55 protein-coding genes and 3 tRNA genes (2 of these 58 running past the window's edge) are annotated in these 55835 nt (G+C 71.8%); 34 read left to right on the forward strand and 24 right to left on the reverse strand.

Features of this window, described 5'->3' with window-relative positions:
* The 4 genes from ABZ370_RS10790 to ABZ370_RS10805 form a co-directional block, all read left to right on the forward strand.
* On the forward strand, positions 1 to 668 hold the 3' portion of the coding sequence (locus ABZ370_RS10790) for a DUF3566 domain-containing protein (protein WP_358618969.1). It extends 187 nt beyond the left edge of the window; the window shows 668 of its 855 coding nt (coding positions 188-855); its start codon lies off the left edge, out of view; its stop codon occupies positions 666 to 668.
* A 71-nt stretch (positions 669 to 739) separates the two neighbouring features.
* Positions 740 to 813, forward strand: a tRNA-Ile gene (locus ABZ370_RS10795).
* A gap of 178 nt (positions 814 to 991) precedes the next feature.
* Positions 992 to 1126 carry a DLW-39 family protein gene (locus ABZ370_RS10800; RefSeq protein WP_003958712.1) on the forward strand — a complete coding sequence of 45 codons (135 nt, stop codon included), beginning with the start codon at positions 992 to 994 and terminating at the stop codon, positions 1124 to 1126.
* A 94-nt stretch (positions 1127 to 1220) separates the two neighbouring features.
* Entirely contained in the window at positions 1221 to 2672 is a 1452-nt protein-coding gene (locus ABZ370_RS10805; protein WP_358618976.1) for a hypothetical protein, read from the forward strand.
* Between the two features lies 1 nt (position 2673).
* On the opposite strand, the gene ABZ370_RS10810 is transcribed toward ABZ370_RS10805, so the two are convergent.
* Together ABZ370_RS10810 and ABZ370_RS10815 are read right to left on the reverse strand one after the other, a co-directional pair.
* Positions 2674 to 4236: a serine/threonine-protein kinase gene (locus tag ABZ370_RS10810; protein WP_358618978.1), complete on the reverse strand. Its 1563-nt coding sequence runs from the start codon at positions 4234 to 4236 to the stop codon at positions 2674 to 2676.
* 48 nt (positions 4237 to 4284) lie between these two features.
* Positions 4285 to 4830, reverse strand: coding sequence for a DNA-binding protein (locus ABZ370_RS10815; RefSeq protein WP_358618980.1), 546 nt, complete (start codon positions 4828 to 4830; stop codon positions 4285 to 4287).
* A 118-nt stretch (positions 4831 to 4948) separates the two neighbouring features.
* Between ABZ370_RS10815 and ABZ370_RS10820 the strand changes: the two genes are divergently transcribed.
* A tRNA-Ala gene (locus ABZ370_RS10820) sits at positions 4949 to 5021 on the forward strand.
* 153 nt (positions 5022 to 5174) lie between these two features.
* Here the strand turns inward: ABZ370_RS10820 and ABZ370_RS10825 are convergent.
* A complete protein-coding gene (locus ABZ370_RS10825) occupies positions 5175 to 5501 on the reverse strand; it encodes a transcriptional regulator (protein WP_358618981.1) in 327 nt (108 codons plus the stop codon).
* Positions 5488 to 6009, reverse strand: a complete 522-nt coding sequence (locus tag ABZ370_RS10830; protein WP_358618983.1) for a hypothetical protein — start codon at positions 6007 to 6009, stop codon at positions 5488 to 5490. Before ABZ370_RS10830 ends, ABZ370_RS10825 begins: the two co-directional genes overlap by 14 nt.
* Positions 6010 to 6280: 271 nt before the next feature.
* On the opposite strand from ABZ370_RS10830, the gene ABZ370_RS10835 reads away from it, so the two are divergent.
* Positions 6281 to 7444: a response regulator gene (locus ABZ370_RS10835; RefSeq protein ID WP_358618985.1), complete on the forward strand. Its 1164-nt coding sequence runs from the start codon at positions 6281 to 6283 to the stop codon at positions 7442 to 7444.
* Between the two features lie 103 nt (positions 7445 to 7547).
* On the opposite strand, the gene ABZ370_RS10840 is transcribed toward ABZ370_RS10835, so the two are convergent.
* Complete coding sequence (locus ABZ370_RS10840; protein WP_358618987.1) at positions 7548 to 8273, reverse strand: DUF5324 family protein; 726 nt, start codon at positions 8271 to 8273, stop codon at positions 7548 to 7550.
* A gap of 283 nt (positions 8274 to 8556) precedes the next feature.
* Here ABZ370_RS10840 and ABZ370_RS10845 point away from each other — a divergent pair, with 283 nt between their 5' ends.
* Both ABZ370_RS10845 and ABZ370_RS10850 read left to right on the forward strand, forming a co-directional pair.
* Positions 8557 to 9090, forward strand: coding sequence for a peptidylprolyl isomerase (locus ABZ370_RS10845; protein ID WP_009716467.1), 534 nt, complete (start codon positions 8557 to 8559; stop codon positions 9088 to 9090).
* 94 nt (positions 9091 to 9184) lie between these two features.
* The gene (locus ABZ370_RS10850) at positions 9185 to 10063 is read left to right on the forward strand and encodes a rhomboid family intramembrane serine protease (protein WP_358618988.1); all 879 of its coding nucleotides are present in this window, start codon (positions 9185 to 9187) and stop codon (positions 10061 to 10063) included.
* Positions 10064 to 10411: 348 nt separating this feature from the next.
* Here ABZ370_RS10850 and crgA read toward each other — a convergent pair whose 3' ends face one another.
* Complete coding sequence (crgA, locus tag ABZ370_RS10855; RefSeq protein ID WP_358618990.1) at positions 10412 to 10669, reverse strand: cell division protein CrgA; 258 nt, start codon at positions 10667 to 10669, stop codon at positions 10412 to 10414.
* A 145-nt stretch (positions 10670 to 10814) separates the two neighbouring features.
* Here crgA and ABZ370_RS10860 point away from each other — a divergent pair, with 145 nt between their 5' ends.
* From ABZ370_RS10860 to ABZ370_RS10885, 6 genes are all read left to right on the forward strand, one after another.
* The gene (locus tag ABZ370_RS10860; protein WP_358618992.1) at positions 10815 to 11585 is read left to right on the forward strand and encodes a DUF881 domain-containing protein; all 771 of its coding nucleotides are present in this window, start codon (positions 10815 to 10817) and stop codon (positions 11583 to 11585) included.
* Between the two features lie 21 nt (positions 11586 to 11606).
* A complete protein-coding gene (locus ABZ370_RS10865; protein WP_358618994.1) occupies positions 11607 to 12293 on the forward strand; it encodes a class E sortase in 687 nt (228 codons plus the stop codon).
* Positions 12294 to 12377: 84 nt separating this feature from the next.
* Positions 12378 to 12554: a hypothetical protein gene (locus ABZ370_RS10870; protein WP_358618996.1), complete on the forward strand. Its 177-nt coding sequence runs from the start codon at positions 12378 to 12380 to the stop codon at positions 12552 to 12554.
* Positions 12551 to 13201 (forward strand): aminodeoxychorismate/anthranilate synthase component II, encoded by a 651-nt coding sequence (locus ABZ370_RS10875; protein WP_358618998.1) that lies wholly within the window; start codon positions 12551 to 12553, stop codon positions 13199 to 13201. The genes ABZ370_RS10870 and ABZ370_RS10875 overlap by 4 nt, the downstream gene beginning before the upstream one ends.
* A complete protein-coding gene (locus tag ABZ370_RS10880; protein WP_358619000.1) occupies positions 13198 to 14550 on the forward strand; it encodes a class E sortase in 1353 nt (450 codons plus the stop codon). Before ABZ370_RS10875 ends, ABZ370_RS10880 begins: the two co-directional genes overlap by 4 nt.
* A 33-nt stretch (positions 14551 to 14583) precedes the next feature.
* A complete protein-coding gene (locus ABZ370_RS10885; RefSeq protein WP_358619001.1) occupies positions 14584 to 15330 on the forward strand; it encodes a class E sortase in 747 nt (248 codons plus the stop codon).
* 117 nt (positions 15331 to 15447) lie between these two features.
* On the opposite strand, the gene pknB is transcribed toward ABZ370_RS10885, so the two are convergent.
* From pknB to ABZ370_RS10915, 6 genes are all read right to left on the reverse strand, one after another.
* Complete coding sequence (gene pknB / locus ABZ370_RS10890; RefSeq protein WP_358619003.1) at positions 15448 to 17433, reverse strand: Stk1 family PASTA domain-containing Ser/Thr kinase; 1986 nt, start codon at positions 17431 to 17433, stop codon at positions 15448 to 15450.
* Between the two features lie 171 nt (positions 17434 to 17604).
* Complete coding sequence (locus tag ABZ370_RS10895; protein WP_358619005.1) at positions 17605 to 19071, reverse strand: penicillin-binding protein 2; 1467 nt, start codon at positions 19069 to 19071, stop codon at positions 17605 to 17607.
* Positions 19068 to 20495 carry an FtsW/RodA/SpoVE family cell cycle protein gene (locus ABZ370_RS10900; protein ID WP_358619006.1) on the reverse strand — a complete coding sequence of 476 codons (1428 nt, stop codon included), beginning with the start codon at positions 20493 to 20495 and terminating at the stop codon, positions 19068 to 19070. Before ABZ370_RS10900 ends, ABZ370_RS10895 begins: the two co-directional genes overlap by 4 nt.
* A gap of 23 nt (positions 20496 to 20518) precedes the next feature.
* Entirely contained in the window at positions 20519 to 22099 is a 1581-nt protein-coding gene (locus ABZ370_RS10905) for a PP2C family serine/threonine-protein phosphatase (RefSeq protein ID WP_358619318.1), read from the reverse strand.
* Positions 22100 to 22174: 75 nt separating this feature from the next.
* Positions 22175 to 22699 (reverse strand): FHA domain-containing protein, encoded by a 525-nt coding sequence (locus ABZ370_RS10910; protein WP_358619008.1) that lies wholly within the window; start codon positions 22697 to 22699, stop codon positions 22175 to 22177.
* A gap of 10 nt (positions 22700 to 22709) precedes the next feature.
* On the reverse strand, positions 22710 to 23561 hold the full coding sequence (locus ABZ370_RS10915; RefSeq protein ID WP_358619010.1) for a DUF3662 and FHA domain-containing protein: 852 nt from the start codon (positions 23559 to 23561) through the stop codon (positions 22710 to 22712).
* Positions 23562 to 23867: 306 nt separating this feature from the next.
* Between ABZ370_RS10915 and ABZ370_RS10920 the strand changes: the two genes are divergently transcribed.
* A tRNA-Leu gene (locus ABZ370_RS10920) sits at positions 23868 to 23954 on the forward strand.
* A gap of 296 nt (positions 23955 to 24250) precedes the next feature.
* Here the strand turns inward: ABZ370_RS10920 and ABZ370_RS10925 are convergent.
* A complete protein-coding gene (locus ABZ370_RS10925) occupies positions 24251 to 24904 on the reverse strand; it encodes an NAD(P)H-dependent oxidoreductase (protein WP_358619012.1) in 654 nt (217 codons plus the stop codon).
* A gap of 119 nt (positions 24905 to 25023) precedes the next feature.
* Here ABZ370_RS10925 and ABZ370_RS10930 point away from each other — a divergent pair, with 119 nt between their 5' ends.
* The 4 genes from ABZ370_RS10930 (at position 25024) to ABZ370_RS10945 (ending at position 28452) form a co-directional block, all read left to right on the forward strand.
* Positions 25024 to 25404 (forward strand): helix-turn-helix domain-containing protein, encoded by a 381-nt coding sequence (locus tag ABZ370_RS10930; RefSeq protein ID WP_358619014.1) that lies wholly within the window; start codon positions 25024 to 25026, stop codon positions 25402 to 25404.
* Positions 25405 to 25554: 150 nt separating this feature from the next.
* Entirely contained in the window at positions 25555 to 27000 is a 1446-nt protein-coding gene (locus ABZ370_RS10935; RefSeq protein WP_358619016.1) for a DUF2252 domain-containing protein, read from the forward strand.
* Positions 27001 to 27099: 99 nt separating this feature from the next.
* Positions 27100 to 28038: a hypothetical protein gene (locus tag ABZ370_RS10940; RefSeq protein ID WP_358619017.1), complete on the forward strand. Its 939-nt coding sequence runs from the start codon at positions 27100 to 27102 to the stop codon at positions 28036 to 28038.
* Between the two features lie 60 nt (positions 28039 to 28098).
* Positions 28099 to 28452, forward strand: a complete 354-nt coding sequence (locus ABZ370_RS10945) for a rhodanese-like domain-containing protein (protein WP_358619019.1) — start codon at positions 28099 to 28101, stop codon at positions 28450 to 28452.
* 18 nt (positions 28453 to 28470) lie between these two features.
* Here ABZ370_RS10945 and ABZ370_RS10950 read toward each other — a convergent pair whose 3' ends face one another.
* From ABZ370_RS10950 to paaA, 6 genes are all read right to left on the reverse strand, one after another.
* A complete protein-coding gene (locus ABZ370_RS10950) occupies positions 28471 to 29625 on the reverse strand; it encodes an acyl-CoA dehydrogenase family protein (protein WP_358619021.1) in 1155 nt (384 codons plus the stop codon).
* Between the two features lie 103 nt (positions 29626 to 29728).
* Positions 29729 to 30838 carry a 2Fe-2S iron-sulfur cluster-binding protein gene (locus ABZ370_RS10955; protein ID WP_358619022.1) on the reverse strand — a complete coding sequence of 370 codons (1110 nt, stop codon included), beginning with the start codon at positions 30836 to 30838 and terminating at the stop codon, positions 29729 to 29731.
* Entirely contained in the window at positions 30838 to 31374 is a 537-nt protein-coding gene (paaD, locus tag ABZ370_RS10960; protein ID WP_358619024.1) for a 1,2-phenylacetyl-CoA epoxidase subunit PaaD, read from the reverse strand. The genes ABZ370_RS10955 and paaD overlap by 1 nt, the downstream gene beginning before the upstream one ends.
* On the reverse strand, positions 31368 to 32069 hold the full coding sequence (paaC, locus tag ABZ370_RS10965; RefSeq protein WP_358619026.1) for a 1,2-phenylacetyl-CoA epoxidase subunit PaaC: 702 nt from the start codon (positions 32067 to 32069) through the stop codon (positions 31368 to 31370). The genes paaD and paaC overlap by 7 nt, the downstream gene beginning before the upstream one ends.
* Positions 32066 to 32362, reverse strand: a complete 297-nt coding sequence (gene paaB, locus ABZ370_RS10970; RefSeq protein WP_358619027.1) for a 1,2-phenylacetyl-CoA epoxidase subunit PaaB — start codon at positions 32360 to 32362, stop codon at positions 32066 to 32068. The genes paaC and paaB overlap by 4 nt, the downstream gene beginning before the upstream one ends.
* A complete protein-coding gene (paaA, locus tag ABZ370_RS10975) occupies positions 32359 to 33315 on the reverse strand; it encodes a 1,2-phenylacetyl-CoA epoxidase subunit PaaA (protein ID WP_358619029.1) in 957 nt (318 codons plus the stop codon). The genes paaB and paaA overlap by 4 nt, the downstream gene beginning before the upstream one ends.
* Before the next feature lie 255 nt (positions 33316 to 33570).
* Between paaA and ABZ370_RS10980 the strand changes: the two genes are divergently transcribed.
* The 3 genes from ABZ370_RS10980 to ABZ370_RS10990 all read left to right on the forward strand — a co-directional run bounded on the left by ABZ370_RS10980 (position 33571) and on the right by ABZ370_RS10990 (position 36348).
* Positions 33571 to 34242: a DUF5819 family protein gene (locus tag ABZ370_RS10980; RefSeq protein ID WP_358619031.1), complete on the forward strand. Its 672-nt coding sequence runs from the start codon at positions 33571 to 33573 to the stop codon at positions 34240 to 34242.
* Positions 34243 to 34244: 2 nt separating this feature from the next.
* Positions 34245 to 35489 carry an HTTM domain-containing protein gene (locus ABZ370_RS10985; RefSeq protein WP_358619320.1) on the forward strand — a complete coding sequence of 415 codons (1245 nt, stop codon included), beginning with the start codon at positions 34245 to 34247 and terminating at the stop codon, positions 35487 to 35489.
* Positions 35490 to 35574: 85 nt separating this feature from the next.
* Positions 35575 to 36348 carry an RNA methyltransferase gene (locus tag ABZ370_RS10990; protein WP_358619032.1) on the forward strand — a complete coding sequence of 258 codons (774 nt, stop codon included), beginning with the start codon at positions 35575 to 35577 and terminating at the stop codon, positions 36346 to 36348.
* On the opposite strand, the gene paaN is transcribed toward ABZ370_RS10990, so the two are convergent.
* Entirely contained in the window at positions 36345 to 38066 is a 1722-nt protein-coding gene (gene paaN / locus ABZ370_RS10995; protein ID WP_358619034.1) for a phenylacetic acid degradation protein PaaN, read from the reverse strand. The genes ABZ370_RS10990 and paaN overlap by 4 nt on opposite strands.
* Positions 38067 to 38200: 134 nt before the next feature.
* On the opposite strand from paaN, the gene ABZ370_RS11000 reads away from it, so the two are divergent.
* The gene (locus tag ABZ370_RS11000) at positions 38201 to 39778 is read left to right on the forward strand and encodes a 3-hydroxyacyl-CoA dehydrogenase (protein WP_358619035.1); all 1578 of its coding nucleotides are present in this window, start codon (positions 38201 to 38203) and stop codon (positions 39776 to 39778) included.
* Positions 39779 to 39780: 2 nt separating this feature from the next.
* The gene (locus ABZ370_RS11005; protein WP_358619037.1) at positions 39781 to 40401 is read left to right on the forward strand and encodes a TetR/AcrR family transcriptional regulator; all 621 of its coding nucleotides are present in this window, start codon (positions 39781 to 39783) and stop codon (positions 40399 to 40401) included.
* Here ABZ370_RS11005 and ABZ370_RS11010 read toward each other — a convergent pair.
* Positions 40398 to 40886, reverse strand: a complete 489-nt coding sequence (locus ABZ370_RS11010) for an Lrp/AsnC family transcriptional regulator (protein ID WP_358619039.1) — start codon at positions 40884 to 40886, stop codon at positions 40398 to 40400. The genes ABZ370_RS11005 and ABZ370_RS11010 overlap by 4 nt on opposite strands.
* A gap of 180 nt (positions 40887 to 41066) precedes the next feature.
* On the opposite strand from ABZ370_RS11010, the gene pdhA reads away from it, so the two are divergent.
* The 9 genes from pdhA to ABZ370_RS11055 all read left to right on the forward strand — a co-directional run bounded on the left by pdhA (position 41067) and on the right by ABZ370_RS11055 (position 50590).
* Positions 41067 to 42194, forward strand: coding sequence for a pyruvate dehydrogenase (acetyl-transferring) E1 component subunit alpha (gene pdhA / locus ABZ370_RS11015; protein ID WP_358619041.1), 1128 nt, complete (start codon positions 41067 to 41069; stop codon positions 42192 to 42194).
* Positions 42191 to 43243, forward strand: a complete 1053-nt coding sequence (locus ABZ370_RS11020) for an alpha-ketoacid dehydrogenase subunit beta (RefSeq protein ID WP_358619042.1) — start codon at positions 42191 to 42193, stop codon at positions 43241 to 43243. The genes pdhA and ABZ370_RS11020 overlap by 4 nt, the downstream gene beginning before the upstream one ends.
* Positions 43243 to 44652, forward strand: a complete 1410-nt coding sequence (locus ABZ370_RS11025) for a dihydrolipoamide acetyltransferase family protein (RefSeq protein WP_358619043.1) — start codon at positions 43243 to 43245, stop codon at positions 44650 to 44652. The genes ABZ370_RS11020 and ABZ370_RS11025 overlap by 1 nt, the downstream gene beginning before the upstream one ends.
* Before the next feature lie 16 nt (positions 44653 to 44668).
* Positions 44669 to 45487: an NTP transferase domain-containing protein gene (locus ABZ370_RS11030; RefSeq protein ID WP_358619044.1), complete on the forward strand. Its 819-nt coding sequence runs from the start codon at positions 44669 to 44671 to the stop codon at positions 45485 to 45487.
* Complete coding sequence (locus ABZ370_RS11035) at positions 45484 to 47289, forward strand: molybdopterin-binding protein (protein WP_358619046.1); 1806 nt, start codon at positions 45484 to 45486, stop codon at positions 47287 to 47289. The genes ABZ370_RS11030 and ABZ370_RS11035 overlap by 4 nt, the downstream gene beginning before the upstream one ends.
* Entirely contained in the window at positions 47286 to 48344 is a 1059-nt protein-coding gene (locus tag ABZ370_RS11040) for a potassium channel family protein (RefSeq protein WP_358619048.1), read from the forward strand. Before ABZ370_RS11035 ends, ABZ370_RS11040 begins: the two co-directional genes overlap by 4 nt.
* 10 nt (positions 48345 to 48354) lie before the next feature.
* Positions 48355 to 49332, forward strand: a complete 978-nt coding sequence (locus ABZ370_RS11045) for an NAD(P)H-quinone oxidoreductase (protein ID WP_358619049.1) — start codon at positions 48355 to 48357, stop codon at positions 49330 to 49332.
* Between the two features lie 158 nt (positions 49333 to 49490).
* Positions 49491 to 49943, forward strand: a complete 453-nt coding sequence (locus ABZ370_RS11050) for a hypothetical protein (RefSeq protein WP_358619051.1) — start codon at positions 49491 to 49493, stop codon at positions 49941 to 49943.
* Between the two features lie 80 nt (positions 49944 to 50023).
* The gene (locus tag ABZ370_RS11055; protein ID WP_358619053.1) at positions 50024 to 50590 is read left to right on the forward strand and encodes a bacterial proteasome activator family protein; all 567 of its coding nucleotides are present in this window, start codon (positions 50024 to 50026) and stop codon (positions 50588 to 50590) included.
* A 108-nt stretch (positions 50591 to 50698) separates the two neighbouring features.
* On the opposite strand, the gene ABZ370_RS11060 is transcribed toward ABZ370_RS11055, so the two are convergent.
* Positions 50699 to 52387, reverse strand: coding sequence for a protein kinase (locus ABZ370_RS11060; protein WP_358619055.1), 1689 nt, complete (start codon positions 52385 to 52387; stop codon positions 50699 to 50701).
* 312 nt (positions 52388 to 52699) lie between these two features.
* Between ABZ370_RS11060 and ABZ370_RS11065 the strand changes: the two genes are divergently transcribed.
* The gene (locus tag ABZ370_RS11065) at positions 52700 to 54295 is read left to right on the forward strand and encodes a protein kinase (RefSeq protein WP_358619057.1); all 1596 of its coding nucleotides are present in this window, start codon (positions 52700 to 52702) and stop codon (positions 54293 to 54295) included.
* Between the two features lie 117 nt (positions 54296 to 54412).
* On the opposite strand, the gene ABZ370_RS11070 is transcribed toward ABZ370_RS11065, so the two are convergent.
* Positions 54413 to 55450 carry a phosphotransferase gene (locus tag ABZ370_RS11070; protein ID WP_358619059.1) on the reverse strand — a complete coding sequence of 346 codons (1038 nt, stop codon included), beginning with the start codon at positions 55448 to 55450 and terminating at the stop codon, positions 54413 to 54415.
* 108 nt (positions 55451 to 55558) lie between these two features.
* Positions 55559 to 55835 carry the 3' end of a response regulator transcription factor gene (locus ABZ370_RS11075; protein ID WP_358619061.1) on the reverse strand. 380 nt of this gene lie beyond the right edge of the window, so the window shows 277 of its 657 coding nt (coding positions 381-657); the start codon falls outside the window, past its right edge; its stop codon occupies positions 55559 to 55561.

Here is a 55835-nt window from a genome sequence, read left to right on the forward strand (position 1 = left end):
TGCCCGCGTCGGACCCCCAGCCCGAACCGCGGTCCGAGCGGCACACGTCGAGCCCGCTGCCCAGTGAGCGGGCCGCCCAGCCGCAGCCCGAGCGGCCGTACCACCCGCCGCAGGCCTACGCACCGCCGCCCGGCGGCGGCGCGGCGGGCGCGGCGGCCACGGCCGGGCGCGGAGCCGGTACGCAGGCGCAGCCCGCCGTGCCGGGTCAGCAGCCCCACGGGGGGCAGCAGCCCCACGGGGCGGCGGCGCGTCGTCCGGGCACCGGTGCGGGCGCCCCTGCCGCGCGCCCGGCGCCGCGTACGCGCAAGGCGCGGCTGCGGGTGGCCAAGCTCGACCCGTGGTCGGTCATGAAGGTCAGCTTCCTGCTCGCGATCGCGCTCGGGATCTGCACGGTGGTCGCGGCGTCGGTGCTGTGGATGGTCATGGACGCCATGGGCGTCTTCAGCGCGGTGGGCGGGACGCTCAGCGAGGCGACGGAGGGGCAGCAGGGCAGCGGCTTCGATCTGCAGTCGTTCCTGTCGCTTCCCCGCGTCCTGACGTTCACCTCGGTGATAGCCGTGATCAACGTGGTGCTGGCGACCGCGCTGGCCACGCTGGGCGCGTTCATCTACAACCTGTCGGCGGGCTTCGTGGGCGGCGTGGAGCTGACGCTCGCCGAGGACGAATAGCCGGACGGGGACGGGCGCCGTTACCGATTTTGGGACTGGGCAGGTGGTGCGCTAATCTTTCGGTGCAGCGCGGGGCTATAGCTCAGACGGTTAGAGCGCTTCCCTGATAAGGAAGAGGCCACAGGTTCAAGTCCTGTTAGCCCCACCGGCACGAACAGCCTGGACGGAGATTCTCCGTCCAGGCTGATTCATTTGGGTGCCCGGGGAGTTGATGACCGGATACCGCCCGCCGATGCCCCGCATAGGTCACCGAACGGTATCGGTCGGTGTGTATCATCGGGCGCCAGAGGTCCCCTACGTCAAGAAAGAGACGAGGTAGCGCGGTGAAGAAGCTTCTCCTGGTCGCACTGGCCGCCATCGGCGGGCTCCTCGTGTACCGCCAGATCCAGGCGGATCGCGCCGAGCAGGATCTGTGGACGGAGGCGACCGACTCCGTGCCCGCAGGTTCGGGTGTGTGACCCCCACAGTCCCGTTATGAGGACCCCGATCGCTGCAGCGGTCGGGGTCCTCGTCTTTACTATCGCGAATAAATTGCTTGCATAAGTAAATGTGATGTGCTGGTCGACCGGGTATGACGACCGGGACGACGAGGGGGACGCGATGGAGCACCGCAGCAGGCACAGGGCCGGTCTCACCGCGGCGGGGGCGCTGTGCGCCGTGGCGACGATGGCGGTGCAGATCCCGCTCGCGGCCGCCGACAGCGCCGCGGGGGCCCGGGAGTACAGAGTGCAGGGCACTCCGGTGCAGGGCTCCGGGAGTGGCTCGGGCGCCCCGTCCCTGAGACCCGGCCGGACGTACGCGGACAGCCTGGGGCCCGGCGAGAAGCGGTTCTACGGAGTAGATCTCGACGCGAAGTCCGCCGCCTACGTCTCGGCGGTCGCCGCGCCCCGGCCGGGCGCGGGCGTCGTCTCGTACCGCGACGGCGTCACGGTGACGCTGAAGAACCCCGCGGGCGGCATCTGTGACACCGTCCCCCGGCGGATCGAGACGAAGGGGGTCGCCTATCCCCTCGCCGACTACGTCACCCGTCAGACCGGCTCGGGCTCGGTGGCGTCCTGCCGCGCGGCGGGCCGGTATCTGGTCACCGTGGAGCGCCAGGCAGGCTCCGCGGACCCCGACAGCTGGCCGCTGGAGCTGCGGCTGATGGTGGAGCCGCCGGTGAAGGGCGGCTCCACCGAACAGGCTCCGGAGGGCAGTTGGCACGCCAAGCCGCCCCAGCCGCCGTCCGGCGGCGCCAGGCCGCGGCAGGGCGGGCGGGGCTTCTCCGACGCGCCGCTGGTGTCCACAGGGGTGTGGCAGGACGACTTCGAGCCGGGGGAGACGCACTTCTACCGGGTGCCGGTCGACTGGGGACAGCAGATATCCGCCATCGCCGAACTCCCCGCCGACGGAGCGGACAAGAGCACCCGTCTGCTCGGCCAGGCGGTGGCCATGCGCGCCTACAACCCGGCGCGGGGACTGGCGAAGCGGGGCACCGCCCTGGCCCAGGACGGCGAGCGGCCGCAGACCGAGGTCGGCACCGCCCCGGCGGCGTACGGGAACCGGTACGCGAAGGCCGACTATTCGGTGCGCGCCATGAGTCTCACCGGCGGGTACTACCTGGCGGTCACGCTCAACCCGCCGAATGTGGAACCCCACTTGGACCGAACCGTTCCGGTGACGTTGCGGGTACGCGTCGCGGGGCGGACGCACGGCGGCCCGGCCTATGACGGGAACGCGGTCAAGGCGGGCTTCGGACTCACCGACGCCGAGAAGCGGGAGGCCCGCAAGGCGGCCTCGCCGCTCCAGCCCGACCCCATGGGCGGCCCGGGCACCGAGCATCGCGCCACGCTCCAGACGGTGGCCTACACGAGCTTCGGGACGGGCTCGCTCCTGCTGATCGGGCTGGGCGTATGGATCGTGACCGCCCGGCGCCGCGCCGCGGCGGACGGTGTGCGGGAAGGTCCGGAAACGGCGGAGCCTGCGACCGGACAGCACCGGTACGGGCCGCCGCCCGCCTGGTAGTTCAGCCCGCGGCGAGCAGGGCCCACGCCCCCACGGCGAAGCACAGCGCCGCGACGACCAGGATCGAGACCGTCGTTTTCCGGGACGGCCCCCGCCGTCGCGCCGCGGGGGCGGGAACGTGGGGCCGTCGAGTGGTGTATGCACGGGTGAGGGGGTAATCACGCGGCGCCGGCAGGGGCGCGGCGGCCGGTATGGGCGTGGGAGTGGGGGCAGGCGTATGCGGGTGCGCGGGCTGGGGCGATGGGCCCGGCTGTCCGGGCTGTGGGCCCTGTGGCTGGTACACGGGCGGCTGGGGCGGCCGCGGGAGCGGCGCCGAGGTCGACGGGGTCGGCGGCTGCTGCGGGGGCTGAGGGGGCGGGGTCTGGGAGTGCGGTGCCGGAGTGTGCGGGGTCGGCGGTTGCCGGGGCGGCGCCGGGGGAGGCGATATCCGCGGGGATGGCGTGTGCGGCTGCTGGGGCTGGGGCTGGGGCTGGGGGCGTGCGGTCTGCGGGTGCGGCGTCCGCGGCTGCGGCGGCGGGAGGGTGAAGCTGCCGGTGTCCGACATCGACGGCTGGGCGGGCTGCTCGGCGGCGGGCGACTCGGCAGCGGGATGCTCGGCGGACGGCCCGGCGGCGGGCGGCGAGCGGCGCGGCACCGTCGCGCTGTCCCCGGGAGGGTCGGCCTTCGCATGACGGCGGCCCGGGCGGGCCGGGCCGTTCGGGCCGAATCCGGTCGGCAGCGGTCCGAGATGGTCGAAGACCTCGATCACCTCGTCGTCGAGATCCCCCTCGGGCAGCATCTCGAACGCCGACACGAGCGCCTTGCGCGCCCCCGTGGCGGACCGGAACCGGTCCTCGGGGTCCGGCTGCAGCAGCCCGCCTATCACCTGCCACAACGGCTCGGGTATGCCTTCGGGGGCGTGCGGCACGCCGTGCTCGCTGAACAGCTTCACGATCGCTTCCCCGTCGGGCTTGTGCCCGCGGAGCAGATACAGCGCCACCAGGCCGACCGCGAACAGGTCGGCGGGGAAGTCCGGTTCTTCGCCCATCATCTGCTCGGGCGCGAAGTAACCGGGCGTGCCCATCACGTAGTTGGCCTCGGTGAGGCGGGGCTCGCCTTTGGTGAGCGCGATGCCGAAGTCGCCCAGCCGGACATGGGGCCGATTCGTTCCGGTGGACTCCAGCAGGATGTTCGCGGGCTTGACGTCCCGGTGGACCACGCCCTCCGCGTGGACCGCGGCCAGCCCGGAGAGCAACTGGTCCAGCAGGGCGCACACATAGCGGGGCGGCAGTGGGCCGTAGTCGCCGATGAGGTGTGCGAACGAGCCACCGGCCACCAGGTCCATGGTGAACAGGACCTTGTCGTCGTCCGCCGCCCAGCTCGCCGGGGCCAGTACATGGGGGTGGTCGATCCGCAGGGCCTGTTCCCGGACGAAGCGCAGCAGCGTATGCGCGTCGCGCTGCTGAAGCACCTTCGCCGCGACGTACCGGCGGCGGCGATGGTCCCAGACCCGCCACACGGCGCCCACGCCCCCGCGCCCGATCGGGTCCACCAGTTCGTACCGGCCCGCGAAGATCTCACCCATCGCGCCGTGCCCGCCCCGTCATCGACTCGTCAGCAGTCCATCAGTCCGTCAGCTCTGGTGCGCCTCGTAGTGCGCGACCGCCTCGGCGGTCCGCCCGGCGCCGTACACACGGAGGAACTCTGCCAGCTCGGGATGGGTGGGGGCGAGGGAATCCGCCGCATCGATGATGTCCCCGGCGGCGGCCACGGACCGCAGCAGCGACTGGATTTCGCGCACCACGCGCCGTACGGTCGGGGCCCCTGTGCTGGCGGCGGTCTGGGTGGAGTTGAGCACCGACCCGCCGGCGGTCTTCTTGATCTCTTCCATGCGCTCCGCCGCCTCGGCGGCGCTCACCCGGCCGTCGGCGGCCTGACTGGAGAGTTCCTGGAGCGCCTGTACCCGCTGGACCACCGCCGGATTGCCGATCTTGGCGCGCTGGCCGCTCATGAGCTGGGACAGCATGGGTGCCGAGAGCCCGAGGATGGCGGCCAGGCGCGCCTGGTTGAGGCCGAGATCGTCGATGAGACGGCGAAAGAGCGCCCCCAGCGGTTCCCCGTACCAACTGCGCTGCAGCTCTCGTGCGCGCGCGGTGGCATCCTGCTGTGTTGCGTCCATCTCGCTCTCCCCTTCGCTTCGCTGCCGCGAATCTTGCGTGGCATCCTACGGAGAGCGCTACCCGCGAGCGATACCCGGTCGGGAAAGGCCGCCGGTACCGGGTATCCTGATCGGCGAAGGGGCCTTAGCTCAGTTGGTAGAGCGCCGTCTTTGCATGGCGGATGTCAGGAGTTCGACTCTCCTAGGCTCCACTCTATGAGAGCTCTCCTGACCTGCAAAAACGCAGGCCAGGAGAGCTTTTTTGTGTGGATGTCTTCACATGTCCCCCGCGAGAACTGCAGAAGTTGTTCACGCGTGGGTGATTCGTTGAGCGTGGCCGTCAGTGAGCGGCCGCCGGGCACCGGTTAGGGCGTCTGCTCCTCGTGCCGGGCCGCGGCGCGCTGGGATTCCTCGACAACCCGGCGCAGCGCCGCCACATGCCCTTCGAGGGCGTCCCGTCCGGTCCGGCTGAGATTGATCCATGTACGGGGGCGCTTGCCCACGTAGCCCTTCTTGACCTCGACGTAGCCGCGGGCTTCGAGGGTGCTGACCTGTTTGGAGAGGGCGGAGGCGGACAGCCCCACCGTCTCGCGCACCCAGCCGAACTCGGCCCAGTTCACGCCTGCCAGCAGCGACACGATCGACAGCCGTGTCGGGTCGAGCAGGGCGGTGTCGAACTCAGCGGGATTCATGGGCCGTATTGTCCAGACCGGTGCCGTGGCCGCGCACCGCGAGGGAGTTCAGGGTCCGCTGCAGGCCGCGGCCGAAGATGATCAGGGTGGCGCCGATCACCGCGCCCATGACCGTCCCCGCGTACGGGAACAGCTCGCCGTCCAGGAGGCGGGAGCCGACGAAGCCGAGCAGCACCACGGCGACGATCGCCAGCTGGGCCGACACCACGAAACGCGAGGGGAGTTCGCGTTTGCGTACATGGGTGGGGCGGCCCAGCAGGGCGCCGCCGCGAGGGGTCCGCAGCATGACCGTGTACGCCACGATGAGCGCGGTGACCACCCAGGAGATCCCGGTGCGCACGCCCTCCGCGAAGAAGTCGGGCGCCGCCAGTTCGGCGAAGAGCGCGACACCGAACACGACGCTGACCCAACGGGACTCCTGCGCCGACGCCTGGGCCTGACCGCGGCGCTGCTCGATGTCCCGGAGTGCGCGGGTGGCCTCGTCGGCCGAGGCCGAACGGTCGGACATGGGGGTACCTCCTGGAGCTCGAACATGCTTCACCGGAATACGTTTCCTATGAGGAAACTACTTCTCTGGGTGGGAGTCGTCAACCAGTGGGACAGTCGTGTCCTGGGGGCGATGAAGAGTCGACGGGCCGTTCGAGCTGTCACCGAAGCGGTGTTGCCGCTCCCGGCGTTGGGCCGCGCAACACCTCCCCGATGCCCCACGCTGTCTCACAACTCGGGCAAGCCGTCCGGGAGTCGTCTGATCGGCGCGAGTCGCCGCACAGGGGGACACAATGGGTGAGCTGCACCCGCTGGGAGAGAACCTGCCCGAGGAGTGCCGGGCGTTCGCCGTGGAGCTGAGGAAGCTGTTCGACGGGCTGGGGGTCTCGGTGCGCCGGTACGCGGCACGCAGATTCCGGGACCCCAGCACGATCTCGCGCTATCTGAGCGGGACGAGAGTCCCGCCGTGGGAGTTCGTGCTCGATCTGCTGGCGGATCTCGCGGAGTGCCGGGGTTCCGCGGCCACCCCGGCCGCCATCGAGGTGGTGCGGGAGCGGCACCGGGCCGCGGTGCGCACCAGCGGTTCGCCCGGGCACGCGCTGGAGATCCTGCAGATCCAGCTGGCCGACGCCGACCGGGAGGCGAGGCGCTCCAGCGCGACGGAGGACGTGCTGGGCGAGGCGCTGCTGGGCCTCCGGCACCAGATCGCGGACCTGGAGGTGCGGCTGAGCCTCACCGAGGCGGCGTGGGTGGCGGAGCGGGCCCGCGCCGACGCCTTGGAGGCGGCCTTTCCGGATCACCAGGAGCTGGTGAAGGAGCGGGACCGGCTGCGGCAGGAGGTGCGCCGGCTCACCGAGGAACTGGAGGACGTGCGGCAGCGGGGGCGGCTGGCGGAGGACCGCTGCCAGATGCTGGAGCGGCAGCTGGCCATGGTGGAGTCACAGCGGGTGGCGGCGGTCCCGCCGCAGGACGAGGAGCCCGGCGTTCCGGCGGGCCCGGCCGTGCCGGAGCCGTGCGCCGGGCCGCGGCCCAAGATCCTCGTGGTCGACGACCAGCCGAACAACCTGCTGGCCATGGAAGCGGTGCTGGCCACCCTCGACCAGGAGCTGGTGACCGCCGCCTCCGGGCAGGAGGCGCTGAAGGCGCTGCTGGACCACGACGACTTCGCGGTGATCCTGCTCGATGTGCAGATGCCCGAGATGGACGGCTACGAGACGGCCGCCCACATCAAGCGGCGCCTGCGCAACCGGGACGTGCCGATCATTTTCCTCACGGCGATGGGCGCCGATCCGGAGCACACCTCGCGCGGTTACGCGGCGGGGGCGGTGGACTACATGGCCAAGCCGATCGACCCCTGGGCGCTGCGGGCCAAGGTCTCCGTCTTCACCGAACTCTTCCTGGAGCGGCGCCGCTACAGCGAACGGGAGGCCAAGGAACGGGAGGCCAAGGAGCAGTAGCCGGAGAACGGGCCGGGGGGCGGGAAGACCCCGCGGTCCTGCCCCGCGGTCTTCCGCCCCCCGGCCCGTTCATGCCCGGCGGCCGTCCAATGCGACGAGGGCGTCAGCGCTCTTCGTCGTCCTTCCCGGCCTCGGCCTCGGCCTGCTTGGCCTGCACCTCGGGGTCGAGGGTGTTCTGGTCGCTGCCGTCCACCGCGGCCAGCCGCTCGCGGTCGCCCACCTCGGTCGCGGCCGGGGGCTCGACCAGCCAGTCGGGGTTGGCCTGCCGGTCCCACCACTTCCAGGCGGCGAAGACCCCGGCGCCCACCAGGCCGATGAAGGTGGCGCGCTTGGCGACGCGGCCCATGCGGGCCCGGCGGCGGCGCTTGCGGCTGAGCTTCTCGATGTCGGCCGCCGTCACATGGGTGCGCAGCGCCGCGACGGCCGCGCCCGCCCGGGTGACCGCCTCCTCGCGTACCGGACCGGCGGCCGCGCGCGCTCCGGCCACCGCGTGCTCGACGCGCGGCCCGGTGTAGTCGGCGGCCTGCCGCGCGGCCTTGCGGGTGCGCTTGGCGGCGCGGGCGGCGGCCGCGTCCACCTTGGGCGGCAGGGTGCCGCGGGCCTGGTTGAGCCGGGGCGCGACATGCGCGTGGTACTGGCCCCCGGCCGCGCAGCGGGCCTGGTGCGCGGCGTGGGAGACCTTCGGTGCCAGCCGTACGCGGGCCTCGTGCGCGTACTGCGTGGCGGTGTCCTTGGCCGTGCCGGCGTACGGCGCCACCGCCTCCGCGGCGTGCAGGACGCTGTCCTTCGCGGTGCCGGTCGCGGCTCGCACGCTGTCAATGCGGGTCACGGGAACCTCCTCCTCGGTGGCGTGGTGATGCTCCGGGGTGCAGAGTGCTGAGCTGCATGTGCGCAGTTTCGTGTTTCCAGCTGAAGAAAGATCATGCCTGTTTGTGGAGATCATGCCCGTTCGCAGCCCGCGCGGCATGCGCGAACCGGCATCCGGGTCATAGAGGAGATTGTCCCGGAAACCGCACGGAAAGGCGCGCCGCGTGCGTCTTCGACGGCTACTCGTCGCGCTCGGGTCCGTGCGAGGATCAGGGCAAGGAAGCGAAAACGATGGAAGGTAGATCGTGGCCGAGCAGCTGTACGCCACCCTCAAGACGAACAACGGCGACATCGTGGTCCGGCTGCTGCCGAACCACGCCCCCAAGACCGTGAAGAACTTCGTGGAGCTCGCGGAGGGTACGCGCGAGTGGACCCACCCGGCCACCGGCAAGAAGGCCGCGGAGAAGCTCTACGACGGCACCGTCTTCCACCGCGTGATCAGCGGTTTCATGATCCAGGGCGGTGACCCGCTGGGCAACGGCACCGGCGGCCCCGGCTACGAGTTCGGTGACGAGTTCCACCCGGACCTGGCCTTCAACAAGCCGTACCTGCTGGCCATGGCCAACGCCGGTCCGGGCACCAACGGCTCGCAGTTCTTCATCACGCTCGCGCCGACCACCTGGCTGACCGGCAAGCACAGCATCTTCGGCGAGGTCGTCGACGAGGCCAGCAAGAAGGTCGTCGACGCCATCGGGGGTGCCGCGACCAACCCGCGCACCGACCGCCCGCTCCAGGACGTCGTGATCGAGTCGGTCGTCGTGGAGACCCGCGAGGGCTGAACCCCGCTCGGGAACTCCGCGCCCCGCTTGTCCGTGAGAACAAGCGGGGCGGGAGAACGCGCGCAAGTCCGCGGACAGGGGGCGAAGGGACACCATGGAGGACCAGGCGGTCTGCTGTTACCGGCACCCGCAGCGGGAGACCGGCATCAGCTGTACCCGCTGCGAGCGTCCGATCTGTCCGGAGTGCATGATCAGCGCCTCGGTCGGGTTCCACTGCCCGGAGTGTGTGCGCGGTGGTGCGTCCGCCCCCGGTGAGCCCCCCGCGCCCCCGCGGCGCGCGGCCGAGCCGCGCACCATAGCCGGCGGCGCGTATACCGCCGATCCGCGGCTGGTCACCAAGATCCTGATCGGCCTCAACATCGCCGTCTGGCTGGCGGTGCTGGGCACCGGTGACCGGCTGGTGGACGCCTTCGACCTGGTGGGCCGGGCCTACAACCCGGGCACGGCCGACATCGTGGGCGTCGCCGAGGGGCAGTGGTACCGGCTGCTGACCGCGGTCTTCCTGCACCAGGAGCCGATGCACATCGCCTTCAACATGCTCTCCCTGTGGTGGATCGGCGCCCCGCTGGAGGCCGCCCTCGGCCGGGCCCGCTACCTCACGCTCTACCTGCTGTCGGGGCTCGGCGGCAGCGCGCTGTCGTATCTGCTCGCCGCGCAGAACCAGCCCTCGCTCGGCGCCTCCGGCGCGGTCTTCGGCCTGCTGGGCGCCACCGCCGTCCTGATGCGCCGGCTCAACTACGACATGCGCCCCGTCATCGCGCTGCTCGTGCTGAACCTCATCTTCACCTTCGGCTGGTCCGGCATCGCCTGGCAGGCACACGTCGGCGGCCTGGTGGTCGGCACGGTGGTGGCGTACGCCATGGTGCACGCGCCGCGGGAGCGGCGCGCCCTGGTGCAGCGCGTGGCCTGCGCCGTGATGCTGCTCGTGATCGTCGCGACCGTGTGGGTCCGTACGCTCCAGCTCACCGGCTGACCGCGCGGCCGGGACCGGGCTGACCGCGCTCCGGGCCCTCAGGTGGTCTCAGTGGGCCTCAGCCGGTTTCCAGCCTGTCTCAGGCGGTCCCCCGGCGGTCTCGAACGGGGGTGGGTTCGGTCAGTTGTCCACAGCGCGTGGCCGATCTTGCGCAACCTGTGGAGAACATCTGTGCGTTACCGTACTGACCTGCGTTTTCGCAGGAAGACGCAGGTGTGAGCGATCGAACGCGACCGTTCTGCCGATCACACCGGCGTCAATGCGGCAGAGGTTATCCACAGATCTTCTGAGTTTTCCCCGCCTGTGGATAACCCTGTGGACGGGCCCTGCGGAGCGGATCTCGCGGAGCTACTTCCACTGGGTGGAGACGACGAACCCCGCGGCGATGAAGCCGAAGCCGACCACGATGTTCCAGTTGCCCAGGGACTTGACCGGCATGTCCCCCGTCGTCACGTAGAAGAGGACGATCCAGGCGAGGCCGATCAGGAACATCGCCAGCATCAGTGGGGCCACCCACCGGCGGCCGCTGGACAGGCTGATAGCGGTTGCCTGCTTCGCCGGCGGCGGCGTGAAATCGTCCTTCTTGCGGATACGTGACTTCGGCACGAGGAACTCTCCTGTCGATGCGCTGCGTGACCGCGCGGGGTGTATACGGACCTGCGCCGGGGCGGGACGGTGAAGGGGACCACTGCCCTCCCCGACACGTCAGTTAGCGTAGTCCTTCCGCGGCGTCGTAAGGAGTAAGGGTACGTTGAGCAATTCCGCTGACTCCCCCACCCCGGCGTCCCGCCGTCCCGCGTTCCGGCCCGTCCGGCTGCTGACCGGAGCGGTCTTCGCGCTGGCCGGGATCATCTTCTGGACCAGCTTCAACACGGCCCAGGGCACCGACATCCGCAGCGATGAATCGATGCTGCGGCTGTCCGATCTCATCCAGGAGCGCAGCCGCAAGAACGGTGCGCTCGACGGGGGCGCCGCCAAGATGCGCTCCGACGTCGACGCCCTCGCCCGCCGCGACAACGGCAGCACCAAGGCCGAGCAGCGCAAGCTGGAGGAGCTGGAGAAGACCGCGGGCACCCGCGGGCTCAGCGGCTCCGGGCTCACCGTCACCCTTACCGACGCCCCGCCGAACGCCACCCCCAAGATCCCCGGCGTGCCCGACCCGCAGCCCAACGACCTCGTCATCCACCAGCAGGACCTGCAAGCCGTGGTGAACGCGCTGTGGCAGGGCGGCGCCAAGGGGATCAAGGTGATGGACCAGCGGCTGATCTCCACCAGCGCCGTGCGCTGCGTCGGCAACACCCTGATCCTCCAGGGCCAGGTCTACTCCCCGCCGTACAAGATCACCGCCGTGGGTGACCGGGACCGGCTGAGCACCGCGCTCACCGCCTCCCCCGCCATCCAGAACTACCGCTCCTACGTCGAGGCGTACGGCCTCGGCTGGAAAGTCGACCAGCACGACACGGTGACTCTTCCCGGCTACTCCGGCACAGTGGAGCTGCACCAGGCACAGCCCGTCCCGTAGCCGCGCGCCGATGGGGGGCCCATGGGGCCGAAGAGGGTACGGCTGGTCGTCAGGGCGCTCAGTGAGCTGTGCGTCACCGGCGGCACCCTGATCCTCCTCTTGGTCGTCTACCTCCTGTACTGGACCTCCGTCCGCGCCGACCAGGCCATGGACGGCGAGATCGACCACCTCCAGGACCGCTGGGCCGCGGGGCCGGTCGCCGCGGCCGCCGAGCCCGCGCCCCGGCCGCGCCGCTACGAGAGCGGCACCTCCTTCGCGATCATGTACATCCCGCGCTTGGGCGCCGACTGGGCCAAACCCGTCCTCCAGGGCACCAAAGCCGCCACCTTGCGCAAGGGGCTCGGGCACTACGCGGGCACCGCCCGCCTCGGCGCCACGGGAAACTTCGCGGTCGCCGGGCACCGCCGCACCTACGGCGACCCGTTCAAGGACTTCCCCCGGCTGCGCCCCGGCGACGCGGTCGTCCTGTCCGACGGCACCACCTGGTACACGTACCGCATCACCGGACGCCCCCATCGCACCCTGCCGACCGACGTCGGGGTGATCGATCCGGTGCCGCGCGCCTCCGGCTTCCGCGCTCCGGGCCGCTATCTGACGCTCACGACCTGTGAGCCGGAGTGGGGGCACAGTCACCGGCTGATCGCCTGGGCGCACCTCGACGCGACCCAATCGGTTGCCCAAGGCAAGCCCAAGGCTTTGTACAGCTGACCCACCTGCCCCACCCCTGGACCCTTACTCTGGTCCTGCACTCCGGTGCTGCAATCGACTTCGTCATCGGTGAGTAGGGACGGCATGTACGGCTGGATCTGGCGGCATCTGCCGGGTAACGCATGGACACGGGCGGGGATTTCGCTCGTGCTCGTGCTGGCGATCGTGTTCGTGCTCTTCCAGTACGTCTTCCCGTGGGCGGAGCCGCTGCTGCCGTTCAACGACGTGACGGTCGACCAGGGAATGGCGGGTCCCCGATGAGCGCGCGCGTGCTGGTCGTCGACAACTACGACAGCTTCGTCTTCAACCTCGTCCAGTACCTCTACCAGCTCGGCGCCGAGTGCGAGGTGGTGCGCAACGACGAGGTCTCCCTCGCCCACGCGCAGGACGGCTTCGACGGCGTGCTGCTCTCCCCCGGCCCCGGCACCCCCGAGAAGGCCGGCGTCTGTATCGACATGGTGCGGCACTGCGCCGACACCGGGGTGCCGGTGTTCGGGGTCTGCCTGGGGATGCAGTCCATGGCCGTCGCCTACGGCGGCGTCGTCGGCCGCGCCCCGGAGCTGCTGCACGGCAAGACCTCGCTGGTGACCCATGAGGGCACGGGCGTCTTCAGCGGGCTGCCGTCGCCGTTCACCGCCACCCGGTACCACTCCCTCGCGGTCGAACGGGACACCGTTCCCGACGCGTTGGAGATCACCGCGTGGACGGAGACGGGCATCGCCATGGGGCTGCGCCACCGCGAACTGCGGGTCGAGGGTGTCCAGTTCCACCCCGAGTCCGTCCTCACCGAATGGGGTCACCGCATGCTCGCCAACTGGCTGGTGGAGTGCGGCGACACGGACGCGATAGAGCGGTCGACGGGGCTCGCCCCGGTGGTCGGGGCGGTCGGCGGCAAGGCCGTCGAGTGACCGCACCGCGCCCCGGGCCCGAGGGCGCGGCCCAGGGCGCCCCGGAGCCCGCCCCGGGCGCCGCACCGGCCCCCGAGCCGCACCTCGGCGGGCGGCGGCGCCGCGCCCGTCCGGAGGCCTCGGACGAGCGCCCCGAGCAGGCCGCCTCACCGCCCACCGGACGGCGGCGCGCCCGGTCGGCCGCCACGGGACCCGGCGGCCTTGACGCCCCCGCGAGCCCCGGCGGCCCCGACGCCGCCGCGAGCGCGGGCGAGACGGCCGTCCTGGCCCCCATCGCCTCGGAGGTCCCCGGAGCCGCCGCCGAAGCCGCCCCCGCGGACGTCCCTCCGGGCGCTCCCGCGGGGAACGAGGAGACGATGGCGCTGCGGGCCGTGGCCGCCCGGACCGTGCCCCCCTCCCACGACCGGACCATGCCGCTGCGCACGGTCGAGCAGAGCCGGACGCCGGGCCGCACGCCGGGCGGGACACCGGACCTGGCGCCGGACGAGGCGCCGTCCCCCGGCGGCCGCGCGGCCCGCCGCAAGGCGGCTCAGGAGGCCGCGAAGCGCGGCGGACGGCACGGAGCCCACGCGCGGGGCGGCGCGGCCGTCAGCGGGGCCACAGGCGCTTCCGGCGCGGGGGCGCGGCCCCGTACCCGTATGGAGGCCAAGCGCGCCGCCCGGGCCCGCAAGGACACCCCCGGCGTGGTGGCGAGCCGGGTGATCGGCGAGGTGTTCATCACCCTCGGCGTGGTGATGCTGCTCTTCGTGACGTACCAGCTGTGGTGGACGAACATCCTGGCGCACCAGCAGGCGAACGGCGCGGCGGGCGATCTGCAGAAGAAGTGGGACACCAAGGGCGCGGACCGCGATCCGGGCGTGTTCTCCCCCGGCCAGGGCTTCGCGATCATCTACATCCCCAAGCTGGACGTGAAGGCCCCGATCGCCGAGGGGATCGACAAGCACAAGGTCCTCGACCGCGGCATGGTCGGCCACTACGCCAAGGGCAAGCTGAAGACCGCGATGCCGTGGGACAAGAAGGGCAACTTCGCGCTCGCCGGGCACCGCAACACCCATGGCGAGCCGTTCCGCTACATCAATCGCCTCAAGCCCGGCGACAAGGTCGTCGTCGAGACGCAGAGCCGGTTCTACACCTACGACATGACCAGCATGCTGCCGCAGACGTCCCCGTCCAACACGGGCGTCATCGGCCCGGTGCCGCCCGGCTCCGGCTTCACGGCGCCGGGCCGCTACCTCACGCTGACGACCTGCACCCCCGAGTTCACCAGCACTTACCGGATGATCGTCTGGGGCAAGATGGTCGACGAGCGGCCGCGCGGCGAGGGGAAGCCGGACGCACTGGTCGAGTAGGACCGGGAAGATCCAGAAAAGGGGTACCACGCGGTGGCACGGACCGACCACGACCAGCGGCAGGGCCGGGACCCCGCCCCGCCCGCGCAGGCTCAGCCGACCCATACCTCCGGCCGTGGCCGGATCGCGGCGGTCATCGGGGTACTGGGCGAGCTGCTGATCACCGCGGGGCTGATCCTGGCCCTCTTCGTGGCCTACTCGCTGTGGTGGACGAACGTCCTCGCCGACCGGGAGGCGAAGAAGCAGGGCGACCAGGTGCGCAAGCACTGGGCCGCGCAGGGGCCGGGCAGGCTCGACACGAAGGACGGCATCGGCTTCCTGCACGTACCGGCCATGGGCGATGGCGAGGTGCTGGTCGAGAAGGGCACCTCGGCCAAGATCCTCAACGATGGCGTCGCCGGGTACTACACGGAGCCCGTGAAGTCCGCGATGCCCTGGGCGAAGTCGGGCAACTTCGCGCTGGCCGCCCACCGGGACGGGCACGGCGCCAAATTCCACGGCATCGACAAGATCCACGACGGCGATCCGGTGGTCTTCGAGACCCGGGACACCTGGTACGTCTACAAGGTCTACGCGACGCTGCCCGAGACCTCGAAGTTCAACGTGGACGTGCTGGACGCGGTCCCGAAGGAGTCGGGCAGGAAGAAGGCGGGCCGCTACATCACCCTCTCGACCTGCACCCCGGTCTACACCTCGCTGCACCGCTACGTCGTCTGGGGCGAGCTGGAGCGCACCGAGAAGGTCGACGCGGACCGTACGCCCCCCGAGGAGCTGCGCTGACCGCACTCGACAGCTGCCAGCACCACGGGGAAGCCCCCGGCGCCCGGTAGAGGGCGCCGGGGGCTTCCCCGTGCGATACGCGCTGTCGGCGCGCGGTGCGGTCGTCCGCGAGGCGGGCTAGCCGAGGCCGCCGAAGAAGCCTCCGCCGTCGCCCCCGCCGTTGCCTCCACCGTTGCCCTGGACCGTGACGAGGTTCACCGACTGGCCCTTGGGCACCTGGTTCCCGGCGCCGGGGTCGCTGGCGACCACGGTCGCGTTGTCGTCCTGCGGGCCGTTGATGTTGCCCACGTTGAGCCCGAGGTCCTGGAGGGCCTTCTTGGCGTCCTTGAGCTTCTGGCCGCCCAGGTTGGGCACCGGCACCTGCTCCTGCTGGGCCGGGGCCTTGGCGACGGTCAGGTTGATGACGGACCCGGGCGCGGCCGTTCCGCCACCGGCCGGGTCCTGGCTGATGACCGTGCCGGCCTGGGCGTCGCCGCTCTCCTGCTCCTTCGACTGGACCTTGAAGCCCTGCGCCTTGAGCGCCGTCTCGGCGTCCGCGAGGGGCTTGGTGGTCACGTCGGGGACGGAGACCTGCTGCTGCGGCGTGGCGACGGTCAGGGTGATCGTGGTGCCCCGCGCGACCTTCTTGCCGGCGTCCAGGCTCTGCCGGGTGACCTTGCCCGCCGTCTGGTCGGACTCCTCGGTCTCCTTCTCGACCGTGAAGCCCTTGGCCTTGAGCGACGCCCGGGCCGACTCGAACTGGACGTTGAGGACGTCCGGGACCTCGACCTTCTCCGCCGGCTTCTTGCCCTTCGACATGGTCAGCTCGACCGTGCCGTACCGCTTGATCTCGCCGTTCTCCGGGTTCTGCCTGCAGACGGTGTCCTTCGCCTGGTCGCAGAAATCGGAGCCGACCTTCTCGACCTTGAAGTCGCCGTTCTGCCCCTCGGAGCTGGCTTCCTTGAACGACTTGCCGGTCAGCGTCGGCACTGTGACCATGCTGTCGTTCTTGCCGCCGCTGAAGATCGCCTTGCCGATGAAGATCGCGCCGACCAGCACCAGGATGCCGGCCACCACCAGCAGGATCGTCGAGAGGTTGCTCTTCTTCCCCGAGCCGCCGCGCCGGCGCTCCGGCCGCTCGTCGTAGCCGAAGCCGCCGTCGTCGTCCCGCATCGGGGGCAGCATCGAGGTCGCCGGACCGGAGTCCTGCGGCCGCAGCATCGTCGTGGGCTGGTCGTTCGAGCCGTAGCCGACCGCGCCCAGGGCGGCGGTCGCGGCGACCGGCTGGCCTTCGAGTGCCGCCTCGATGTCGGCGCGCATCTCGTCGGCCGACTGGTAGCGGTAGTCGGGGTCCTTGACCAGGGCCCGCAGGACGATCGCGTCCATCTCCGGAGTGATGTCCGGGTCGTACGTGCTCGGCGGCTGCGGCTCTTCCCGTACGTGCTGGTAGGCCACGGCCACCGGGGAGTCCCCGACGAACGGCGGCCGCACCGTCAGCAGCTCGTACAGCAGACAGCCGCTGGAGTAGAGGTCGCTGCGCGCGTCGACGGTCTCGCCCTTGGCCTGCTCGGGGGAGAGGTACTGCGCGGTCCCGATGACGGCAGCAGTCTGCGTCATGGTCATACCGGCGTCGCCCATGGCCCGGGCGATGCCGAAGTCCATCACCTTGACCTGGCCGCTGCGCGTGAGCATCACGTTCGCGGGCTTGATGTCGCGGTGGACGATGTTGTTCCGGTGCGAGTACTCCAGGGCCTGGAGAATCCCGACGGTCATCTCCATCGAGCGCTCGGGGAGCAGCTTTCTGCCGGAGTGGAGAAGCTCACGCAGAGTGGAGCCGTCGACGTACTCCATCACGATGTACGGGATCGAGACACCGTCGACGTAGTCCTCGCCGGTGTCGTAGACCGCGACGATCGCGGGATGGTTGAGCGAGGCGGCCGACTGGGCCTCTCGGCGGAACCGGGCCTGGAAGGACGGATCGCGGGCGAGGTCCACCCGGAGCGTCTTCACGGCGACAGTACGGCCGAGGCGGGTGTCGTGCGCGAGGTAGACCTCGGCCATGCCACCGCGGCCGAGCACCGAGCCCAGCTCGTACCGGCCGCCGAGGCGACGCGGCTCTTCCATAGCTACTCCAGCCCTCTTCCGTCATTCCCGGCCACACCCTGTGTGGGGGACCGGCGAAGTGCTGCTCGCGCATACGGTACCCGGCACGCCTTACGGGACCCGGCCTCGGCCGATACTTGATACCGGACCGGTACGACGACGTGCGGGATTCGCATCAGGGCGTGACCGGCGTCACTTGTCGCGCTCGCTGGCGAGCACCGCCTTCATCACATCCTTGGCGATCGGCGCCGCGAGCTTGCCGCCCGCGATGTCGTCGCGAAGGGTGTCGGAACTCTCCACCACGACGGCGACCGCGACCGGGGAGCCCTCGTCGGTCTTGGCGTACGAGATGAACCAGGCGTACGGGTTCTCGCTGTTGTCGACGCCGTGCTGCGCGGTACCGGTCTTGCCGCCGACCGTGGCGCCGGGGATCTGGGCGTTGGTGCCGGTGCCCTCCTTGACCACGGTCTCCATCATGTCCTGGAGCTTCCCGGCGTTCTCCGAGCTGAGCGGCTGGCTCATCTGCTCCGGGCTGGTCTGGTCGATCGTGTTCAGGTTGGGGGCGCGCAGCGAGTCGACCATGTACGGCTTCATCAGCTTGCCGTCGTTGGCGATCCCGGCGGCGACCATGGCCATCTGCAGCGGGGTGGCGCGGGTGTCGAACTGGCCGATCGAGGACAGGGCGTTGCCCGGCCGGTCCATCTTCTCGGGGTAGAAGCTCGCGGACGCGCGGACGGGCATGAAGATCTCGTCGTTGAAGCCGAACTTCTTCGCCTCCTCCAGCATCTTCTCCTTGCCCAGGTCGTCACCGAGCTTGCCGAAGACGGTGTTGCAGGAGAAGCGCAGGGCCTGCCGCAGGGTGGCGTTCTTGCAGGGGATGTTCCCCTCGTTGCGCAGGGGCTGGCTGGACAGCGGCAGTTGCCACGGCAGCGGCGAGTTGGTCGGTGCGTCGATGTCCGTGTACTTGCCGTTCTCCAGCGCGGCCGCGGCGGTGAGGACCTTGAACGTGGAGCCCGGCGGGTACGTCTGCCGCAGCGCCCGGTTCAGCGTCGGCTCCTCCTTGTCCTTCGACATGCCCTTCCAGACGTCCGCGTCGTCCGTCGAGCTGCCCGCGAACTTCGACGGGTCGTAGCTCGGGGTGGACGCGAGGGCGAGGACCTTGCCGGTGCGCGGGTCGAGCGCGGCGACGGCGCCCTTGTTCTTGCCGAGCCCCTTGTAAGCGGCCTCCTGGGCCTTGGCGTTCAGGGTGGTGATGACGTCACCGCCCTTCGGCTTCTTGCCGGTGAACATGTCGACCGTACGGTTGAAGAACATCCGGTCGTCGTTGCCGGTGAGGGTGCCGTCCTCGATGCTTTCGAGCTGGGTGAGGCCGAAGGCCTGGGAGGCGTACCCGGTGACCGGTGCCCACATCGGACCGTTCTTGTACGTGCGCTTGTACTTGAAGTCGACCCCGTCGGTCGCCACCGACCCGGTGATCGGGCGGCCGTCGACGATGATGTTGCCGCGCGGCTGGCTGTACTGGGCGATCGCCACGCGCCGGTTCTGCTTGTTGGTCTTGAGGCCTTCCGCCTGGACGTACTGAATCCAGTTGTCCCGCACCAGCAGGGCGAGAACCAGGATGCCGCAGAAGATCGCGATTCGGCGCAGGGGCTTGTTCACGGGCGGACCACCTGAGTCATCTCGGCGTCAGTGGAGGGGGCGGGCGCGGGCGCGGGCCGCCGGGCGGTGTCGCTGATCTTGATGAGCAGCGCGATGAGTGCCCAGTTGGCGAGCACCGACGAACCGCCGTACGCCACGAACGGCATCGTCATACCGGTCAGCGGGATGAGACCCATCACACCGCCCGCGACGACGAAGACCTGGATGCCGAACGCCGCGGACAGACCGACCGCCAGCAGCTTGCCGAACGGGTCCCGGGCGGCCAGCGCCGTGCGCATGCCGCGCTCCACGATGAGGCCGTACAGCAGGAGGAACGCCATGGTGCCGGCGAGCCCCAGCTCCTCGCCGACGGTGGCGAGGATGAAGTCGGAGTTGGCCGCGAATCCGATCAGGTCGGAGGCGCCCTGGCCCCAGCCGCTGCCGGAGACGCCGCCGGAACCGAAGGACATCAGGGACAGGGCGATCTGGTCGGTGGTGGCCCAGCTCGGCCGGGGGGTGTCGTAGACGGCGAACGGGTGCAGCCACGACATCACACGGACCTTCACGTGCGACTCGAAGGACGCGACACCGACCGCGCCGACCGCCGACATCAGCAGACCGAAGACGATCCAGCTGGTGCGCTCGGTCGCGACGTACAGCATGACGACGAACAGGCCGAAGAACAGCAGCGAGCTTCCGAGGTCGGTCTCGAAGACCAGGATCAGGATGCTCATGGCCCAGACGATCAGGATCGGACCGAGGTCACGGCCGCGCGGCAGGTACAGCCCCATGAAGCGGCGGCTGGCCAGCGCGAGCGCGTCCCTCTTCACCATGAGGTAGCCGGAGAAGAAGACCGCGATGATGATCTTCGCGAACTCACCGGGCTGGATGGAGAAGGAGCCGACGGTGATCCAGATGCGTGCGCCGAACCGGGCCGGGAAGAACATCGGCAGGATCAGCAGGATCAGCGCACCGATCATGGAGATGTAGGTGTACCGCTGCAGGATCCGGTGATCTTTGAGGAGGATCAGGACGGCCACGAACAGGGCCACGCCCATTGCCGAGTACATCAGCTGGTTGGGCGCGGAGGGTGCGAAGGTCTGACCGATGTCCTTCGCCCGCTGGGCCAGCCGCCTCGACTGGTCCAGCCGCCAGATGATCACGAGGCCGAGACCGTTGAGGAGCGTGGCGATCGGCAGCAGCAGCGGATCGGCGTACGGGGTGAACTTGCGCACCACGATGTGGCCGACGGCTGCGAGCAGGCCGAGCCCGATGCCGTAGCTGAGCATGCCCGAGGGCAGCTCGTCGCTGAGGGCCAGGCCCGCGTTGGCATACGCGAAGACCGGAATGATCACCGCGAACGCCAGCATGGCCAGCTCGGTGTTGCGGCGGCTCGGCGGACCGGACGTACTGATCGTGGTCGTGTTGGTCGTACTACTGCTCATGGGTGGGCGGCCCTCTCACGGCTTCACGGCTGGGTGCTGCTGCACTGCGGGACCAACTCCTTCTCCTGCTCCGACAGGGTGGGACCCGGCTTCGGAGTGGGAGAGGTCGGCGCCGTGTTCTTCGGCGTCGGTGTGGCCTTGGCGGCGCGCAACCCCGTGGTCGCGCTCTGACTCTGCTGCGGCTTACCGCTGCTGCTGCTGCTTGCCTTGCCTCCGGAACCGCCGCCGGCCTGCCCCTTGCCGCCGGTGAGGTCCTTCTGGCTCTCCTCCGCCTTGCGCTGCTCGTCAGCCTTTCTGCAGGCGCTGGCGAGAGTGGCGAGATCCTTTGTCTTGTCCTCGGCCTGGCCGAGCCCGCTGACCGCGATGGTGTCCTCCACCCGGCTGCGCTGGTCGGTGGGGAGGTACTTGAGTTCGATCTCGCGGTGGTCCTCATGGACCTTGTTGAGCTTGATCCACGCGAGGTCCTGGCTGATGCCCCGGTAGATCGCGACGTGGTCCCCGTTGGAGCCCACGTAGTACTGCTTCTGCGTCCACTGGTAGCCGCTGTAGAGCCCGCCGCCGATCACGGCGAGGCCCAGTGCGATGAACAGCGACCGCTTGATCCAGGTCTTGCGGCCGCTCTTCTTGGTGTAGTCGCCCTCCGCGTAGGCCCCGTAACTGCCCTCGGACGGTCCGCCGAGGCCCGGGTCGCCGCTGCCGGGCGGCCCGAAGCCGTCCGGTGCGTCGCCCTGCTGCGGTACGGGCCGGTTCCGCCCGAGCTCGGCGGCGCGGCTCGCCGGGGTGTTGCCGGCGCCGCCGTCCCCGAGGGGGACCTGGTTCTCGGCCACCGCGCCGACGATCACGGGGGTGTCGTTGAGCTGGCCCGCCAGGGTGTCGCCGCCGTCCACGTCGAGGACGTCGGCGACGATGCAGGTGATGTTGTCGGGGCCGCCGCCGCGGAGTGCGAGCTGGATCAGCTCCTGCACCGTCTCGTGCGGGCCCTGGTAGCTGGCGAGGGTGTCCTCGAGGGTCTGGTGGCTCACGACGCCGGACAGGCCGTCGGAGCAGATGAGGTAGCGGTCGCCGGCCCGGACCTCACGGATGGACAGGTCGGGCTCGACATGGTCGCCGCTGCCGAGCGCGCGCATCAGCAGGGAGCGCTGCGGGTGGGTGCCCGCCTCCTCCTCGGTGATGCGGCCCTCGTCGACGAGCCGCTGCACCCAGGTGTGGTCCTGGGTGATCTGGGTGAGCGCGCCGTCGCGCAGCAGGTACGCGCGCGAGTCGCCCACGTGCACGAGGCCGAGCCGCTGGCCGGTCCACAGCAGGGCGGTGAGTGTGGTGCCCATGCCCTCCAGCTGGGGGTCCTCCTCGACCATGACCCGCAGCTGGTCGTTGGCCCGCTGCACGGCGGTGCCCAGGGAGGTCAGGATGTCCGAGCCGGGGACGTCGTCGTCGAGCTGGACCAGGGTGGAGATCACCTCGGAGCTGGCGACCTCGCCGGCGGCCTGGCCGCCCATGCCGTCGGCGATGGCGAGCAGCCGGGGGCCGGCGTAGCCGGAGTCCTCGTTGCCCTCCCGGATCATGCCCTTGTGGGACCCGGCGGCGAAACGCAGTGACAGACTCATGCGCACCTCGCCCGTCGGCTCCGGGTACAGCCCCTTGCCAACCACGCTGCCCACCCTCCGGTCGTCATGGTCCTACTACTTCCGCAGCTCGAGGACGGTCTTGCCGATGCGGATCGGTGCACCCAGCTGAATCGGTGTCGGTGTGGTGAGCCGGTTCCGGTCCAGATAGGTGCCATTGGTGGAGCCGAGATCCTCGACGATCCACTGGCCGTCACGGTCCGGGTAGATCCTGGCATGCCGGCTGGAGGCGTAGTCGTCGTCCAGCACGATTGTTGAATCGTGCGCACGACCGAGAGTGATGGTCTGTCCCTGGAGCGCGACCGTGGTGCCGGTCAGCGTGCCTTCGGAGACCACCAGCTTGGTGGGGGCCCCGCGGCGGCCGCGGCCCGAGGGCTGCTGGCGCTGCTGGGGCGGTGCGGTCTGCTGTTGCTGCCGCTGTTGCTGCTGTTGCCGGTCGGGGGCGCCACGGCGCGACGAACCGCGCTGCGTCACGCGAGTCCCGAACAGGTCGCTACGGATGACCTGAACGGCCACGATGACGAACAGCCACAGTACGGCGAGGAAACCCAACCGCATGACCGTGAGGGTCAGCTCTGACATTGCCCCCGCTTCACCCTTCGGCTTGCCGGTAAACGATGGTGGTGCTGCCCACGACGATCCGTGAGCCGTCGCGGAGCGTAGCGCGGGTGGTGTGCTGTCCGTCCACCACGATGCCGTTCGTCGACCCCAGATCCTGGACGGTCGGCGGTGTTCCGACCCGGATTTCGCAGTGCCTGCGGGAGACCCCGGGATCGTCAATGCGCACGTCAGCGTCGGTGCTGCGGCCCATAACCAGGGTGGACCGGGAGATCTGGTGGCGAGTGCCATTGATCTCAATCCAGCGCCGGGTCTGACCCTGCGGCTGAGGACCGGCGCCGGCGCCCGCGCCCGCGCTCCGGGCCCCGGGACGGGCGCCGCCGGGAGGGGCGCCGCCGGGAGGGGCGCTGGGCATGGACGGTGCACCCGCGGGCTGCCCGTAGCCGCCCGGCCGCTGCTGCGGTGTCCCGCCGCGGGCCGGAGCCTGCTGGGCGGCCGGGCTCTGGGACTCGCTGGAGGCCAGCGTCCGGCTGCGCACCCGGTACAGGCCGGTGTCGAGGTCGTCGGCCTTCTCCAGGTGGACCTTGACGCCGCCCATGAAGGTGTACCGCTGCTGCTTGGCGTAGTCGCGGACCATGCCGGAGAGCTCGTCGCCGAGCTGCCCGGAGTACGGCGCGAGCCGCTCGTAGTCGCCGGTGCTCAGCTCGACGATGAAGTCGTTGGGGACGACGGTCCGGTCCCGGTTCCAGATGGTCGCGTTGTTGTCGCACTCACGCTGGAGCGCGCCCGCGATCTCGACGGGCTGGACCTCCGATTTGAACACCTTGGCGAAGGTGCCGTTCACGAGACCCTCGAGACGCTGCTCGAAGCGCTTCAGTACTCCCACGGGGCACCTCCTTCCTAGTCGTGCTCAGTGTCGTCCTGGTACTGCTTACTGATCGTATCCACGCGTCGGGAAATCGGGTGGTTCCCCTTCCTGGCCCTGTGGAGCAGTGTCACCTCTCACAGGATCGTAGAGGTGCCCTCTGGACAGTGTCCCGCAACCGCGACGGAGCCCCTCCGGGCGGGGGCTCGACAACGAGTGTGAATCCACCCAGACCAGCGTGCTAGTGTTCTGGATGTCGGAAGGCGCCGCAGCGAACCGGACCGAAAGGCCCCGGGAGCAGGCGGTGAACGGAAGACAAGCACCCATGCGCGGGTGGCGGAATAGGCAGACGCGCTGGATTCAGGTTCCAGTGCCCGAAAGGGCGTGGGGGTTCAACTCCCCCCTCGCGCACCAGTCGGAGCGGGCCTCTCCGGAGTGACGAAAGTCGCTCGGGGGAGGCCCGCTTCGCGTAGGTAGCTTCCTCGCTTCCCCGATTCCTCGCTTCCGAGCCGCCTCTGAGTCGCGTCCGGCTCGACTTCGGCTTGATCCACTGCCAGTTCGGCTTGATCCACATCAGTCTTGACGGGCTCGGCCCGGACCTTGTCGCGGACCTTGACACGGGCCTCGTCACGGACATCGCACCGGACAAACGGAAGCGGGGCCTCCCCGGGTGGGGATGCCCCGCGGTTCCGTGACCGGGCGGCCTCGGATCAGGCGGCGAAGCGGGTGGCGAGCTCCTTGGCCTTCGAGGCGGCGTCCTCGTGGGCCTTCGCCTTGGAGGAGTCCGCGAGCTCGATCAGGTCGGCCATCGCCGGGTTGCTGCGGGCCAGCGTGAGCTCCGGCACAACGAACTCCACGTCGAGGTTGAGCGCGCCCTTGAGCGCCTTCTCCAGGTAGGTCGTGACGAACTCGAAGCTCTCGCGCGGCGTGCCCGGGCCATAGCCGCCGCCCCGGCTGGCGACGACGATCGCCGGGGTGCCCGAGGTGGTGGTCTGCTCGGCGCCGGAGGTCCGGCCCATGATGATCACGTGGTCCAGCCACGCCTTGAGGGTGGAGGGGATCGTGAAGTTGTACATCGGGGCGCCTATGAGGACCACGTCGGCCCGCTCCAGCTCAGTGGCCAGGGTCTCGCGCAGCGCGAAGGCAGCCTGCTGCTCGGGCGTCTGGCTCTCGGCCGGGACGAACCCGGCCTGAGCGGCGAAACCGTCCAGGTGCGGCAGCGGCTCGGCGGCCAGGTCGCGGTAGATGACCGTGCCGTTCGGATGCTGGGCCTCCCACTCCTTGCGGAAGGTGGCGGTCACCGCGCGGGAGGCCGAGGCCTCGACGGGGAAGACGGACGTGTCGATGTGAAGAAGCGTGGACATGGAGGTGCCTCCGTGGGCAAAGCGCTCCACAAAGGAGCGGGGGTTTTCTACGTACCTGCAATTGGCACAGTAGCTTACTTTTCTTTAGCTCCCAACGGGAACGCAGTATCGTGTATTCCATGGCGGACGGAGGCGGGCCCGAGGTGCACAACGAGCACGTGTGCAAGCAGGTCGACGGCAAGATGACCCGGGTCTTCGAGCTGTTCGGGAAGCGATGGACCGGGCTGATCGTGGCCGTGCTGACCCAACAGGGGGCGTACTTCGCCGAGTTGCGGCGGGCTATCCCGGGCATCAGCGAGCGGATGCTGTCGGACCGGCTCACCGAACTGTCGGCGGCGGGACTGGTGGTCCGGGAAGTGGACCCAGGGCCCCCGCTGCGGGTGGCCTACCGGCTGACGGAGGCGGGGAAGGCCCTGGAGCCCGCGCTGAAGGAACTCGGGCAGTGGGCCGAGGACCATCTGCCCGAAGGCGGCGGCTGCCCGGACCAGTTCCGGCCCTGAGCAGGCACTTCGCCGCGTTCGCCGGAGTTTTCCACAGGCCCTGACGGGATCTGGCCGATCGGGGGTACGGTGCTGGTCGGTCGACGGTGTGAGCCGCCGTCGGCGGTGCTGGTGACGTGCTTGAACGAAGCGGGACGAAGCGGGGGCGTGATGGCTGACGGCACGGGTGTGGGCGGGGCGACCCGGAGGCTGCCCCAGGTCCCGGGGTTCGCCGCCTGGCGCGGCGAGGGCCCCTCCCCCCGGCAGGAGGGGAAGGCGCTGCGGAAGCGGGTGCCGCGCTCGGCGCACGCCGCGCTGCCGTCGCCCGGCCCCGGGCGGCCGGACGCGGTGGCGGCGGTCGAGCGGTCGAACGCCGGGCGGCTGCCCGAGCTGACGCCGATACGGGTGGGGCGGATGATCGCGACCCCGTTCTCCTTCCTCCGTGGTTCGGCCGGGCTGATGGCCCACGATCTGGCGAGCACCCCGGTCACCGGCGTCGGCGCACAGCTCTGTGGTGATGCGCACGCCGCCAACTTCGGGCTCTACGGGGACGCGCGCGGCGGTCTGGTCATCGACCTGAACGACTTCGACGAGACCGTCCACGGTCCGTGGGAGTGGGATGTGAAGCGGCTCGCGGCCTCGCTGGTGCTGGCCGGGCGGGAGGCAGGTGCCGACGAGGACACCTGCCGGTCGGCGGCCCGTGACGCGGCGGGCGCCTACCGGCGCACGGTGCGGCTGCTGGCCAAGCTCCCGGCCACCGACGCGTGGAACGCGATCGCGGACGAGGAGCTGGTCTCGCACACCGACGCCCGGGACCTGGCGGGCACGCTGGAGCGGGTCGTCGAGAAGGCCCGGCGGAACACGAGCGCGCGCTTCGCCGCGAAGGCCACGGAGGCCGTCCCGGGGGACGGGGGCTCCTCGGGCCGGCCGGTGGCCCGGCGCTTCGTGGACGCGCCGCCGGTGCTGCGGCGGGTGCCGGATGCCGAGGCGGTGGCGGTCGCGGCGGCGCTCGGCGACTATCTGGGCACGCTGCCCGAAGACCGGCTGCCGCTGCTCGCCCGGTACGAGGTGCACGATGTGGCGTTCCGGGTCGTGGGCACGGGCAGCGTGGGGACGCGTTCGTATGTGGTGCTGCTGCTCGATCACCGGGGCGAGCCGCTGGTGCTCCAGGTGAAGGAGGCCCGGCCGTCCGCGCTGCTGCCGCATCTGGGGCGGGCCGGGTTCGAGATACCCGAGGTCGTCCACGAGGGGCGGCGGGTGGTGCGCGGCCAGAAGCGGATGCAGGTCGTCAGCGACATCTTGCTCGGCTGGACGACGGTGCTCGGGCGGCCGTACCAGGTACGGCAGTTCCGCAACCGCAAGGGGAGCGTGGACCCGGCGGCGCTGGCCGCCGACCAGATGGACGACTACGGGCGGATGACGGGCGCGCTGCTCGCGCGGGCGCATGCGCACAGCGCCGATCCGCGGCTGCTCGCCGGGTACTGCGGCAAGGGGGAGGAGCTGGACGAGGCGGTGGCCGACTTCGCGGTGGCGTACGCGGACCGTACGGAGGCCGACCACGCGGAGCTGCTGGCCGCGGTGCGTGCCGGGCGGATAGCGGCCGAGCCGGGGGTGTGAGGCTTCAGGGGATGTCTTGCCGATCAGGCCGGATCAGAGCCCGGCATGATCGGCAAGACACCCCCTGGTCCCGAGGGGCGCCCCACGTAGGCTGAGCGGGTGACGAACCGGGAAGCGCAGCAACAGGCACAGCGGGCGGTGCCCGAGGCGGAGCCCCAGGAGGAATCCCGGGCACCGGCCGAGGCACAGCCCGAGCAGGCACGGTCCGAGGAGGCGCGATCCGAGGAAGAGGAACGGGCCGAAGAGGCACGGTCCGAGGAGGAGACGCGGGCCGCCGAGCGTCTTGAGCGGGCGGTGCGGGCGGCCGAGCAGGCGCTGATCGAGTTCGAGATCGCGGTGGAGACCTTCCGGGTCGAGGTGGAGAACTTCTCCCGGCTGCACCATCAGCGGCTCGGGCCGATGTACTCGCGCCTGGACGAGCTGGACGCGCTGATCGCCGAGGCGGTCGCGGCGCGCACCGGTGATCCGGAGGACCAGCGCAGGGCCCGTGAGGCGCGCGGACTGGTGCAGCCGATGCCCGGTGTGGAGGAGCTGTTCCACGGCTGGATCGACTCGGACGGACTGTCGCCGGAGGCGTCCGCGATGCTCACCGAGCAGCCGGTGCAGCCGCCGCCCCGGGTGCGGCCGGGCGAGGAGGCCCGCCGGATCTACCGGGACCTGGCCCGCAAGGCCCATCCGGACCTGGCGGAGGAGGAGGCCGAGCGGGAGCGGCGCGGTGAGTTCATCGTGCGGGTCAACGCGGCGTACGCGGCCGGGGACGAGGCGCTTCTGCGGAAGCTGGCCGAGGAGTGGGAGGCCGGTCCGCCGCCGCCCGAGCGGCGGGCGAGCCGCAGCGAGGAGCTGTACGCCCGGCTGGAGTGGCTGGCCGAGCGCAAGGAGATGCTGGCCGAGGCCGCCAACGAACTCGAGTCGAGCGCGATCGGCGCGATGATCAAGATGGCGCCGGAAGATCCGGACCGGCTGCTGGACGAGATCGCCGAGCAGCTGATCGCCCAGGTCTCCGAGAAGGAGGCCCGGCTCGCGGAGCTGGCGCGGTAGTAGGTTGTGCCAGGTTGCCCATGTCATCGGGCGGCCCATGTCGTGTGAGAGGTGTGTGTGATGCATTTTGCCCAGCTTCCCCAGGTGGAGGCCGCGGCGGTGCCGGCCGACGGCTTTCTGCTGGACGTCCGGGAGGACGACGAGTGGGCGGCCGGGCATGTCGAGGGCGCCCTTCACATCCCGATGGGCCAGGTCGTCGCCCGGTTCGGTGAGCTGACCGAGTCGGCCGGCGAGGGGCACCGGGTGCATGTGATGTGCCGGGTCGGCGGGCGGTCCGCGCAGGTGACGCAGTATCTGGTCGCCCAGGGCCTGGACGCGGTGAACGTGGACGGCGGGATGCTCGCCTGGGACGCGGCGGGCCGGCCGATGGTCGGCGGCCAGGACGGCACGGCCGGCGGCGCCTTCGTGCTGTAGACCCTTTCGCGGGTCGCCTCAGGCGAGGGTGTGGGTGGCGAGGAGATCGCCGAGCTCCTCCTCGTGGGCGGCGGCCGAGCCCAGGGACAACTCCAGCTGCTTGGCCCAGGCGTGATAGCGGTGCAGCGGATAGTCGGTGACCGCGCCGAAGCCGCCGTGCAGATGCTGGGCGGTCTGGACGACCCGGCGCACGCCGTCGGCGGCGCATATCTTGGCGACCGCCACGTCTCCGGCGACCGGCAGCGCCCCGTTCGCCGTCGCCTCCGGGCCCTTCTCGTCCCGGGAGAGCCGCCAGGCGGCCTGCCACAGCGTGGCCTCCATGGTCCGCAGATCGATGTAGCGGTCGGCGGTCTGGACGGCGACCGCCTGGAACGTGGCGAGCGGATGGCCGAACTGCTCACGCGTGGACGTGTACGAGCTGGTCAGGTCGAGCACCGCCGTGCCGACGCCCAGCGCCAGCGCACAGGTGCCGGTGGTGAGCAGCGCGCGCAGCCAGTCCCAGGCGCCGTCCGCGTCGAGCACCTCGTGACCGGCCGTCCGTACGGCGTCCAGCCGGACTTCGGCCAGCCGCTCGCCACTGGTGGACACCTGCGCGTCCAGGCCGACTCCCGCCCGGTCGCGGGGGATCAGCGCGAGGAGCGCCCGGCCCGCGCCGGTGTGGGCCGGGATCAGCAGAAGGTCGGCGTCGGCGGCCCAGGGGACGGCGGTCTGCACCCCGTCCAGCACCCAGTCGCCGCCGTCCTGATGTGCCTGGACGGCGAGTTCGGCCGGGCCGTGGCCGGTGCGCCCGGCGGTGGCCACGGTGAGTACGAGGTCGCCTCGGGCGGCCCGGGGCAGCACGGCCGCGCACAACTCGGGTGCGCCGTACCGCTGCACGGCGAGGGCCGCCGCGCCGGTCTCCAGCAGGGGCACCCGGGCCAGCACCTTCGCGGATTCGCGCAGCACCAGGCACAGGGCGAGCGGGTCGAGCCCGGAGCCGCCGTAGCGCGGGTCGAGGATCAGCCCGAGCAGGTCGGCGTCGGCGAGTCTGCGCCACAGCGCGCGGTCGATGTCGTCGGCGACGGCACCCGGGGTGAGGGCGGGGCTGGGCACGCCGTCCGGTGTGGTGGAGGAGAAGACGGCCTTCGCCGCCTCCACAGCTGCCTGTTGCTCCTCGGTGAAGGTGAAGTCCACTGTCCGTCCTCCCGCGCCGCGAGCCTCATCTGACGGACCGTCAAGATAGAACACGTTCTACAAAAAGGGAACGCTCACTGGAAGGGAACGCCTCGGTGGCCGGTCAGCGGTCGAAGTCCAGCTCCACCCGCTCGCCGAGCGGATGGGACTGGCAGGAGAGCACATAGCCCGCCTCCAGCTCCTCCGGCTCCAGCGCGAAGTTCCGGTCCATCCGCACCTCCCCGGAGACCAGGAACGCCCGGCAGGTACCGCACACCCCGCCCTTGCAGGCATACGGCGCGTCGGCGCGATTGCGCAGCACGGTCTCCAGCAGCGGCTCCCCGTCCCGCACCGGCCAGCTGCCCGACCGGCCGTCCAGGGTCGCCGTCACCGTGCTGTGCGAGGGTCCGGCTGCCGGGCCCGGCGCAGCGGAGATGCCCTCACCGGGCTCGCCCGCCACATGGAAGATCTCCTGATGGACCCGGCCACGGGGCACCCCGAGCCCGCGCAGCGCCTTCTCGGCGGCGCGCACCAGCCCGTACGGACCACACAGGAACCAGCCGTCCACCGAGGGCACCGGGAGCAGCGCGGGGAGCAGCCCGGTCAGCCGCTCCTGATCCAGCCGCCCGGACACCAGCCCGGTCTGCTGTTCCTCCCGGGAGAGGGCGCACACCAGCTGGAACCGGTCGGGCCAGCGGTCCTTGAGATCGGCGATCTCCTCCAGGAACATCGTGGAGGCCGCGGTGCGGTCGCTGCGGATCAGACAGAAGCGGGCCTCGGGCTGCCGCTCCAGCAGGGTGGCGGCGATGGACAGCACGGGGGTGATGCCGCTGCCGCCGACGACCGCGGCGAAGTGGCCGGGCCTGGGGTCCAGCACGAACCGGCCCGCCGGGGCCATCACCTCCACCACCTCCCCGACCGCCAGCTCCTTGAGGGCGTACGTGGAGAACGCGCCGCCCTCCACCCGCCGCACCCCGACCCGCAGCAGCTCCGGCCCCTCCGGGCCCGGGGCGGGGGTGCAGATCGAGTACGTACGCCGGATCTCCGCGCCGTCCGTGAACCGCCGCACCGCGATGTGCTGCCCGGGGGCGAAGCGGAACGTCTCGCGCAGCGCGGGCGGCACCCGGAGGGTGACGGCCACCGCGTCATCGGCGAGCGGGTCGACGGCCGCCACCCGCAGCGGATGGAACGCGCCGTGGTGGGGCGCGGCGCTCGGCACCGCTTCCGCGGCCATCACAACTCCTTGAAGTGGTCGAACGGTTCGCGGCAGGTCTCGCAGCGGCGCAGCGCCTTGCACGCGGTGGAGGAGAAGCGGCTCAGCAGCGTGGTCTCGGTCGATCCGCAGTGCGGACAGCGCACCGTCAGCTCGACGGGCACCGGTCCGCCCGCCGCGGCGCGCTGTGGCGCGGGCGGCGCTATGCCGGACTCCGCGAGCTTGCGGCGGCCCTCGGCGCTGATCGCGTCCGTCGTCCAGGGCGGGGCGAGCACCGTGCGGACCTCGACCTCGGCCATGCCGTGGTCGTGCAGCACCCGTTCGATATCGGCGGCCATCGACTCCACCGCCGGGCAGCCGGTGTAGGTGGGGGTCAGCTCGACCTCGACCCGGCCCGGCGCCGGGACCCGCAAGCCCCGCAGCACGCCCAGCTCGGCCAGGGACACCATCGGCAGCTCCGGGTCCGGCACGGCTCCGGCCAGCTGCCGCAGCTCCTCTTCGAGCGCGGTGGCACCGGGCGTGTGGGGCACGGGCGTGTGGGGCGCGGGCGTCACCATGCCGCCCCCGGGTGGCTGCGGTGCAGATGCTGCATCTGCGCGAGCATCGGGCCGAACGGCTCGGTGTGGATGCCCTGGCGCCCGGCACCGGCCGCCCAGGCACCGCGCCGCGGGCCCTCGGGCAGGCTGAGCCCGGCCCGGGTGAGGATGGCGGTGACGCGCTCCAGCCATGCGCCGTGCAGCGCGGACCACTCGACGTCGCACCCCTCGACCGGCTCGAACAGCTCGCCGGTGAACCGCCACAGCGCGTCCAGCCCGCGGCGCGTCCGCTGATGGCTCTCCTCCGTGCCGTCGCCGAGCCGCAGCGTCCAGTGCTCGGCGTGATCGCGGTGGTAGGCGACCTCCTTGACCGCCTTGGCGGCCAGCGGTGCGAACGGGCCGTCGCCGCGCGCCAGCTCCTCGTACAACAGCTCCTGGTAGGTGGAGAAGTAGAGCTGGCGGGCGATGGTGTGGGCGAAGTCCCCGTTCGGCTGCTCGACCAGCTGGACGTTGCGGAACGCCCGCTCCTCGCGGAGATAGGCCAGCTCGTCCTCGTCGCCGACGAGGGAGAGCAGCACCCGGGCCTGGCCGAGCAGATCGAGGGCGATGTTGGCGAGCGCGACATCCTCCTCCAGCACGGGGGCATGGCCCGCCCACTCCCCCAGCCGGTGGGAGAGCACCAGCGCGTCGTCGCCCAGGGCGAGGGCCGCGGTCACAGGTGCCGCACCCCCTCCGGGATCTCGTAGAACGTGGGGTGCCGGTAGGGCTTGTCGGCGGCGGGCTCGAAGAACGGGTCCTTCTCGTCCGGCGAGGAGGCGGTGACCGAGGTGGAGGGCACCACCCAGATCGAGACGCCCTCCGAGCGGCGGGTGTACAGATCGCGCGCGTTCCGCAGGGCCATCTCCGCGTCCGGGGCGTGCAGGGAACCGGCGTGGGTGTGCGCGAGGCCGCGCCTGCCGCGGACGAACACCTCCCACAGCGGCCATGCGCCGTCTCCGCCACCGCTCATGCCCGTGCCTCCTCGTGCTTGGCCGCGTACGCCGCGGCCGCCTCGCGCACCCAGGCGCCTTCCTCGTGGGCCCGGCGCCGCTGGGAGATCCGCTGGGCGTTGCACGGCCCGTTTCCCCGCAGCACTTCGCCGAACTCGTCCCAGTCGATGGGGCCGAAGTCGTGGTGGCCCCGCTCCTCGTTCCACGCCAGATCGGGGTCGGGGAGGGTGAGGCCGAGGGATTCGGCCTGGGGGACGCAGATGTCGACGAAGCGCTGGCGCAGCTCGTCATTGGAATGCCGCTTGATCTTCCAGGCCATCGACTGGGCGGAGTGCGCCGAGGTGTCGTCGGGCGGGCCGAACATCATCAGCGACGGCCACCACCAGCGGTCCACCGCGTCCTGGGCCATGGCGTGCTGGGCCTCGGTGCCCCGGCTCAGGGCCAGCAGCAGCTCATATCCCTGGCGCTGGTGGAAGGACTCCTCCTTGCAGATGCGGACCATCGCGCGGGCGTACGGCCCGTAGGAGCAGCGGCACAGCGGGACCTGGTTGGTGATCGCCGCGCCGTCCACCAGCCAGCCGATGGCGCCCACATCCGCCCAGGTCAGCGTCGGATAGTTGAAGATCGACGAGTATCTCTGGCGGCCCGAGTGGAGCTTGTCGAGCAGCTCGTCCCGGTTGATGCCCAGGGTTTCCGCCGCGCTGTAGAGGTACAGGCCGTGGCCCGCCTCGTCCTGGACTTTCGCCATCAGGATCGCCTTGCGCCGCAGTGAGGGGGCGCGGGTGATCCAGTTGGCCTCGGGCTGCATGCCGATGATCTCGGAGTGGGCGTGCTGCGCGATCTGCCGGACCAGGGACGCCCGGTAGGCGTCGGGCATCCAGTCGCGCGGTTCGATGCGCTCGTCCGCGGCCAGGGCGGCGTCGAACACCGCCTCGTAGGCCCCCGCCCCGGCTTCCGCCGCCGTCGTCGTCATGCGAAGCCCCTTCGCCATCCGTCCCCGCCGTCCGTCCCACCGACCAGCCGGGGAATCGACCTACCGACCGATCGTTCGGTTCAATGGTGTGCCGAGGGAACGTAGGGTGTCAAGCCTGTGGATAACGCTGAGGATGCTGTGCCGGGTGGGCCGCATCGGTAGCGTGCCGGGCACAGGGGACACCCTCCGGGGCCGTGGGTGCGCAGCCGTCCGGGCCGGGTGCGCGGACCTGGACCATCGGGAGTGGGGCGGGGCATGGCGGAAACGGAGCCGGACGACGAGGCGGCGGAACGGCTCGGCGCGCTCTCACTGCCGTCGCAGCTGATCGTCGCGGTGGCGGTCGCCGCCGCCGCGGTCGCCGTGGCCGTTCACCTCGGGATGGCGTTTCTGAGCGTCGCGCCGCCCAATACGGTCAGCAAGCGTCACGGCGCGGCGATGGACGACTACACCTACCCGGAGTTCGAACGGAACTGGAAGCTCTTCGCGCCCAATCCGCTCCAGCAGGACATCGCCGTCCAGGCCCGGGCCGAGATCCGCACCCCCGAGGGCGGCCTCGCGACCACAGGCTGGACCAACCTCTCCGCCCAGGACGGCGCCGCCATCCACCACAACCCGCTGCCCAGCCACACCCAGCAGAACGAACTGCGCCGCGCCTGGGAGTTCTACATCGGCTCGCACGACGCGCGGGAACGGCCGAACGGCACCCGCGGCAGCCTCTCCGAGCAGTACATACGCCGGATCGTCATGCTCCGTCTCGGCCCGGAGACGGGCGGCGGCACGGTACAGCGCGTCCAGGTGCGGTCCGCGACCACGCCGCTGGCCGCGCCGCCGTGGAGCGACGAGAAGACCGACGTCAAGACGTTCTACCGGACCCTGCCCTGGTGGACCGCGACCGAGGCCGACCTTCCGGAGGGGACGCGCCGGTGACGATATCCGCTGTCCAGTCCGGCCTGGCGCGTGTCCAGGCCGCCGTGGCGCGCGGCCACGCCCGCGTCACCGGCTCCGCGCTCGGCCCCCACCAGACGGCCGTGGTGCGCATCGGCTTCTCCTTCACCTGGCTGCTCTTCCTGGTCCGCGAATGGCCCCACCGCCGGGAGCTGTACGGCCCCGACGGTCCCTGGAACTGGGACATGGCCCGTCGGCTGATCGACGGCAACCACGCCTTCACCGCGCTCATGTGGTCCGACAGCGGCCTGTGGTTCGAGACCGTCTACGCACTCGCCCTCGTCTCCGCCCTGCTGCTCCTGCTCGGCTGGCGCACCCGCACCATGTCCGTGCTGTTCATGCTCGGCGTGCTGTCGCTGCAGAACCGCTCCATCTTCCTCGGCGACGGCGGCGACAACCTCATCCACCTGATGTCGATCTACCTGGTGCTCACCCGGTGCGGCCAGGTCTGGTCGCTCGACGCGCGCCGCGCCGCCCACCGCCCGGACGACGAGACGGAGCCGCCGCGCGATACGACCGGGATCGTGCTGTGGAGCGTCCTGGGGCTCGCCCTGGCCTGGGTCCAGCTGTTCAGCGACGCCGGACTGTCCCTCATCGCCGATGGCCCGCTCCCCGGGCTGGGCTGGGCCACCGTCCTGTGGGGGCTGTGGCTCGTCCAGGGCGGCTGGTGGCTCGCGCGCCGTCACGCACCGGGGGAGCCGCGCACCGTCCTGGACATGCTCGCCAACCTGGCGCACAACGGTGCCCTGGTGGTGATCATGGGCGAGGTATGTCTGCTCTACGCCTCCGCGGGCTGGTACAAGGTCCAGGGATCGCGCTGGCAGGACGGCACCGCCCTCTACTACCCGCTGCACCTGGACTACTTCTCGCCCTGGCCGTCCCTGGCCGACGCGCTCGCGAGCAGCGGCACCCTGGTGATGCTGCTGACCTACGGCACGGTCATCGTCCAGGTCGCCTTCCCCTTCACCCTGCTCAACCGCCGGGCCAAGAACGTCATGCTGGTGCTGCTGATGCTGGAGCACATCGGCATCGCCGTCGCGCTCGGATTGCCCTTCTTCTCGCTCGCCGCCATCGCCGGGGACGCGGTGTTCCTGCCGACCGCCTTCCTGCTCTGGACGGGCCGGAAGGCGACCCGGGCCCGCGACCGGCTGGCCGCGCGCGCCGTCCGGCTGCCCAGGCAGCGGGCCGGGGACGCCGACGAGGAGCCCGCCCCCACGCTCACTGGCTGAGCCCGCCCGCCCCGGTCCCGGGCCCCGGGCCCGGATCGTTGGTGAAGTGCCTGGTCACGGCGCCTGGCCCCCGTACGCTGAGGGGATGACTGAGGACCAGGCCACGCGGGCCGTGCGGGAGTGGCGCGAGACGGCCTCCGGGACCGTGCTGCTCGACGGCTTCCATGCGCTCAAGCACGCGCTCCGCTTCGGCGCCGAGGTGCGGGTCGCGGTCACCAGTGACAAGGCCGCCGCGGTGGAGCTGGCGGCGGAGCTGGCCGGTGATCTCACCGAGGTGATCACGGACCTCCTGGTGGAGGTGCCCGACCAGGACCTGCGCGCCCTCGTCCCCCGGGTGCATCCCACCCGGGTCGCCGCGCTGGCGGTCCGGCGCGGGCGGCAGGGGAATCTGGACGCCCTGGCGCGGTTGCCCCGCCCCGCGCCGGTCGTCGTCCTGGACAACCCCCGCAACCTGGGGAACGTCGGGGCCGTGGTCCGGCTCGCCGCCGGGTTCGGGGCCGCCGGGGTCCTCACCACCGGGGACATCGACCCCTGGCACCCGAACGCCGTGCGCTCGGGTGCGGGCCTGCACTACGCCACCGCGGTCGAACGGCTTCCGGCCGACGCCCTCCCGCCGGGGCCGCTGTACGCCCTGGACGCGGAGGGGGAGGACATCCGGTCCCTGGCCATCCCCGACGACGCGCTGCTGGCCTTCGGCTCCGAGCGGCACGGGCTGTCGCCGGAGCTGCGCGAGCGGGCCACCCGGCTGGTGGCCCTCCCCATGCGGCCGCAGGTGTCCAGCTACAACCTGGCCACCAGCGTGGCCATGGCCCTGTTCCACTGGGGAGGACCCGCCGCGCCCCCGCAGGACGCCGCCTAAGCGGGGCGCCGCACCTCCACCATGCGGAAGCGGCTCGCCACGAACGCCCCGTCGCACAGCGCGGCGTTGGCCGAGGGGTTGCCGCCCGAGCCGTGGAAGTCCGAGAAGGCCGCGGTCTGGTTCACATACACCCCGCCGGTCAGATTCAGCGACAGCTGGGCGCACTCCTCCAGACAGGCCTCCTCGACCAGCCGCTCCACCTCGGGCGACGTCGTGTACGCACCGACCGTCATCGCGCCCTTGTCCCGGGTGGTGCGGCGCAGCAGGGCCACCGCGTCCGCCGCCGAGTCGACCGCGACGGCGAAGGACACCGGGCCGAAGCATTCGGAGAGATAGGGCGCGTCCGCCTCCGCCGCTTCCCAGAACTTCCGCGCCCCGTCCGCCTTGACCATCAGCGGCGTGCGCACCGTGGCGCCGGGGAAGTCGGGGTGGGCGACCGCGCGGGAGGCGAGAGCGACAGCGCCGAGCCCGGGTGCGGCCTCCAGCCGCTCCCGCACCCGCGGGCCCACGATCGCGCCGAGCAGCGCGCTCGCCCGCACGTCGTCGCCCAGCAGCCCGTCGACCGCCGCCGCCAGATCGGCCACCACCTCGTCATACGACTTGGGGCCCGCGTCGGTGGTGATGCCCTCGCGGGGGATCAGCAGATTCTGCGGGGTGGTGCACATCTGCCCGCTGTAGAGGGACAGGGAGAACGCCAGATTGGCGAGCATGCCCTTGTAGTCGTCGGTGGAGTCGATGACGACCGTGTTGACCCCGGCCTTCTCGGTGAAGACCTGGGCCTGGCGGGCGTGGGTCTCCAGCCAGTCGCCGAAGGCCGTCGAGCCCGTGTAGTCGATGACGCGGATCTCGGGGCGCACGGCGAGGACCTTGGCGATGCCCTCGCCCGGCCGCTCGGCCGCCAGCGCCACCAGATTGGGGTCGAAGCCCGCCTCCCGCAGCACCTCGCGCGCGGCCTGGACGGTCAGCGCGAGCGGCAGCACCGCCTGCGGATGCGGCTTGACCAGCACCGGATTGCCGGTGGCCAGCGAGGCGAACAGGCCCGGGTACCCGTTCCACGTGGGGAAGGTGTTGCAGCCGATCAGCAGGGCGATGCCCCGCGGGACGGCGGTGAAGGTCTTGCGCAGCTCCAGCGGATCGCGCTTGCCCTGCGGCTTGGACCAGTCGGCGGCCGCCGGTGTGCGCGTCTGCTCCGCGAACGCGTACGCCACGGCCTCCAGACCGCGGTCCTGGGCGTGCGGGCCGCCCGCCTGGAACGCCATCATGTAGGCCTGCCCGCTGGTGTGCATGACCGCCTGCGCGAACTCGTGCGAGCGGGCGCTGATCCGGGCCAGGATCTCCAGACAGACCATGGCCCGCGCCTCGGGCCCGGCATCCCGCCAGGCGGGCATCCCCGCGCGCATGGCGGGCAGCAGCACGTCGAGATCCGGATGCGGATACTCCATGCCCATCCCGGCGCCGTACGGCGAGACCTCGGAGCCCGCCCAGCCGTCGGTGCCCGGCTGGTCCAGCTCCAGGCGCGTGCCGCGCAGCGCCTCGAAGGCGGCCTGGCCCTGGGCGACGCTCAGGCTCGGGCGCCCGCCCTGGCCCTCCCCGCCGTACGCCTTCGGATGCTCGGGGTGCGGGGACCAGTAGGCGCGGGTACGGATCGCCTCCAGGGCCTGGTCGAGGGTGGAACGGTGCGTCTTCGTCAACTGGTCTGTGGTGAGTCCGGCGGTCACGGCTGACCAACTCCTCGTCGAGCTGGGATTGAGCTGGGCTGGAAGTGGCGACAGAGTTAGATTAACCGAACGATCGGTCGGGACAAGAGGGCCTGGCGGACCTGTGGATAACTTCGTCGAAAAGGATCAGCGGTATGACTGCGAGCGGCACGAGCGGTACCGGGCTCCCGCGCACCAGCACCGTAGCCGTCGTCGGCACCGGGACCATGGGCCAGGGAATCGCCCAGGTGGCGCTGGTCGCCGGGCATCCGGTGCGGCTCTATGACGCCGCGCCCGGCCGCGCCGCCCAGGCCGTGGACGCGATCGCGGCCCGCCTGGGCCGACTGGTCGCCAAGGGCGCGCTCGCCGCGGCCGACCGCGACGCCGCCCTCGGCCGGCTCGCCCCCGTCGACCGCCTCGCGGACCTGGCCGAAACCGAGCTGGCCGTCGAGGCCATCCTGGAGGAGCTGGGCGCCAAGCAGCAGCTGTTCACCGCCCTCGAAACCGTCGTCTCCGACCGCTGTCTGCTCGCCACCAACACCTCCTCCCTCTCCGTCACGGCCGTCGGGGGCGCCCTGCGCCACCCGGGCCGTCTCGTCGGCCTCCACTTCTTCAACCCGGCCCCGGTGCTGCCGCTGGTCGAGGTCGTCCGCGGCCACGCCACCGACCGGGCCGCCGCCGACCGCGCGTACGACACCGTCGCCGCATGGGGCAAGACCCCGGTGCGCTGCGCCGACACCCCCGGGTTCATCGTCAACCGGATCGCCCGCCCCTTCTACGCCGAGGCCTTCCGGGGGTACGAGGAGGGCGGCGCCGACCCCGCCACCATCGACGCCGTGCTGCGCGAGTCCGGTGGCTTCCGGATGGGCCCCTTCGAGCTGACCGACCTCATCGGCCAGGACGTGAACGAGGCCGTCACCCGATCCGTCTGGGAATCGCTGTTCCACGATCCGAAATTCACCCCGTCCCTCGCCCAGCGCCGCCTGGTCGACGCCGGACTGCACGGGCGCAAGACCGGCCGCGGCTGGTACGACCATGCCGACGGCGCACCGCGCCCCCGCCCGCACACCGCCGAGCCGTGCGAAGCCCCCGCGAAGCTGGCCCTCCACGGAGACCTGGGCCCCGCCGCCGGGCTCGTCGCCCTCATCGAGGAGGCGGGCATCGCGCTGTCGCGCGAACCCGTGCCGGAGACCCTGGCGGCGGCCGGTACGGGGGCCGGGGCCGAGGCCAGGAGCAGGGGTTTCCTCGCGCTGCCCGACGGTACCCGGCTGTCCCTGACCGACGGGTCCGCCGCCACCACGGACCCGCATCCCCCCGGCATCCGGTTCGACCTGGCGCTGGACTACCGCACCGCCACCCGCGTCGCCCTCGCCCCCTCCGCGACCGCCGCGCCGGAGGCCGTCGCGGCCGCGACGGGTCTCTTCCAGGCGCTCGGAAAGCAGGTGAGCGTGGTGGGCGACCTCCCCGGCATGATCGTGGCCCGCACCGTCGCGATGCTCGTGGACTTCGCCGCGGACGCCGTCGCCCGCGGGGTGGCGAGCGCCGCGGACATCGACACCGCCATGCGCACCGGCGTCAACTATCCGCGCGGCCCGCTGCACTGGGGCGACCAGCTCGGCGCCGCCTGGGTGCGCGACGTCCTGGAGAACCTCCACGACGCCTGCCCCACCGGCCGCTACGCCCCGTCCCAGGCCCTGATCCGGCGTGCTGCCACCGAAGGAAAGCTGCTCTAATCATGACCATGGTCAAGCGCGACACCTATACGCCCGAATCGCTGCTCGCGGTCGCCGTGGAGGTGTTCAACGAGCGCGGGTACGACGGCACCTCCATGGAGCATCTCTCCCGTGCCGCGGGGATCTCCAAGTCGTCGATCTACCACCACGTCAAGGGCAAGGAAGAGCTGCTCCGGCGGGCCATAAGCCGTGCGCTGGACGGGCTGTTCGGCATCCTCCAGGAGCCGGGGGCGCGCGAAGGCCGGTCGATAGAACGGCTGGAGTACGTGGCCCGGCGCACCGCCGAGGTGCTGATGGAGGAGCTGCCGTACGTCACGCTGCTGCTGCGCGTCCGCGGCAACACGGACACCGAGCGGTGGGCCATGGAGCGCCGCCGGGAGTTCGACCACCAGGTCGCCGACCTGCTCAAGCGGGCGGCCGCCGACGGCGATCTGCGTGCCGATGTGGACGCGCGGCTGGCGACCCGGCTGCTCTTCGGCATGATCAACTCCATTGTGGAGTGGTACCGGCCCGGCCGGGGCGGGGCCGCGGGCGTCGACGAGGTGGCCGAGGCCGTTGTCCGTACGGCCTTCGCGGGCCTGCGCGTCACCCCCCTGGAGCCTGATCCGAACGACAGGTCCTAGACCTCCGGGTCCAGGTCCGTTTCCTCGAAGACCAGCAGGGTGCGGGTGCTCAGCACCTCCGGTATGGCCTGGATGCGGGTCAGGACCAGCTCGCGCAGCGAGCGGTTGTCCTCGGTGTGCACCAGCAGCAGCACATCGAAATCCCCGCTGACCAGGGCTATGTGCGCGGCTCCCGGCAGCAGTCCGAGCTGTTCGCGCACAGTGCGCCAGGAGTTCTGCACGATCTTCAGCGTGATGTACGCGGACGCCCCCTGCCCGGCCCGCTCCTGGTCCACCCGGGCGCTGAAGCCCCGGATCACCCCGTCGTCCAGGAGCCGGTTGATCCGGGCGTAGGCGTTGGCGCGTGAGACGTGCACCTGCTCGGCGACGGAACGTATGGAGGCGCGCCCGTCCGTCCGGAGCAGCCGCAGGATGTCGCGGTCGATGGGGTCCAGTGGGCGCGCGGGAGGTTTGCCATCCGGACTGGCCATCTGTTCGCCCTGCATGCCGCCCCGCCTCCCCTTCATGGACGTCCTGTTTTCATCTCAGGCTGTGCAGAACCGTTTGTCCACAGGCTCGGGCCGCCTGTAGCCAAAATGCGTCAACGACCGAACAATCGGTAGGTGAGGGCGATGCCACACGGCACGCCCGCCCTCCAGCAGTCTGCCCGCCCAGGAGGTCGTGTCATGACGGTCCTAGAGCAGCCCGGCGCCTACCGCCCCACTCCCCCGCCCGCCTGGCGGCCCCGCACCGACGCCGCACCGCTCCTGCCCGACCCCGAGCCGTACCGCATGCTGGGCACCTCCGCCGCCGCCGGCCTCGCCCCCGAGCTGCTGACCAGGCTCCACCGGGAGCTGGTGCACGGCCGCCGCTACAACACCCAGGCCACCGCCCTCACCCGGCAGGGCCGGCTGGCCGTCTACCCCTCCTCGACCGGGCAGGAGGCGTGCCAGGTGGCCGCCGGTCTGGTGCTGGAGGAGCGCGACTGGCTCTTCCCCAGCTACCGCGACACCCTGGCCACCGTCGTCCGCGGGCTCGACCCGGTCCGGGCCCTCACCCTGCTGCGCGGCGACTGGCACTCGGGCTACGACCCCCGGGAGCACCGGATCGCCCCGCTGAGCACCCCGCTGGCCACCCAGCTGCCGCACGCGGTGGGGCTGGCCCACGCCGCGCGCCTCAAGGGGGACGACGTCGTGGCGCTCGCCCTGGTCGGCGACGGCGGCACCAGCGAGGGCGACTTCCACGAGGCGCTCAACTTCGCGGCCGTCTGGCAGGCCCCCGTCGTCTTCCTGATCCAGAACAACGGCTTCGCGATCTCCGTCCCGCTCGCCAAGCAGACCGCCGCCCCTTCCCTGGCCCACAAGGCGGTCGGCTACGGGATGCCCGGACGGCTCGTCGACGGCAACGACGCGGCCGCCGTGCACCAGGTCCTCGGCGAGGCCGTCCGCCGGGCCCGGCGCGGTGGCGGGCCCACCCTGGTCGAGGCCGTCACCTACCGGGTCGAGGCGCACACCAACGCCGACGACGCCACCCGCTACCGCTCCGACGCCGAGGTCGAGGCCTGGCGCGAACACGACCCGATCGTGCTCCTGGAGGCGGCCATGCGGGACCGCGGGCTGCTCGACGACGACGGCCTCCAGGCCGTGCGCGACTCCGCGGAGCGGCTCGCCGCCGATCTGCGCACCCGGATGCACCAGGATCCGGTCCTCGACCCCCTGGAGCTCTTCGAGCACGTCTACGCGGAGAAGACCGGTCAGCTGCGGGAGCAGGCGGCGCAGCTGCGGGCCGAGCTCGACGCCGAGGGGGAGCGATGACCACCGCCACCGACCGCAGGCCCGCCGCGGGCCGCAAGCCCGCCACCATGGCCCAGGCCCTCGGCCGGGCGCTGCGCGACGCCATGGCCGCCGACCCGGCCGTCCACGTCCTCGGCGAGGACGTCGGCACCCTGGGCGGCGTCTTCCGGATCACCAGCGGGCTCGCCGAGGAGTTCGGCGACGACCGCTGTACGGACACGCCGCTGGCGGAGGCGGGCATCCTGGGCACCGCCGTCGGCATGGCCATGTACGGGCTGCGGCCCGTCGTCGAGATGCAGTTCGACGCCTTCGCCTACCCCTCCTTCGAGCAGCTCGTCAGCCATGTCTCCCGCATGCGCAACCGCACCCGGGGCGCGGTGCCGCTGCCGCTCACCGTGCGCGTGCCGTACGGGGGCGGCATCGGCGGCGTCGAGCACCACAGCGACTCCTCCGAGGCGTACTACATGGCGACCCCCGGCCTCCATGTCGTCGCCCCGGCGACCGTCGCCGACGCGTACGGGCTGCTGCGGGCCGCCATCGCCTCCGACGATCCGGTCGTCTTCCTCGAACCCAAGCGGCTGTACTGGTCCAAGGCCGACTGGGACGCCGAGCGTCCCACCGAGGTCCCGCCGATCGGGCGGGCCGTGGTCCACACCGCCGGGACCGGGGGCCGGAGCGCCACCCTGATCTCGTACGGGCCCTCCGTCCCGGTGTGTCTCGAAGCCGCCGAGGCGGCCCGGGACGAGGGCTGGCAGCTGGAGGTCGTCGACCTGCGCTCGCTGGTCCCCTTCGACGACGACACCGTGTGCGCCTCCGTGCGCCGCACCGGGCGGGCGGTCGTCGTCCACGAGGCCGCCGGTTTCGGCGGCCCCGGCGGCGAGATCGCCGCCCGCGTCACCGAGCGGTGCTTCCACCACCTGGAGGCGCCGGTGCTGCGGGTCGCCGGGTTCGACATCCCGTATCCGCCGCCGATGCTGGAGCGGCACCATCTGCCCGGCGTGGACCGGGTGCTGGACGCCGTCGCCCGGCTCCAGTGGGAGTCGGAGTGGACCGAGGGGAGCACGGTCTGATGGCTGTCGTGCGGGAGTTCACGCTGCCCGACCTGGGGGAGGGGCTCACCGGGGCGGAGATCGTGCGCTGGCTGGTCGAGGTCGGCGAGGTCGTCGCGGTGGACCAGCCGGTCGTGGAGGTCGAGACCGCGAAGGCCATGGTGGACGTGCCGTGCCCGTATGCCGGGGTGGTGACGGCGCGCTTCGGGGAGGAGGGCACGGAGCTGCCGGTGGGCGCGCCGCTGCTGACGGTGGCGTCTTCCGGTGTGTCCGGCGGACCGGGGGCGGGTGGTGGTTCCGCCGAGGCCGGTGGCTCCGGCAACGGGCGCGTGGCACACCGCCCGGAAGGCCCCGCGTCCTCCGGTGGGCCGTCTTCCGGTGGGTCGTCTTCCGGGGGGCGGGGCGCGGTGGGCGGTTCCGCCGCCGAGGGGTCCGGCAATGTGCTCGTCGGATACGGCACGGCCGCCCCCGCCGAGCGGCGGCGCCGGGTGCGTCCGGCCGACGGAGGGGCGGTGCCCACTACCGCGGAGGGCCCCGTTCCGGTGATCTCTCCGCTGGTCCGGCGGCTTGCCCGGCAGCACGGCATCGACCTGCGGCAGCTGGTCGGCTCCGGCCCCGAGGGCCTGATCCTGCGCGCCGACGTCGAGCGGGCCATCCCCGGCACGGCGGAGACACCGGACAAGGAGCCCGGGGAGCACAGGGAGCCCGGGGAGCGCGCGGAGCACAGGGAGCACGCGGAGCACGGAGAGCGCATCCCCCTGCGCGGGGTGCGGGGCGCCGTGGCCGATAAGCTCGCGCGCAGCCGCCGCGAGATCCCCGACGCGACCTGCTGGGTGGACGCCGACGCGACCGAACTGCTCGCCGCCCGCACGGCCATGAACGCCACCGGCGGCCCCAAGATCTCCGTGCTCGCCCTGCTGGCCCGCATCTGCACGGCGGCCCTCACGCGCTTCCCCGATCTGAACGCCAGGGTCGACATGGAACGCCGTGAGGTGATCAGACTCGGCGCCGTGCACCTCGGCTTCGCGGCGCAGACGGACCGCGGTCTCGTCGTCCCCGTCGTACGCGACGCCCATACGCTCAGCGTCGAGGGGCTGGCCGCCGAGATGGCCCGGCTGACCGAGACCGCCCGCGAGGGCGCGCTGGCCCCGGCCGACCTCACGGGCGGCACGTTCACGCTCAACAACTACGGCGTGTTCGGGGTCGACGGCTCCACCCCGATCATCAACCACCCCGAGGCGGCCATGCTCGGCGTCGGGCGGATCGCCGCCAAGCCCTGGGTGCACCAGGGCGAACTGGCGGTCCGGCACGTCGTGCAGCTGTCGTTCACGTTCGACCACCGGGTGTGCGACGGCGGGACGGCAGGCGGGTTCCTGCGGTACGTGGCGGACTGCGTCGAGCAGCCCTCCGTGCTGCTGCGAGTGCTGTAGCGGCCATACTCGGAGGGTGACCTATGACGCGGTGATCCTGGCCGGGGGCGCCGCCCGGCGGCTCGGCGGTGTGGACAAGCCCGCGCTGCGCGTGGGCGGCCGGGCCCTGCTGGACCGGGTGCTCGGGGCGTGTCCGGAAGCCGGGCGGACCGTGGTCGTCGGCCCGCGTCGGCCCACCGTACGGCCCGTGCGGTGGGCGCGGGAGGAGCCGCCCGGGGGCGGGCCGGTCGCGGCCGTCGACGCGGGCGTGCGGGGCACCACCGCCCCCGTGGTCCTGCTGCTCTCCGCCGACCTGCCGTTCCTCACCGGCGAGACCGTGCGGGCCCTGCTCGACGGGCTCGGACGGGCCGACGGCGCCGTCCTCACCGATCCCGACGGGCGCGAGCAGCCCCTCGTCGCCGCCTACCGCGCCGAACCGCTGCGGCGTGAGATCGCCCTGCTCGCCACCGAGCACGGCAGTCTCGGCGGGCTGCCGCTCCGGCTGCTCACCACCGAGCTGAACCTCCACCACATCCCGCACGACACCGCGTCCTTCGACTGCGACACCTGGGAGGACGTCACCACGGCCCGTGCGCGGATCAGGGAGCATGGACGGGTGCTGGAAGAATGGATTGCCGCAGTCAAAGCGGAACTCGGGATCGACCTCGACGTCGACACCGCCGCCCTCCTCGACCTGGCCCGCGACGCCGCGCACGGTGTCGCCCGGCCCGCCGCCCCGCTGACCACGTTCCTCGTCGGCTACGCCGCCGGTCAGCAGGGCGGCGGTCCCGAGGCTCTGGCCGACGCCAGCCGCAAGGCGGCGGCCCTGGCGGCGCGTTGGGCTGACGAGGAATGACCCGGCGGGACCCCCGTTCCGGGGATGCCGACAAGCTCGACCTCCAGGTCGACGAGGCTCTGGCGCTGGCCAATGAGCAGGCCACCGCCCAACGGGCGTCGCCGCCTTCGGACGTGCCGGACCCCGAGCTGGGCTGGCCCCCGCCGAGCGTGGCGCGCACGATCCGCCACGGCGCCCCCGACCACCGGGAATCGCCCCCGGACGAGCCCGACGACGACCTGGGCTGGCCGCCGCCGAGCCTCAGGCCGGACGATTCCGTGCGTCAGGGCTCCCGGCGCCGTGGACGTCACGCCCAGGCCCCCCGCTCCCAAGGCCCCGCACCCGGCGACGGACCCGACGGACCCCAGGAACCCAAGGGTCCCCAGGCACCCAGGGGACCCAGGGGACCCCAGGCACCCGACGGACCCCAGGCACCCGACGCATCCCAGACACCCGACGGGCCCCACACACCCCACACACCCCACGAAAACAACACCCCCACCCCGCCCGAGGCCCCCCTGACCACCTGGCCCGACGCCCGCCGCATCGCCGCCCGAGCCCCCGCCAGGGCCGTCGCCAAGGCGGCGCCCGTCCTGCGGGCGCTGGACGACGCGCTCGGTCACGTCCTCGCCGAACCCCTCACCGCGCTCACCGATCTGCCGCCGTTCGACACGTCCGCCATGGACGGCTGGGCGCTGGCCGGGCCCGGCCCGTGGCGGCTCACGGCGGGCGGCCGGGCGGGGCGCGGAATCCTGGCGGGGACAGGCGCGGTCGAGCCGCTGGCCGACGGGCACGCGGTGCGGATCGCCACCGGGGCCCGTATCCCGCCCGGCGCCACCGCCGTGCTGCGCACGGAGTACGGCACGGAGACCGGGGACGGCAGGCTGTCCGCGGCGAAGGCCCCGCAGCCGGTCGGCTTCGGGCAGGACATCCGCCCCCGCGGCCAGGAGTGCCGCAGCGGCGACCGGCTGCTGCCCGCGGGCACGCGGGTCACGCCCGCCGTGCTGGGGCTCGCGGCCGCCGCGGGGTACGACGAGGTGGCGACCGTGCGCAGGCCGCGGGTGGAGGTGCTGGTCCTCGGGGACGAGCTGCTGCACCGGGGGCTGCCCCGCGAGGGCGGCATCCGGGACGCGCTGGGGCCCATGCTCGGGCCGTGGCTGCGGGCGCTGGGCGCGGAGGTGTCGGGCACCCGCCGGGTGGCCGACGAGGCGGACGCGCTGTACGAGGCGATCCGGGGATCGTCGGCCGACCTGGTCGTGACGACGGGCGGCACGGCGGCGGGCCCGGTGGACCATGTGCACCCCACGCTGCACCGGCTGGGGGCCGAGCTGCTGGTCGACGGGGTGGACGTGCGGCCGGGCCATCCGATGCTGCTGGCCCGCCTCGGGCCGACGAGGTCCGGGCGGCATCTGGTCGGCCTGCCGGGCAATCCGCTGGCCGCCGTATCGGGGCTGCTGACGCTCGCGGAGCCGCTGCTGCGGACGCTGACGGGCCGCCCCGCGCCCGAGCGCCACCCGGCCCCGCTGGTCGAGGCGGTGAGCGGGCATCCGCACGACACCCGGCTGGTGCCGGTGGCGTTCCGGCACGACGAGGCGCGGCCGCTGCGCTTCAGCGGTCCGGCGATGCTGCGCGGCGTCGCCGTCGCGGACGGCCTCGCGGTGATCCCGCCGGGCGGGGCCGGGCGCGGCGCGGAGGTCGAGGTGCTGGAACTCCCCTGGTCGACCGGCACCGGCGAGAGCACCGCCGCAAGCACCGGCGGGAACACCGGCGGTAATCAGGGGGACGACGACGATGGCATACCCACCCAGGAGGGCCACGCGTGAAGCTGCCCAGTCATGACGCGGCGGCCCGTACGCCACCGGAGGACACCGGTCACCGCGTCCAACTGCCGCGTTATCCGGACGGCCCGCTGCGCCAGGTGGGCCGCCGCCTGCTGCTGGCGCTGCTCGTCCTGGTGCTGACGGTCCTGATCGTCTACCTGGACCGCAGCGGCTACCACGACAACGCCGACGACAACGTCGACTTCCTCGACGCCGTCTACTACTCCACCGTCACGCTGTCCACGACCGGTTACGGCGACATCGTCCCGTACAGCGACAGCGCCCGGCTCACCAACATCCTGCTGGTCACCCCGCTGCGCGTGCTGTTCCTGATCATCCTGGTCGGCACCACGCTCGAAGTCCTGGCCGAGCGCACCCGCGAGCAATACCGCCTGAACCGCTGGAGGTCCGCCTTGCGCGATCACACCGTTGTCGTCGGCTTCGGCACGAAGGGCCGGTCCGCCGTGGAGACGCTCTGCGCGGGCGGGCTGCCCAAGGGCCGGGTGGTGGTGGTCGATCCGAACCACAAGGTGGTCGAGTCCGCGACCTCGGAGGGGTTCGCGGGCGTGGTGGGCGACGCGACCCGCAGCGATGTGCTGTTGCGGGCGGAGGCGCAGCGGGCCCGCCAGTTCGTGATCGCGACCCAGCGGGACGATACGGCGGTGCTGGTCACGCTGACCGCGCGGCAGCTCAACAAGAGCGCGAACATCGTGGCGGCGGTGCGCGAGGAGGAGAACGCGCCGCTGCTGCGCCAGTCGGGCGCCGACGCGGTGATCACGAGCGCGAGCGCGGCGGGACGGCTGCTGGGGCTGAGCGTGCAGTCGCCGACCGCGGGGGCGGTGATCGAGGACCTGATCCAGCAGGGCAGCGGTCTTGACCTGGTGGAGCGCACGGTGGTGAAGTCCGAGGTGGGCAGGTCGGTGCGGGATACGGACGACCTCGTGGTGTCCCTGCGGCGCGGGCATCGCCTGCTGGCGTACGACGACCCCGACGCGAGCCCGCTGCAGGCCGCCGACCGGCTGATCACCATCGTTCGCGCGCCGACGCCCCAGGAGTAGCCTCGCGCCCATGCATGCGATCACCATTCCTGAACCCGGCGGTCCCGACGCACTCCAGTGGACGGAGGTCCCCGACCCCGCGCCCGGCGAGGGGGAGGTCCTGGTCGAGATCGTGGCCAGTGGCGTCAACCGCGCCGATCTGATGCAGCGGCAGGGCCACTATCCGCCGCCGCCCGGCGCCCCCGCGTACCCCGGCCTGGAGTGCTCGGGCCGGATCGTGGAGCTGGGCCCCGGCGTCAGCGGCTGGGCGGTGGGCGACGAGGTGTGCGCGCTGCTGGCGGGCGGCGGGTACGCCGGGAAGGTGGCGGTCCCGGCGGGGCAGCTGCTGCCGGTGCCCGACGGCGTCGACCTGGTCACCGCCGCCGCGCTGCCCGAAGTGACCGCGACCGTATGGTCGAACGTCTTCATGATCTCCCATCTCCGGCCGGGCGAGACGCTGTTGGTGCACGGCGGGTCGAGCGGCATCGGCACCATGGCCATCCAGCTCGCGAAGGCGGCCGGGGCCCGGGTGGCGGTCACGGCCGGGTCGGCGGAGAAGCTGGCGGCCTGCCGGGAGCTGGGCGCCGATGTGCTGATCAACTACCGCGAGCAGGACTTCGTGGAGGAGGTCCGGACGGCCACCGACGGCGCCGGGGCGGACGTCATCCTGGACATCGTCGGGGCGAAGTACCTGGCCCGGAACGTGGACGCGCTGGCGGTCAACGGACGGCTGGCGATCATCGGTCTGCAGGGCGGGGCGAAGGCCGAGCTGAACCTGGTCAAGCTGCTGGGCAAGAGCGGCGCGGTGACGGCCGCCGGGCTGCGGGGCCGTTCCCTCGGCGAGAAGGCGGCGATCGTCGCGGCGGTACGGGAGCATGTCTGGCCGCTGATCGGCGGCGGCCGGGTCCGCGCGATCGTGGACCGTACGTTCCCGATGCGGGACGCCGCGGAGGCCCACCGGCTGCTGGAGTCCAGCGGGCACGTGGGCAAGGTGCTGCTGACGGTCTGAGTGCCGCCGGTTCCGGGCGCGGTCCGCCGCGGCGGAAGGTCCCGTGGCCTGTTCGGCCGCGCCCGGAATGCCCGTCTCGTCACGTCGTGTGACGCTCGTCCCCTGAGGTGACGTGAGACGCGACGTGAGGCGACGGACCGGCACGGGAGGTGACGACCGTGAACCCCGCACTCCGCCCCCTGCCCGCCGCGTTCCTGCTGGCGGGCGCCGCACTGCTCGCCGTTCCGCAGCCGGTGGCGCACGCCGACGACGACGGCGGTCTGGCGGGGACCCACGCCGGGGAGGGCCGGGCCCACCCCGGCCGGACCGCGCCACCCACCCCCTCGGCCGACACCGCGCGCCCCACACCCGCGCCGAGCGGGCGCGACCAGGAGGACCGGCCCCTGTCGCTGGTCCCGGACTGGACGCCGTCCTCGCTTCGGTTCCCGCACGAGCGGGAGCGGCGCGGGGCGCGGGAGCTGCCCCAGGATGACCGGCCGTACGCCACCGAGCGGACCGCTGCCGCGCCCGGGGACCGGACGATGCGGGTGCTGCCGCTGGGCGCCGGGCTGGCGCTGACCGGGCTGGGGCTCGGGCTGACCTTCGTCGGCCTGCGGCTACGGCGCCGCTGAGGCGGGCGGGGCCGGGGCTCCGCGGGCCCCGGGGCGACCCACAGCCTCCGTCCGGGGTGCCGGTGCGGAACAATGGGGGTATGAACCAGCCGATGAACGAACGATCGCCGGAGAGCCCGCACGTCCTGGTCGTCGGTCCGGACGGCATGGCGCTCGGCGGTCTCACTCCTGGCGATGGCAGTGGTGACGGCGAGTCGCGCGAGGTTCCCGTGACGGACATGGTCGAACAGCCCGCGAAGGTCATGCGGATCGGAAGCATGATCAAGCAGCTGCTGGAGGAGGTCCGCGCCGCGCCTCTCGACGAGGCGAGCCGCGCGCGTCTCAAGGAGATCCACGCCAGTTCGGTCAAGGAGCTGGAGGACGGTCTCGCACCCGAGCTGATCGGGGAGCTGGAGCGGCTGTCGCTGCCCTTTACGGAGGATTCGGTTCCGACCGAGGCGGAACTGCGCATCGCCCAGGCGCAGTTGGTCGGCTGGCTGGAGGGGCTGTTCCACGGCATCCAGACGACGCTGTTCGCCCAGCAGATGGCGGCCCGCGCCCAGCTGGAGCAGATGCGCAGGGCCCTGCCCCCGGGCGTCGGCGGCGACGAGGACGGTCAAGGGATGGGACCGGAGCACGGCGGCGCCCGCTCGGGCCCGTACCTCTAGAAGCCATGACGCCATGAAGGCGTGACGCCATGAGGCCATGGAAGCCATGAAAGAGGCGTAGCCGGACCAAAACGGTCCGGCTACGCCCATACGCTCATGAAGCGGGTATCAGCCCGCATTTCCGGTGGAGACCGTCAGCTCGATGGTGTCCGTGTCCGGGTTGTAGGGCTCGTAGTTGCGGTACGTGTAATTGAGGACCGTGCCCTTGCCCCACAGGTTCTCGTCCTGGGTGGTGACGCGGTACTTCCAGCCCGCGGCCCGGATGCACTTCTTCACCGAGTCGACGTAGAGGTTCTGGAAGTCGGGCACGCTGTAGGTGCCCTTGTCGTCCGAGTCCTCGTACGCGTCCGTGCACTTGGCCGGGTCGATCGTCTTCGTCTTGTCGCCCATGCGGAAGCCCGCGGGGGCCGTCGACTGGGACACGGAGGGGGAGGCCTTCCCGCCGCCGCCCTTGCTCTCGTTCTTCTTGTCGTCGCCATTGGGCCCGTTCAGCGCGATGACCACGATGACGCCGATGATCGCGATCGCGGCCACCACGGCGGAGCCGATGATCACGCGCTTGTTGCTGTTGCCGCCCCCCGAGGAGCCCGGGGACGAGCCCGGGGCCGGGCCGGACGAGAGGTTGTACGGCGGCGGGGTGCTCGGGCCGTGGCCGCCCTGGTACGGCGACCCGGGGGTGGCGTAGGACGGCTGCCCCATGGACTGCTGCCCCACCGGGTGGGTCGGCGGCGGCGGGGTGGACGGGCCGAAGGTGCCGTACTGCCCCGAGCCGGGCTGCGGCTGGTACGGCGTCTGGACCTGGCCGGGGCCGGGCGTGGGGGCCTGCTGGTCGACGGGCGGGAAGACCGCCGCGCCGACGCCGGAGCCGCTGACGGCGGGCGGGCCGCCGCCGATGATGATCGGGGAGGCGCTGGTCTGGCCGGTGCGGGAGATGCGGGCGCACTCGTCGCGCATGACCTCGGCGGTGGGGAAGCGCTCGTTCGGGTTCTTCTTCAGGGCGCGGGCGACCAGCGCGTCCACCACGGGCGGAATGGACTGGTTGATCGAGGAGGGCGCGACCGGCTCCTCCTGGACGTGCGCGTACGCGATGGCGAGCGGCGAGTCGGCGTCGAACGGGAGCCGACCGGTCAGCAGCTCGAAGAGCATGATGCCGACCGAGTACAGATCGCTGCGGGCGTCCACGCCACGGCCCAGCGCCTGCTCGGGCGAGAGGTACTGCGGGGTGCCGACGACCATGCCGGTCTGGGTCATGGAGGTGACCCCGGACTGCATGGCGCGGGCGATGCCGAAGTCCATGACTTTGACCACATTACGCTTGGTCATCATCACGTTACCGGGCTTGATGTCGCGGTGAACCAGCCCCATTTCGTGGCTGATCTCCAGCGCCGCCAGAACATCGCCGGTGATTTTCAGCGCCTTTTCCGCCGGCATCGCGCCGAAGCGGTGGACGTCGGCGTCGAGGGCGGCACGCAGCGGAAGTCCTTCGACGTACTCCATGACGATGTACGGCATGAGCGCGCCGTCGATCGAATCCTCGCCGGTGTCGTAGACCGAGACGATATTGGTGTGCGTGAGTTTGGCCACCGACTGGGCCTCGCGGCGGAAGCGCTCGCGGAAGGACTGCTCGCGGCCCAGCTCTGTATGCAGCGTCTTGATCGCTACCTGGCGGTCCAGCACGGAGTCGTAGGCGAGGTGCACGGAGGCCATGCCGCCTTCGCCGAGCAGATCACGCAATTGATAACGGCCGCCGGCCAGGGAGCTGCCCTGGTAGCGGCCCGGTGCGCCGTGCTGGCTCATGTTTTGCATCCCCCTAGGCGCACTCACCGCTCAACCCGCACGTTTCGACGCCACGATCTTCATGTTCCCGATATCGTGGCCAAGTCTGCCCCAGGCCACGGACACGTCAAGCCACGTGCCCGTTCCGTGACCGGATGCTCAAGAACCCGTCACGCGATTTGCGACACTTCACCGTCAACAGGTTTGATGGCCGGTCCATCACGAACCGATGCGCGGCGCGAAGGCTGTAGCGTGCCTAGCAGGAACCGTACCGCCCGCGGGCGGGGCGATCTCGACCAGACCCCCCCACCTAGACCGAGACGGCGAGGACCGATGGCACAGACCCAGAGCGCCCAGGGGCCCTCCGAACCTGACGCTACCGGGTCCGGAATGTCCGATGTGCCCGAGGCGTGGGGAAATGGTGGACTGGTCGGCGATGGCCGCTACCGTCTCACCGGTCGCCTGGGCCGAGGCGGCATGGCGGAGGTTTTCGCCGCCGAGGACATCCGGCTCGGCAGGACGGTCGCGGTGAAGCTGCTCCGCGCGGACCTGGCCGAGGACCCGGTGTCCAAGGCCCGCTTCACCCGCGAGGCACAGTCCGTCGCGGGCCTGAACCACCACGCGGTCGTCGCGGTGTACGACTCCGGCGAGGACGTCGTCGGCGCGAGCACCGTCCCCTACATCGTGATGGAGCTGGTCGAGGGCCACACCATCCGCGACCTGCTGCTGAACGCCGAGGCGCCGCCGCCGGACCAGGCGCTGATCATCGTCTCGGGGGTGCTGGAGGCGCTCGCCTACAGCCATCAGCACGGCATCGTGCACCGGGACATCAAGCCCGCGAACGTGATCATCACCCAGACCGGCGCGGTCAAGGTCATGGACTTCGGCATCGCCCGTGCCCTGCACGGCGCGCAGTCCACCATGACCCAGACCGGCATGGTCATGGGCACCCCGCAGTACCTCTCGCCCGAGCAGGCGCTCGGCAAGGCGGTCGACCACCGCTCCGACCTGTACGCGACCGGGTGTCTGCTGTACGAACTGCTCGCGCTGCGTCCGCCGTTCACCGGTGAGACTCCTCTTTCGGTCGTTTATCAGCACGTTCAGGACAATCCGGTGCCACCGTCCGAAATTTCGGGCGGACAGGTTCCGCCGGAGCTGGACGGCCTGGTGATGCGCTCGCTCGCCAAGGACCCGGACGACCGGTTCCAGAGCGCCGAGGAGATGCGCGGACTGGTCCAGTACGCGCTGCAGATGCTCCAGGAGGCGGGCGGCCACACCGGTGTCTGGAACACCGGCCCGGTCACCCAGCACCTCGGCGGCTCCACCGGGGCGATGGGCATGGCGGGGACGACCGCGATGCCGCACCCGGGCAACGGCGCCACCTCGCAGCAGCCGATGGTCGCGCCCGGCGGGGGGAACGCCGGGGGCGGCTACGACGGAGGCTCCGGCCGGGGCCGCCGGGGTGGCCGCGGCAAGATGTGGCTGATCGCGGCGCTCGCGGTGATCGCCGTGGCGGTCGGGGTCGCGTTCGCGCTGGACCTCAGCGGCGACAAGGGCAGCGGCAACCAGCCGACGAATAAGCCGACGGCGACCCAGGAGAAGGAGAGCAAGAAGCCGAGCGACGATCCCACGGAGGAGACGACGGACGCTCCGCAGACCGGCGACTCCACCGGCGGCACGGGCGACTACACACCGTCCCAGGACCCGACCGGCCCGTCGTACACCGGTCGGCCCAGCGATCCGCAGGTGCCGAACCAGCCGACCAGCGGTCCGACCGACCTCCCGACGGACACCCAGACCACGCCCGGCGACGGCAGCGGCGACCCGACCACGCCGCCCGACAACGGCGGCGAGACGACGCCGCCGCCGGACGGCGGCGGTGGCGACCAGCCGACCGGCGGTATCCCGTCCGGCGACAGCATCGGCTGACCAGCTCGATCCAGCGTCATCCGTGCTGACCCCGCCTGACACCCCGACTGCCCCGGCCCCGCGCGAGCGGTGCCGGGGCAGTCGCATGAGTACCAGGCGCCGGCCGGCGCGCGGGCGTCAGTCGCAGAAGGCGTCGCGGACCGCCTCGTACTCCCGCGTCCACCACACCACCAGCGCGGCCGCGGCCGGGAACTGCGGATCGGCGCGGTGGTCGCCGCGCTCGTAGTGCCAGCGCAGCATCCAGAAGTCGTTGAGCCGCTCCCACCACACCCGGTGCACGGCCGCCGCCATCTCGGCGGCCCCGGCGCCCGCCATGCGGCGGTAGGCGCGGGCGTAGGAGCGGACCTTGGTCAGCTCCAGGGTGCCGCCGGGGCGTACGAAGAAGATCGCGGCGGCGCGGACGGCCTCCTCGGCGCGCGGCTGGACGCCCAGCCGGTCCCAGTCGACGATCGCGGCCGGTTCCGTGTCGCGGTAGAGCAGGTTCAGCGGGTGGAAGTCGCCGTGCACCCAGCCGGTGGCCGGGATCGCGTCCGCCTCCGGCCGCCGGTGGGCATGGCGTTCCAGCAGCGCGCGGCGCTCGGTCAGGCGGTGCTCGGCGAGTTCGTCGAAGGTGTCGCGCGGCCGGTGGCCGCGGACCAGGGCGAGCAGCTCGTCGATGGCGGCGTACGTGTCGTCGGGTTCGGCCGCGGGCTCCGGCGGCTCGCGGTCACAGGCCCCGGCCCGCATGACTTGCTCCAGGCAGGTGTGGGCGAAGCCGAGCAGCCCGCCCAGCCGCCAGCACTGGGGCGTGGTCAGGGCCGCGCCGTCCCGGTGCCGCCCGTCGATCCAGGGGTGGAGGGCGTAGCAGCGGCCGCCGATGACGGCGACCGTGCGGCCGTGGGCGTCCGGGACCGGCGGGGCGACGGGCAGGCCGAGCGCGCCGAGCCGCTGGGTGACCCGGTGCTGGCGGGCGATGGCGGTGCGGTCGCCGTCGAGGTGGTGCTTGAGGAAGAACCGGCCGCGGGTGGTGGCGAGCCGGTAGCCGCGGTTGAGCAGGCCCTCGGTGAGGGGGTCGCAGGACACCGGCTCACCGGCCCGGTCGTAGCGGCGGAGCAGGGCGCCCAGGGTTTCCCCGTCGGGAGCGGCCTCGGCGAGGTCTACATGTGAGCGCGGCACGTGCCAGATGTTAGATCACCCGGCGTCACGGGCCATGCGTGAGTTGACGCGGCAGGCCGAATGATGCTTGGGGGAGCCCAGGAACGGTGCTTGGGGGAGCCCCGGAGCTCAGTTCTTCTGGGCCTGCATCCGGGCCACGAAGGCGGCGGCCTGGGAGCGGCGCTCCATGCCGAGCTTGGAGAGCAGGCTGGAGACATAGTTCTTGATCGTCTTCTCGGCGAGGTGCAGCCGCTCGCCGATCACCCGGTTGGTCAGCCCCTCCCCGATCAGTATCAGGATGCGGCGCTCCTGCTCGGTGAGCGAGGCGAGCCGGTCGTCGGGCTTGACGCCGCCGCCGCGCAGCCGCTCCAGCACCCGGGCGGTGGCCACCGGGTCGAGCAGCGAG

It is taken from the genome of Streptomyces sp. NPDC005962 (assembly GCF_040629205.1).
Lineage (GTDB): Bacteria > Actinomycetota > Actinomycetes > Streptomycetales > Streptomycetaceae > Streptomyces.

Coding starts and splice junctions, on each gene's coding strand:
- ABZ370_RS10805 (WP_358618976.1), top strand. CDS start 1,221: ATGTGCTGGTCGACCGGGTATGACGACCGGGACGACGAGGGGGACGCG.
- ABZ370_RS10810 (WP_358618978.1), bottom strand. CDS start 4,236: ATGGGTGAGATCTTCGCGGGCCGGTACGAACTGGTGGACCCGATCGGG.
- ABZ370_RS10815 (WP_358618980.1), bottom strand. CDS start 4,830: ATGGACGCAACACAGCAGGATGCCACCGCGCGCGCACGAGAGCTGCAG.
- ABZ370_RS10825 (WP_358618981.1), bottom strand. CDS start 5,501: ATGAATCCCGCTGAGTTCGACACCGCCCTGCTCGACCCGACACGGCTG.
- ABZ370_RS10830 (WP_358618983.1), bottom strand. CDS start 6,009: ATGTCCGACCGTTCGGCCTCGGCCGACGAGGCCACCCGCGCACTCCGG.
- ABZ370_RS10835 (WP_358618985.1), top strand. CDS start 6,281: ATGGGTGAGCTGCACCCGCTGGGAGAGAACCTGCCCGAGGAGTGCCGG.
- ABZ370_RS10850 (WP_358618988.1), top strand. CDS start 9,185: ATGGAGGACCAGGCGGTCTGCTGTTACCGGCACCCGCAGCGGGAGACC.
- ABZ370_RS10865 (WP_358618994.1), top strand. CDS start 11,607: ATGGGGCCGAAGAGGGTACGGCTGGTCGTCAGGGCGCTCAGTGAGCTG.
- ABZ370_RS10870 (WP_358618996.1), top strand. CDS start 12,378: ATGTACGGCTGGATCTGGCGGCATCTGCCGGGTAACGCATGGACACGG.
- ABZ370_RS10875 (WP_358618998.1), top strand. CDS start 12,551: ATGAGCGCGCGCGTGCTGGTCGTCGACAACTACGACAGCTTCGTCTTC.
- pknB (WP_358619003.1), bottom strand. CDS start 17,433: ATGGAAGAGCCGCGTCGCCTCGGCGGCCGGTACGAGCTGGGCTCGGTG.
- ABZ370_RS10900 (WP_358619006.1), bottom strand. CDS start 20,495: ATGAGCAGTAGTACGACCAACACGACCACGATCAGTACGTCCGGTCCG.
- ABZ370_RS10905 (WP_358619318.1), bottom strand. CDS start 22,099: ATGAGTCTGTCACTGCGTTTCGCCGCCGGGTCCCACAAGGGCATGATC.
- ABZ370_RS10910 (WP_358619008.1), bottom strand. CDS start 22,699: ATGTCAGAGCTGACCCTCACGGTCATGCGGTTGGGTTTCCTCGCCGTA.
- ABZ370_RS10925 (WP_358619012.1), bottom strand. CDS start 24,904: ATGTCCACGCTTCTTCACATCGACACGTCCGTCTTCCCCGTCGAGGCC.
- ABZ370_RS10930 (WP_358619014.1), top strand. CDS start 25,024: ATGGCGGACGGAGGCGGGCCCGAGGTGCACAACGAGCACGTGTGCAAG.
- ABZ370_RS10935 (WP_358619016.1), top strand. CDS start 25,555: ATGGCTGACGGCACGGGTGTGGGCGGGGCGACCCGGAGGCTGCCCCAG.
- ABZ370_RS10945 (WP_358619019.1), top strand. CDS start 28,099: ATGCATTTTGCCCAGCTTCCCCAGGTGGAGGCCGCGGCGGTGCCGGCC.
- ABZ370_RS10955 (WP_358619022.1), bottom strand. CDS start 30,838: ATGGCCGCGGAAGCGGTGCCGAGCGCCGCGCCCCACCACGGCGCGTTC.
- paaD (WP_358619024.1), bottom strand. CDS start 31,374: ATGGTGACGCCCGCGCCCCACACGCCCGTGCCCCACACGCCCGGTGCC.
- paaB (WP_358619027.1), bottom strand. CDS start 32,362: ATGAGCGGTGGCGGAGACGGCGCATGGCCGCTGTGGGAGGTGTTCGTC.
- paaA (WP_358619029.1), bottom strand. CDS start 33,315: ATGACGACGACGGCGGCGGAAGCCGGGGCGGGGGCCTACGAGGCGGTG.
- ABZ370_RS10980 (WP_358619031.1), top strand. CDS start 33,571: ATGGCGGAAACGGAGCCGGACGACGAGGCGGCGGAACGGCTCGGCGCG.
- ABZ370_RS10990 (WP_358619032.1), top strand. CDS start 35,575: ATGACTGAGGACCAGGCCACGCGGGCCGTGCGGGAGTGGCGCGAGACG.
- ABZ370_RS11000 (WP_358619035.1), top strand. CDS start 38,201: ATGACTGCGAGCGGCACGAGCGGTACCGGGCTCCCGCGCACCAGCACC.
- ABZ370_RS11005 (WP_358619037.1), top strand. CDS start 39,781: ATGACCATGGTCAAGCGCGACACCTATACGCCCGAATCGCTGCTCGCG.
- ABZ370_RS11010 (WP_358619039.1), bottom strand. CDS start 40,886: ATGCAGGGCGAACAGATGGCCAGTCCGGATGGCAAACCTCCCGCGCGC.
- pdhA (WP_358619041.1), top strand. CDS start 41,067: ATGACGGTCCTAGAGCAGCCCGGCGCCTACCGCCCCACTCCCCCGCCC.
- ABZ370_RS11020 (WP_358619042.1), top strand. CDS start 42,191: ATGACCACCGCCACCGACCGCAGGCCCGCCGCGGGCCGCAAGCCCGCC.
- ABZ370_RS11025 (WP_358619043.1), top strand. CDS start 43,243: ATGGCTGTCGTGCGGGAGTTCACGCTGCCCGACCTGGGGGAGGGGCTC.
- ABZ370_RS11035 (WP_358619046.1), top strand. CDS start 45,484: ATGACCCGGCGGGACCCCCGTTCCGGGGATGCCGACAAGCTCGACCTC.
- ABZ370_RS11045 (WP_358619049.1), top strand. CDS start 48,355: ATGCATGCGATCACCATTCCTGAACCCGGCGGTCCCGACGCACTCCAG.
- ABZ370_RS11055 (WP_358619053.1), top strand. CDS start 50,024: ATGAACCAGCCGATGAACGAACGATCGCCGGAGAGCCCGCACGTCCTG.
- ABZ370_RS11060 (WP_358619055.1), bottom strand. CDS start 52,387: ATGAGCCAGCACGGCGCACCGGGCCGCTACCAGGGCAGCTCCCTGGCC.
- ABZ370_RS11065 (WP_358619057.1), top strand. CDS start 52,700: ATGGCACAGACCCAGAGCGCCCAGGGGCCCTCCGAACCTGACGCTACC.